Annotated in this window: 60 protein-coding genes and 1 tRNA gene (1 of these 61 running past the window's edge); 23 read left to right on the top strand and 38 right to left on the bottom strand. The window is 42.9% G+C overall.

The window, feature by feature from the left end:
• On the bottom strand, nt 1-224 hold the start of the coding sequence (locus tag LKD42_RS01760) for an AAA family ATPase (protein WP_147632500.1). The gene continues 931 nt to the left of window position 1, outside the view; the window shows 224 of its 1,155 coding nt (coding positions 1-224); its start codon is at nt 222-224; its stop codon lies off the left edge, out of view.
• 410 nt (nt 225-634) lie between these two features.
• Between LKD42_RS01760 and LKD42_RS01755 the strand changes: the two genes are divergently transcribed.
• Genes LKD42_RS01755 through LKD42_RS01740 form a run of 4 tightly spaced genes read left to right on the top strand, consistent with a single transcriptional unit; the run spans nt 635 to nt 1,925 of the window.
• On the top strand, nt 635-964 hold the full coding sequence (locus LKD42_RS01755) for a plasmid mobilization protein (protein WP_147632499.1): 330 nt from the start codon (nt 635-637) through the stop codon (nt 962-964).
• Nucleotides 961-1,218 (top strand): hypothetical protein, encoded by a 258-nt coding sequence (locus LKD42_RS01750; protein ID WP_331464750.1) that lies wholly within the window; start codon nt 961-963, stop codon nt 1,216-1,218. The genes LKD42_RS01755 and LKD42_RS01750 overlap by 4 nt, the downstream gene beginning before the upstream one ends.
• Nucleotides 1,208-1,621, top strand: a complete 414-nt coding sequence (locus LKD42_RS01745) for a dUTP diphosphatase (RefSeq protein WP_248834621.1) — start codon at nt 1,208-1,210, stop codon at nt 1,619-1,621. Before LKD42_RS01750 ends, LKD42_RS01745 begins: the two co-directional genes overlap by 11 nt.
• Before the next feature lie 4 nt (nt 1,622-1,625).
• Entirely contained in the window at nt 1,626-1,925 is a 300-nt protein-coding gene (locus LKD42_RS01740) for a helix-turn-helix domain-containing protein (RefSeq protein ID WP_147632497.1), read from the top strand.
• A 26-nt stretch (nt 1,926-1,951) separates the two neighbouring features.
• On the opposite strand, the gene LKD42_RS01735 is transcribed toward LKD42_RS01740, so the two are convergent.
• The 15 genes from LKD42_RS01735 to LKD42_RS01660 form a co-directional block, all read right to left on the bottom strand.
• Entirely contained in the window at nt 1,952-2,398 is a 447-nt protein-coding gene (locus tag LKD42_RS01735) for a hypothetical protein (RefSeq protein WP_248834620.1), read from the bottom strand.
• A gap of 17 nt (nt 2,399-2,415) precedes the next feature.
• Complete coding sequence (locus tag LKD42_RS01730) at nt 2,416-3,594, bottom strand: HNH endonuclease domain-containing protein (RefSeq protein WP_248834619.1); 1,179 nt, start codon at nt 3,592-3,594, stop codon at nt 2,416-2,418.
• Complete coding sequence (locus LKD42_RS01725) at nt 3,555-4,157, bottom strand: class I SAM-dependent methyltransferase (protein ID WP_248834618.1); 603 nt, start codon at nt 4,155-4,157, stop codon at nt 3,555-3,557. The genes LKD42_RS01730 and LKD42_RS01725 overlap by 40 nt, the downstream gene beginning before the upstream one ends.
• Nucleotides 4,158-4,408: 251 nt before the next feature.
• A complete protein-coding gene (locus LKD42_RS01720) occupies nt 4,409-4,849 on the bottom strand; it encodes a hypothetical protein (protein WP_248834617.1) in 441 nt (146 codons plus the stop codon).
• Between the two features lie 2 nt (nt 4,850-4,851).
• A complete protein-coding gene (locus LKD42_RS01715) occupies nt 4,852-5,733 on the bottom strand; it encodes a helix-turn-helix domain-containing protein (protein WP_248834616.1) in 882 nt (293 codons plus the stop codon).
• A gap of 384 nt (nt 5,734-6,117) precedes the next feature.
• Nucleotides 6,118-7,494 (bottom strand): sensor histidine kinase, encoded by a 1,377-nt coding sequence (locus LKD42_RS01710; RefSeq protein ID WP_248834615.1) that lies wholly within the window; start codon nt 7,492-7,494, stop codon nt 6,118-6,120.
• The gene (locus LKD42_RS01705) at nt 7,482-8,144 is read right to left on the bottom strand and encodes a response regulator transcription factor (protein WP_248834614.1); all 663 of its coding nucleotides are present in this window, start codon (nt 8,142-8,144) and stop codon (nt 7,482-7,484) included. The genes LKD42_RS01710 and LKD42_RS01705 overlap by 13 nt, the downstream gene beginning before the upstream one ends.
• A gap of 14 nt (nt 8,145-8,158) precedes the next feature.
• Nucleotides 8,159-8,899, bottom strand: a complete 741-nt coding sequence (locus LKD42_RS01700; protein ID WP_005330844.1) for a lantibiotic immunity ABC transporter MutG family permease subunit — start codon at nt 8,897-8,899, stop codon at nt 8,159-8,161.
• A gap of 1 nt (nt 8,900) precedes the next feature.
• A complete protein-coding gene (locus LKD42_RS01695) occupies nt 8,901-9,632 on the bottom strand; it encodes a lantibiotic immunity ABC transporter MutE/EpiE family permease subunit (protein WP_004853398.1) in 732 nt (243 codons plus the stop codon).
• Nucleotides 9,625-10,338 carry a lantibiotic protection ABC transporter ATP-binding protein gene (locus tag LKD42_RS01690; RefSeq protein WP_248834613.1) on the bottom strand — a complete coding sequence of 238 codons (714 nt, stop codon included), beginning with the start codon at nt 10,336-10,338 and terminating at the stop codon, nt 9,625-9,627. The genes LKD42_RS01695 and LKD42_RS01690 overlap by 8 nt, the downstream gene beginning before the upstream one ends.
• Before the next feature lie 104 nt (nt 10,339-10,442).
• On the bottom strand, nt 10,443-10,760 hold the full coding sequence (locus LKD42_RS01685) for a hypothetical protein (RefSeq protein WP_248834612.1): 318 nt from the start codon (nt 10,758-10,760) through the stop codon (nt 10,443-10,445).
• Between the two features lie 18 nt (nt 10,761-10,778).
• Nucleotides 10,779-11,390, bottom strand: coding sequence for a WYL domain-containing protein (locus LKD42_RS01680; RefSeq protein ID WP_248834611.1), 612 nt, complete (start codon nt 11,388-11,390; stop codon nt 10,779-10,781).
• A gap of 204 nt (nt 11,391-11,594) precedes the next feature.
• Nucleotides 11,595-12,197 carry a Type 1 glutamine amidotransferase-like domain-containing protein gene (locus LKD42_RS01670; protein ID WP_055271744.1) on the bottom strand — a complete coding sequence of 201 codons (603 nt, stop codon included), beginning with the start codon at nt 12,195-12,197 and terminating at the stop codon, nt 11,595-11,597.
• A gap of 142 nt (nt 12,198-12,339) precedes the next feature.
• Complete coding sequence (locus tag LKD42_RS01665; RefSeq protein ID WP_117541451.1) at nt 12,340-13,638, bottom strand: tyrosine-type recombinase/integrase; 1,299 nt, start codon at nt 13,636-13,638, stop codon at nt 12,340-12,342.
• An 87-nt stretch (nt 13,639-13,725) separates the two neighbouring features.
• On the bottom strand, nt 13,726-14,412 hold the full coding sequence (locus LKD42_RS01660) for a helix-turn-helix domain-containing protein (protein ID WP_160624900.1): 687 nt from the start codon (nt 14,410-14,412) through the stop codon (nt 13,726-13,728).
• 180 nt (nt 14,413-14,592) lie between these two features.
• On the opposite strand from LKD42_RS01660, the gene LKD42_RS01655 reads away from it, so the two are divergent.
• The 4 genes from LKD42_RS01655 to LKD42_RS01640 all read left to right on the top strand — a co-directional run bounded on the left by LKD42_RS01655 (nt 14,593) and on the right by LKD42_RS01640 (nt 17,338).
• Nucleotides 14,593-14,808 (top strand): helix-turn-helix domain-containing protein, encoded by a 216-nt coding sequence (locus LKD42_RS01655; RefSeq protein ID WP_022358410.1) that lies wholly within the window; start codon nt 14,593-14,595, stop codon nt 14,806-14,808.
• 247 nt (nt 14,809-15,055) lie between these two features.
• Nucleotides 15,056-16,492 (top strand): MobA/MobL family protein, encoded by a 1,437-nt coding sequence (locus tag LKD42_RS01650; protein WP_248834610.1) that lies wholly within the window; start codon nt 15,056-15,058, stop codon nt 16,490-16,492.
• Nucleotides 16,493-16,812: 320 nt separating this feature from the next.
• Nucleotides 16,813-17,022, top strand: coding sequence for a helix-turn-helix transcriptional regulator (locus tag LKD42_RS01645; RefSeq protein WP_390417681.1), 210 nt, complete (start codon nt 16,813-16,815; stop codon nt 17,020-17,022).
• A 1-nt stretch (nt 17,023) separates the two neighbouring features.
• Nucleotides 17,024-17,338, top strand: coding sequence for a DUF2178 domain-containing protein (locus tag LKD42_RS01640; RefSeq protein WP_248834609.1), 315 nt, complete (start codon nt 17,024-17,026; stop codon nt 17,336-17,338).
• 318 nt (nt 17,339-17,656) lie between these two features.
• On the opposite strand, the gene LKD42_RS01635 is transcribed toward LKD42_RS01640, so the two are convergent.
• The 19 genes from LKD42_RS01635 to LKD42_RS15185 form a co-directional block, all read right to left on the bottom strand.
• Nucleotides 17,657-18,037, bottom strand: coding sequence for a TnpV protein (locus tag LKD42_RS01635; RefSeq protein ID WP_248834608.1), 381 nt, complete (start codon nt 18,035-18,037; stop codon nt 17,657-17,659).
• Nucleotides 18,038-18,502: 465 nt separating this feature from the next.
• Nucleotides 18,503-20,443, bottom strand: a complete 1,941-nt coding sequence (lysS, locus tag LKD42_RS01630; RefSeq protein ID WP_248834607.1) for a lysine--tRNA ligase — start codon at nt 20,441-20,443, stop codon at nt 18,503-18,505.
• 12 nt (nt 20,444-20,455) lie between these two features.
• Nucleotides 20,456-20,938: a transcription elongation factor GreA gene (greA, locus tag LKD42_RS01625; RefSeq protein WP_022118758.1), complete on the bottom strand. Its 483-nt coding sequence runs from the start codon at nt 20,936-20,938 to the stop codon at nt 20,456-20,458.
• A 497-nt stretch (nt 20,939-21,435) separates the two neighbouring features.
• On the bottom strand, nt 21,436-22,395 hold the full coding sequence (gene dusB, locus LKD42_RS01620; RefSeq protein WP_173866297.1) for a tRNA dihydrouridine synthase DusB: 960 nt from the start codon (nt 22,393-22,395) through the stop codon (nt 21,436-21,438).
• On the bottom strand, nt 22,385-22,765 hold the full coding sequence (locus tag LKD42_RS01615; protein WP_243872536.1) for a DUF6145 family protein: 381 nt from the start codon (nt 22,763-22,765) through the stop codon (nt 22,385-22,387). Before LKD42_RS01615 ends, dusB begins: the two co-directional genes overlap by 11 nt.
• Nucleotides 22,766-22,832: 67 nt before the next feature.
• Entirely contained in the window at nt 22,833-23,813 is a 981-nt protein-coding gene (locus tag LKD42_RS01610; protein ID WP_248834606.1) for a biotin--[acetyl-CoA-carboxylase] ligase, read from the bottom strand.
• 202 nt (nt 23,814-24,015) lie between these two features.
• Nucleotides 24,016-24,285 carry a hypothetical protein gene (locus LKD42_RS01605; protein WP_248834605.1) on the bottom strand — a complete coding sequence of 90 codons (270 nt, stop codon included), beginning with the start codon at nt 24,283-24,285 and terminating at the stop codon, nt 24,016-24,018.
• A 6-nt stretch (nt 24,286-24,291) separates the two neighbouring features.
• Nucleotides 24,292-25,281: an ornithine carbamoyltransferase gene (gene argF, locus LKD42_RS01600; RefSeq protein ID WP_173896349.1), complete on the bottom strand. Its 990-nt coding sequence runs from the start codon at nt 25,279-25,281 to the stop codon at nt 24,292-24,294.
• A gap of 70 nt (nt 25,282-25,351) precedes the next feature.
• Entirely contained in the window at nt 25,352-26,299 is a 948-nt protein-coding gene (locus LKD42_RS01595) for an SPFH domain-containing protein (protein WP_022118764.1), read from the bottom strand.
• Nucleotides 26,300-26,415: 116 nt separating this feature from the next.
• On the bottom strand, nt 26,416-27,171 hold the full coding sequence (locus tag LKD42_RS01590; protein ID WP_248834604.1) for a DeoR/GlpR family DNA-binding transcription regulator: 756 nt from the start codon (nt 27,169-27,171) through the stop codon (nt 26,416-26,418).
• A gap of 166 nt (nt 27,172-27,337) precedes the next feature.
• Nucleotides 27,338-29,248, bottom strand: a complete 1,911-nt coding sequence (locus tag LKD42_RS01585) for a PTS fructose transporter subunit IIABC (RefSeq protein WP_248834603.1) — start codon at nt 29,246-29,248, stop codon at nt 27,338-27,340.
• A 122-nt stretch (nt 29,249-29,370) separates the two neighbouring features.
• Nucleotides 29,371-30,273 carry a 1-phosphofructokinase gene (gene pfkB, locus LKD42_RS01580; protein ID WP_248834602.1) on the bottom strand — a complete coding sequence of 301 codons (903 nt, stop codon included), beginning with the start codon at nt 30,271-30,273 and terminating at the stop codon, nt 29,371-29,373.
• A gap of 307 nt (nt 30,274-30,580) precedes the next feature.
• On the bottom strand, nt 30,581-33,064 hold the full coding sequence (locus LKD42_RS01575) for a LuxR C-terminal-related transcriptional regulator (RefSeq protein WP_248834601.1): 2,484 nt from the start codon (nt 33,062-33,064) through the stop codon (nt 30,581-30,583).
• A gap of 352 nt (nt 33,065-33,416) precedes the next feature.
• Nucleotides 33,417-34,991 (bottom strand): nitrite/sulfite reductase, encoded by a 1,575-nt coding sequence (locus tag LKD42_RS01570; RefSeq protein ID WP_248834600.1) that lies wholly within the window; start codon nt 34,989-34,991, stop codon nt 33,417-33,419.
• A 238-nt stretch (nt 34,992-35,229) separates the two neighbouring features.
• Nucleotides 35,230-36,531 (bottom strand): pyrimidine-nucleoside phosphorylase, encoded by a 1,302-nt coding sequence (locus tag LKD42_RS01565; protein ID WP_248834599.1) that lies wholly within the window; start codon nt 36,529-36,531, stop codon nt 35,230-35,232.
• Nucleotides 36,532-36,644: 113 nt separating this feature from the next.
• Nucleotides 36,645-37,601 carry a TIGR03943 family putative permease subunit gene (locus LKD42_RS01560; protein ID WP_022118020.1) on the bottom strand — a complete coding sequence of 319 codons (957 nt, stop codon included), beginning with the start codon at nt 37,599-37,601 and terminating at the stop codon, nt 36,645-36,647.
• Between the two features lie 18 nt (nt 37,602-37,619).
• Nucleotides 37,620-38,750: a CobW family GTP-binding protein gene (locus LKD42_RS01555; RefSeq protein ID WP_248834659.1), complete on the bottom strand. Its 1,131-nt coding sequence runs from the start codon at nt 38,748-38,750 to the stop codon at nt 37,620-37,622.
• A gap of 104 nt (nt 38,751-38,854) precedes the next feature.
• Entirely contained in the window at nt 38,855-39,682 is an 828-nt protein-coding gene (locus LKD42_RS01550; RefSeq protein ID WP_248834598.1) for a hypothetical protein, read from the bottom strand.
• Between the two features lie 353 nt (nt 39,683-40,035).
• A complete protein-coding gene (locus tag LKD42_RS15185; RefSeq protein WP_147632469.1) occupies nt 40,036-40,389 on the bottom strand; it encodes a helix-turn-helix domain-containing protein in 354 nt (117 codons plus the stop codon).
• A gap of 192 nt (nt 40,390-40,581) precedes the next feature.
• On the opposite strand from LKD42_RS15185, the gene LKD42_RS01540 reads away from it, so the two are divergent.
• The 4 genes from LKD42_RS01540 (at nt 40,582) to LKD42_RS01525 (ending at nt 43,530) form a co-directional block, all read left to right on the top strand.
• Nucleotides 40,582-40,830: a hypothetical protein gene (locus tag LKD42_RS01540; RefSeq protein WP_147632468.1), complete on the top strand. Its 249-nt coding sequence runs from the start codon at nt 40,582-40,584 to the stop codon at nt 40,828-40,830.
• 165 nt (nt 40,831-40,995) lie between these two features.
• Complete coding sequence (locus LKD42_RS01535) at nt 40,996-41,223, top strand: helix-turn-helix domain-containing protein (RefSeq protein WP_022118066.1); 228 nt, start codon at nt 40,996-40,998, stop codon at nt 41,221-41,223.
• A gap of 323 nt (nt 41,224-41,546) precedes the next feature.
• Complete coding sequence (locus tag LKD42_RS01530) at nt 41,547-42,668, top strand: replication initiation factor domain-containing protein (protein ID WP_215659150.1); 1,122 nt, start codon at nt 41,547-41,549, stop codon at nt 42,666-42,668.
• Nucleotides 42,640-43,530: a tyrosine-type recombinase/integrase gene (locus LKD42_RS01525; RefSeq protein WP_248834597.1), complete on the top strand. Its 891-nt coding sequence runs from the start codon at nt 42,640-42,642 to the stop codon at nt 43,528-43,530. The genes LKD42_RS01530 and LKD42_RS01525 overlap by 29 nt, the downstream gene beginning before the upstream one ends.
• A 218-nt stretch (nt 43,531-43,748) precedes the next feature.
• Here LKD42_RS01525 and LKD42_RS01520 read toward each other — a convergent pair.
• A tRNA-Lys gene (locus LKD42_RS01520) sits at nt 43,749-43,821 on the bottom strand.
• Between the two features lie 179 nt (nt 43,822-44,000).
• On the opposite strand from LKD42_RS01520, the gene LKD42_RS01515 reads away from it, so the two are divergent.
• Nucleotides 44,001-45,233 carry an AI-2E family transporter gene (locus LKD42_RS01515; protein WP_173867078.1) on the top strand — a complete coding sequence of 411 codons (1,233 nt, stop codon included), beginning with the start codon at nt 44,001-44,003 and terminating at the stop codon, nt 45,231-45,233.
• A 118-nt stretch (nt 45,234-45,351) separates the two neighbouring features.
• Here LKD42_RS01515 and LKD42_RS01510 read toward each other — a convergent pair whose 3' ends face one another.
• Nucleotides 45,352-45,492, bottom strand: a complete 141-nt coding sequence (locus LKD42_RS01510; RefSeq protein WP_022118016.1) for a hypothetical protein — start codon at nt 45,490-45,492, stop codon at nt 45,352-45,354.
• Between the two features lie 112 nt (nt 45,493-45,604).
• Nucleotides 45,605-46,255, bottom strand: coding sequence for a tRNA (guanosine(46)-N7)-methyltransferase TrmB (gene trmB, locus LKD42_RS01505; protein ID WP_147632464.1), 651 nt, complete (start codon nt 46,253-46,255; stop codon nt 45,605-45,607).
• Between the two features lie 534 nt (nt 46,256-46,789).
• On the opposite strand from trmB, the gene LKD42_RS01500 reads away from it, so the two are divergent.
• The 10 genes from LKD42_RS01500 (at nt 46,790) to LKD42_RS01455 (ending at nt 57,517) form a co-directional block, all read left to right on the top strand.
• Nucleotides 46,790-47,101 (top strand): hypothetical protein, encoded by a 312-nt coding sequence (locus LKD42_RS01500; RefSeq protein ID WP_022118316.1) that lies wholly within the window; start codon nt 46,790-46,792, stop codon nt 47,099-47,101.
• 4 nt (nt 47,102-47,105) lie between these two features.
• Nucleotides 47,106-48,164: a V0D/AC39 family V-type ATPase subunit gene (locus LKD42_RS01495; protein WP_022118315.1), complete on the top strand. Its 1,059-nt coding sequence runs from the start codon at nt 47,106-47,108 to the stop codon at nt 48,162-48,164.
• Nucleotides 48,161-50,107, top strand: coding sequence for a V-type ATP synthase subunit I (locus LKD42_RS01490; RefSeq protein ID WP_022118314.1), 1,947 nt, complete (start codon nt 48,161-48,163; stop codon nt 50,105-50,107). The genes LKD42_RS01495 and LKD42_RS01490 overlap by 4 nt, the downstream gene beginning before the upstream one ends.
• A gap of 80 nt (nt 50,108-50,187) precedes the next feature.
• Nucleotides 50,188-50,631, top strand: a complete 444-nt coding sequence (locus LKD42_RS01485; protein ID WP_022118313.1) for an ATP synthase subunit C — start codon at nt 50,188-50,190, stop codon at nt 50,629-50,631.
• A gap of 33 nt (nt 50,632-50,664) precedes the next feature.
• Entirely contained in the window at nt 50,665-50,973 is a 309-nt protein-coding gene (locus LKD42_RS01480) for a V-type ATP synthase subunit F (protein ID WP_022118312.1), read from the top strand.
• Nucleotides 50,974-50,988: 15 nt separating this feature from the next.
• Nucleotides 50,989-51,576 (top strand): V-type ATP synthase subunit E, encoded by a 588-nt coding sequence (locus LKD42_RS01475; protein ID WP_248834596.1) that lies wholly within the window; start codon nt 50,989-50,991, stop codon nt 51,574-51,576.
• Nucleotides 51,569-53,335 (top strand): V-type ATP synthase subunit A, encoded by a 1,767-nt coding sequence (locus LKD42_RS01470; RefSeq protein ID WP_248834595.1) that lies wholly within the window; start codon nt 51,569-51,571, stop codon nt 53,333-53,335. Before LKD42_RS01475 ends, LKD42_RS01470 begins: the two co-directional genes overlap by 8 nt.
• Nucleotides 53,336-53,346: 11 nt before the next feature.
• On the top strand, nt 53,347-54,720 hold the full coding sequence (locus tag LKD42_RS01465) for a V-type ATP synthase subunit B (protein WP_022118309.1): 1,374 nt from the start codon (nt 53,347-53,349) through the stop codon (nt 54,718-54,720).
• A 10-nt stretch (nt 54,721-54,730) separates the two neighbouring features.
• The gene (locus LKD42_RS01460) at nt 54,731-55,354 is read left to right on the top strand and encodes a V-type ATP synthase subunit D (protein ID WP_022118308.1); all 624 of its coding nucleotides are present in this window, start codon (nt 54,731-54,733) and stop codon (nt 55,352-55,354) included.
• A gap of 285 nt (nt 55,355-55,639) precedes the next feature.
• Nucleotides 55,640-57,517 carry an NlpC/P60 family protein gene (locus tag LKD42_RS01455; protein WP_248834594.1) on the top strand — a complete coding sequence of 626 codons (1,878 nt, stop codon included), beginning with the start codon at nt 55,640-55,642 and terminating at the stop codon, nt 57,515-57,517.
• Nucleotides 57,518-57,671: the final 154 nt, after the last annotated feature.

The raw sequence follows: 57,671 nt of genomic DNA, 5'->3' as shown, positions 1-57,671 counted from the left end.
TTATTTATAATTCCCAACGCAAGAAGAAGCACCTTTAATACAGAGGTCTTTCCTGAGGCATTGATTCCTATAAACGCGTTAGCCGGATTTAAATATATATTTGAAAACAAGGAATACAAATTCATTTTATCTTCTTCCGCAACTCTTTGCTGTGCATAAAAAGATAAATCCAGCTTCTCTTTAAACAATGGTAAGCCTTGTGCGGTAACTCTCAATAATTTCATATAACGCCTCCAATTTAAAAACTGATTATACGTGGTTATTTTTCTTTTACTTCAATTATATCCACATTTCTATATTTTATCAACGGATAACCCGTTTTTATTTTTTAATTTGAAAATTTTTCTCTCACACCCTGTATTTTACCCCTCCATCTTTTGTATATGTAAGATGGTTTATAGATTAGAGCAAGATCCACCTAGGTATTACCGTATCGCCATTTTATGGCTACGGCATATCTCCGGGTAAGTCTCTTGATGGGGATTCCGATTCCCCATACCCTCGTACAGACATCAAAGATATCTGTTGGCTCTCTATCAAAGATAGTCGCAGCACTTTATATAACCGGAAGGGACAGCCGGTTAAAAAGTGTAATCGCACATCCAAGATGTCTTATCAAAAAAGAAGGAGGACTATGGCACCAAAGAAGAAAGAAAAGAATCTCAAGAGGAGTAACATCATCACATTAAAATTAACGGATATTGAATTGGCAGTATTAAATGAAGCCGCTGACGTTACAGGACTTTCTCGTTCTGAATATGTGAGAAAACTACTACTTGAAAAGCAAATCAATCACCAAATTGAAGTTGTTGCAGACATGAACGATCTCAGAAAACTGGTCAGTGAATATGGAAAAATCGGATCGAATCTAAATCAGATTGCCAAGCATTTTAACAGTGGTGGTAGTCAGTCACGTGCTATAGAAAACGAGATCCATCAGTGCATCATGAACTTATTTCTATGATCGGTCAGAGAACCTGCCGAAGAAATACGGATGAGACTAGGATCGTGATGCTCCAGATCTGGCAGCGATTGTACAAATTAAGCCCGATCCTTTTTGCACCAGATCTGACCGGTCCATTCTGTCAGAGAGGAAGCTGTATGGAAAAACAGATGTCCTGCCAGAATCCTATTTCAAAACTTTGGATGCCGTCAGATATCTTAAAAGCAGATTATCCATTGCTGATTCGGAAGGAGATGAGCAGCCATGAAGATTAAACTGATTGACTTTGGTCTGAAAGCAGATCATCATCCCTTCCGGCCACATGAAAATGATGCCGGTGCTGATGTATTCATGCCTTATGAGTGCGTATTAAAACCAGGTGAGATTGCAAGAATTCCGCTTGGATTCGGTCTCATCATCCCGGATGGATTTGCCGGATATGTCTTTCCACGGAGCAGCATGGCAGCAAAAGGACTGGTATGCGAACTTCCACCGATTGATTCCGGTTACCGTGGTGAAATCCATGCCATTATCAGCAACGTGAGCACATCTTCTCAGACCATTCATAAAGACACATGCGTCAGTCAGCTGGTGATCACACCGGTCGTGATCGCAGACTTTGTCCTGGACCTCGGTGAAGAACAAGGAACTGGAGCATTCGGAAGCACAGGAGAATAATACTATGATTACATTTGGAAGAAAATTAAAACACTTAAGACAGAAAAATCATCTCACCCAGAAAGAACTCGGCATAGCTGTCGGATTTCCTGACAGCTGTGCTGATGTCCGGATTGCTCAGTACGAAAGCGATGTCCGAACACCGAAAACAGATCTTATGAAACTCTTCGCATCAACACTCGGCGTTCCGATTGAACTCTTTACCGTACCGGTACTCTCAAAACCCAGGGAGTATGAGGCAGCGGAGTATTGGAGATATGAGTTGGAAAGCAGAGTTAGATTAATTGTCATAATACTGAAATGAGGCAACGGATTTTCCGCTGCCTCGCTTTAATTGTTGTGATCATCAAAAATATCATCCAAGATTTCCATCGTTCCATAATCTTCCAAAAACGAATCTCTTTTCTGTCTTTTCAATTTCTGCTTTTCCTGTTTTCTGATACGTTCTGGATGTTTATAATGTTCATTCATAATCATGAAGTAATCCTGTGCATCTGCAATCCTTTTTTTCTGATTTTTATCGGCATACTTCCGGATTTTTGATAATGTGCTAAAATGTTGTAATGCTAACTCATATCTGTCTTCTCTTGTTTTGTTATTTTTAGATTCTAACACAAGACGAGCACTTTCTTCTAAAATTCTAATATGCTGATTGATATAGATTTCTGTAGCATTCTTTAAAAGGCCATCATCAATCTGCATATCCGGCTTAATTCTTTGAATTACAATGGATGCCCAGATTTCCTTTTCTTTCCGAGATAAGCCAAATAACCCCATCGTATTATGATCTCCTTCTATCCATAGTTCCAGATTTCATATCCCTGTCTTCTGGCCGAATCATATACCGGCATCATGTTCCTTTCCAGAATGTTATAAAATACTTCTCTAGAATTACCTTTACGGTACAATTCCTGACCAGCCCAGATGGAATGCAGATTATCCCGATAACACGCTTCAAATCGTTTGTGAAGATCTGGTCTTTCATTTATCATTTCATACATCAGATACTGGTTTCCAGCAAAAACTTCAAAAAATGGATTCCACTTGGGTAAGCGGTTGCTTTTTGCCGAATTCAAGGATGAATCCATCGGCATCAGATTCCACAACTCATCATTCATTACAAAAGACCATGGAATGAAATGATCTACATCATACTGCGTTTCTTTTACTGGCTGTCCTGTAAAAATATCCCTTATTTCCTGTACTTTCATAATTCCCTGCCACAACTTCCGCACATTTGACAGTTTTCGCATTTTTTCATCCATTGGAGCAAGCTTATAAATCAAGCCAGGCACTTCAGGATTATTATTCTGAAGCCATTTCACTTTTTCATATTGAATCCAGCCAAGGATATTAACTGTATTATCCTGAATCATTGCTACCCAGTCTGGATGAAAATGCACTTCTTTTTTCAATTTGCTGCTATCACCCAATACATATGGCAAAGGAGTTACCAGTTCATTTATTTTTTGAATATACGCTGTAATGCGTTTGACACTTCCCCAGTCCGGCACTTCATTACTCCTTGTAAAAAAGCCTGACAGTGCTCTATATGGCACCATATTAGTCAACTGTTCTTTTGCTTTCTTTAAACCTGCCTGATGTTCCCGAATAGCATTCTTTATTTCAATCTTAGATGCATTTGCCGGAAGATCACTGAGTTCTGTCAGCTGTAAAATTGCCCTTTCCAGACCATCTCTGACCAATCCATCTGCCTGTATTCCACTAAGATGAATATGAAATTCCCGTACTGAATACCAGGCATTCGCAATCATTTCATTAATAATCTCATCAAATGTTGTCTCATTTTTTCCTTCTGAAATAATATGTATCACGGCCTCCAGCCAGTAAAACTTGTAGCAATAGGAGGGATCTTTCATCATCTGAGAGAAAGCTTCAATATCCAGTTGATTATAATAGTTTGCTTCAATATTCAACAAACATCTGTCTTGCGAAGCAATATATTCAACCATCGTTCATCACCTCTTCCTTCTCTCACATCTCCGGTGATCCACATTTTTTCTATCTGTAGTCCTGAAATCTTCCTTACAAACTCTTCAAACATCCCTTCTGTAAAATCCGTAAAATATCGACCATTTCGTTCACCTTCAAATGTACCGTATTTGAACGATGTATAAATTATGCCATTCGTTTTTAATGCTTGATGCATTTTGTGAAATATATTTGGTAATTTTTCTCTGGATAGATGAAGAACGGAGGCACATGCCCAGATTCCATCATATTGGTTTCGGTCATCAAGTTCTTCAAACAGCATCTGTTTTACTTGGATGCCTGTGTAATCAGTTGCCATTTTACAAATCACACCTGATCCATCTGTTGCGGTTACATGATAACCATTATTTAGAAAATACTTTGTATCACGTCCAGATCCACAACCAAAATCCAGAATAGAAGCATCAGGAGAGAGATGCTTTGTAAATATTTGCTGTACTTCCGAAAAATCTACATTCTTTGTAGTTTCAGAAAAAACAGCAGCATTGCTATTATAATAATTTAGTGTTATAGCATCACTCATATTCATAGCATCCCTTTCCGACTTTATTATAGTGCCACAAATCTTGACACCTGCTAATTTCTTGCATATTTCTACTCTGTCTATCAGACATTTATTCTTATTCTAATCTTGTTAATGCATCAATGACTTTTTGTTCAAGTTCTTTTTGCTGTGTTGCCATGAGCTTATTAGATGTTCTTACTAAGACAGTACCAATTACTGTATGTGTTCCATTTGCCTAAATTGTTCCATCATAAGTTGCAAGATAATCTCTACGTTTTTCTGCATCTTCCACATTTTCGTAACTCCTCTATGCAGGATACCAACAAAATTGTAAGAAATGCAGACGTACTACCTATAGAAAATGAAAAGTCTTCTGTAAATGAAAACTGATTTATACTGCCGCCAAATAATACTGATGTACCGATTGAAGCCGTCACTATCACAGCAAATATCAGCACTGCAATTAATATATATTTAGGTTTTATTCTATAAAACCCAATCAGCTTCTTCTTAAAATCATTAATGAGTGCTTTATTCTTAGACGTAAATACAGTTACTACGGCAACCACGGCAGGTGAAACCAAGCCAAGAAACATTCCAAGATAAAGCCCCGTCCCTTCATTAAGTAAAATTGCAAATAGCCACCAGAACCAAGTGCAGGCAAATGTAATCAAATAGAATCTGACCGGTCGATATATATACTTTTCCATGACTACACCTCAGCCTCTACAATCACAAGCTCACTCTTTATACCATTGAACTCAATGTAATTGTCTGCTTCGGCATCTGAAAAGTCATCAACCTTTTTCCCCTGTCTCTCATAATAAATATGAGTTGCTATTCCCTTTTTTGTGCTTCTAAATCTATAATCTGCAGGAAGTGTAAGTCTTGATGTTGCTGACAACTGATTAATCTCAAGTGCACCCTCATGTGATAAAACACTGATCTGCATATCAAGATTTGAATCTATCTCAATTTCACTTTTATTTCCCTGAAGGGTAACTTCGCTAATTTTGCCATTTACCTCAATATGTTCATTTTCTATATCAGTAATATTCAGTGTCCCTGCATTAACTGATAATTCGATTTTTCCAAGATATTTTATTGGAATAAAAATAGTAATGACCAAACTCTCCTTTGCATCTGCTTCACTGGCTTCATTAAATCTGTTAAGATCAATATCGATTCGGTTTTTTATATCATCAATCTTTACTTTATAATCTGCCAGAAGATTCTTATAGACATTTGAAAACATTGCGACTTCAATTTTTTCTCCATGATATGCCTTTAAATCTACAGCATATGCTCCACCAAGCTTGATATCAAAATTCTTCTTACCATCAATATCGTATTCAGTACGACTTTCATAGATGTAATTAGACTGCTTTTTCTCTGATTTTTCATTCGAAAGTAATTCATCTACTGATATCTGGAAAAGATTTGCTATTGCCATCAGATTTGCAATATCCGGTGTTCCTGTTCCATTTTCCCACTTTGTAATGGCTTGTCTTGATACACCGATTTTCTCAGCCATCTTCTCCTGTGAAAGTCCAGCCTGTTTTCTGTAATATTTAATTTGTTCTTCTAAAGTCATTTTTCAACCTCCGTTTTCGGTTTGTTTTACTTCCTTCACAGATTAGCAAATTAACCTTTACCAAACAAGAAACATTAGCTGTCATTTCACTATTTTTCTGCTACTTTCCGTAGCAACGCCCTAAAATAAAGGTTTTTACAATGAAAACTAAATTTATCCAATCGCCAAATACCGATTGAACTAAATCGCTGCACGATGGCCTTCGAAGGCTGTGGCGCAGTTTTCTCTTTAACTTAAAAAAGGCAGTAGATAATGAGTCCTAAAAGTAGTATTGTTAAATCACCACAAAATAACAATTGAACAGGATCATCATTAACACTGCCATGAATAGAATAACACCAGAATCTCGTTTTCACAAGAGGGTATAGCTTAATTGCGGTCTATTTAGCTTGTTTCTTGACTACTCAGGAAAAATATTTCTACCCTCGCCCCACCTGTATTTTCAGAATTTGAAAGTTTAATACCTCCACCATATTTTTCAGCCACAGTTTTTGCAAAAAATAGTCCCATCCCATAATGGGCTTCGCCATTTCTACTTGTGTCATCCATAAAAAACTGCTCTGTGCCATGCAATAATGCTTCTTTTGTAAATCCTGATCCGCTATCCTCCACAATGAATGTCAGCCGGCCATCCTGCTCCTTTGCGTCAATATAAATGATTCCATTTTCTTTTGTATGCTCCACTGCATTCTGAATCATATTCATTACGGCCCGGAACATTGGATCATAAGCAATCGTTACCTTTTTATCACTTTGTCCCGCCTTCCAATCTATTTTCTGGTGATAGATTTCTACCAGTCCGAGTGCCTGTTCCTTTATATCTGCGAAAAAATCTTCTAACCTCACCGTTGTATAGGTAACATCACTGCAATTCCATGATTTTGTGACATCTATCAACTGTTTTACATAACTTTGTATCTGTGTTGTGCCGTTCAAAACATAAGTGATATTATTCTTCTGTTCTGTGGTCAGTTCAGTCTCTGAAAGTAGTTCTGCATTTCCCCGTACAATCGTAAGAGGTGTTTTAATATCATGCGCCAAAGCAGACATCTGTTGTTTCTTTTCCTGCTCTGTTTTCCACTGCTTTTCTAAAGATTCTCGCAATGCATCTCGCATATCATCGATTGCCGATAAACAGTCATCAAACTCTTTGATACCGGAACAGGATGTCTCATATTCCAGATTTTGATCCTTTATTTGTCCGATTGCGTCTAATACAGGCTGCATCTGCTTTTTGATTCTTTTTCCAAAACGTATGGACGGAATGATGATAATCGCTACCGCTCCAATCACAGACATAATACTCATCACATTCTGTGGTTCTATAAAATGCTCCCTCAAAAAAGCTGAATGATATTGAGGTGTCAGGCGATATTGCAATACAACATATTCATTTTCCCTTACAATTACTTTATAAAAATATTTCCCGGATGCGTTTCCGTACTTTGCAACATTCCATGCTATCTGTTCGTATTGTTCTGACAGATCTCCACCTATTTTCTCTCCATTCTCTGAAAAGATTATATAATCACAAAGTGCGGGAATCATCTCAGCAGTCACTTTATCTGCACGTAGAATCGTATCATATGCTTCATTAATCTTTTGCTCTGCATAATTTGCCGGATAAATACAGCCCACACTAATCAAAAGGCACAGCAACAGCCAAGCAACAATCACCAAACCAACTAATGAGCCAAGCATGACCAGTACATATCTCATAAAAATCCTGCTGAGTGCATTGCTTCTCTTTACTCTTCCCATTTATATCCAATCCCCCAGACTGTTTTTATCGGCATATAATCATAATCCGCAAATTTTGCTCTTATATTTTTGATATGCGTGATTATAGTACTGTCATTACTCTCATTGTCAAAGCCAAAGACCGCTTCCAATATCTGTTCCTTCGAGAAAACCTGTCCTCTGTTTTTAGCCAGAAATTCACAGATTTCGTACTCTGCTTTCGTAAACGGAAGTTCTTTATCATCCATCAACAGTTTCTTTTGAGACATCTGAATGCAGACTCTCCCTAAAACCATCCGGACAGAATGTTCCCTGTGCTCTCTTCTAAGATGTGCATTGATCCTTGCCCGAAGTTCCATCACTCCAAATGGCTTTGAAATATAATCATCTGCTCCTAAAGAAAGTCCGTTTACCAGACTGTTTTCCTCCGTTTTTGCGGTAAGAAACAAAATTGGACAATCCACAAGTGCCCTGATTCTTTTGCATAATTCAAAGCCGTCCATTCCAGGCATCATAATGTCAAGTAAAATCAGGTCATAATGATGTAATTCTTCCATATTAAGTTTCAGCGGATTACTTACTTTGGTAACCAGATGTCCATCCTTATTCAAAATGCTTTCTATCATTTCCAGAATTGCCGGTTCATCATCAACTGCCAGTATTTTTGCCATAGTTTCCCTCGATTCTATTCCGATATTCTGTTTCCTTCCCAGTGGTTTACCCACCAAAAATAGTATACCATACTAATCCCTGTAAATATTAAGCAACCTGGTATGAATGACAACCATTCACCTACACTAGTTTCTCCCAATACAGATTGCAGATAAGTATATGGTACTCTACCCGTCCAGCAGACAAATACATATTTCCACACATAATCTCCAAGTCCGGTAAGCATCAATGCACTAATTAGTCCTGATATAATCCCTGCTCCAATGGATACCCCTTTTCCAAACTGAAAAGCCAGAATCAGCTGCCACAGATAAAGTGGAACACTGCTTCCCCACAGCAGCAATGCTGCAAATATACATCCTTTCATGATTTCGATATCGCTTGATGCGATTCTTCCAAATCCAATTCCGAATATGATTGCTGTCAATAGGATAGAGCACAGACACAAAACCAGTAGCATCAACAGTTTCGATAAAAATGCTGCAGGTTTATCCGGTAAAGACAACAGATTTTGAAAATCACCTGCATTTTGTTCCTGTTCCATCACACTTGCTGTAAAAATTCCAATAAGTACCGGAAGTCCTGCTCCTATTGCCTGATAAAATGCAATCACTTTCATATTTTCATTCCATGGTGAAAAAAAGTAATATATTAAAAATATAACGCTGGTTATAATCGGAATCAGTAAGTGTGCCAGAATCACAGATGTTCCTTTCATCTTTCGCAAGTCTGCATTAAGAGATCTTCCAATCATCTTATTTCACCTCTCTTCTCTCAAACCATTTCAAAAACAGAACCGTTACAAAAACAAACCAGATGATTGAGAGACACATTCCCGGAACAATGACTCCCGTATCCAAAAGAGGATTCCCTGCTTCTGCGGCAAGTCCATTTGGTAAAACATGAAGCAACGGGCACATCATTCGCATAGGGATTGCAGAAACAAGTACATACCAGATTCTGGTTTGTGATATTACCACACCGCTGACGGTAATAAATAGGCATACGAACAGGTTTACAATCATTCCAAATCGTTCACTTAAAAATAAAGCTACCGGAATCTCCCATAACTCAGAAACCGTCAGAAACAATACTGCAATCAACGCTCCTCCAACTGGAACATGTGTCGTTAGAAGAAAGCCTCCAAGCGTTGCTCCTGCAAACACAATCACATTAGAAAACAAAATCATGTACCCAATATAAATAATTTTCCCCAGCAACAATTTTCTTCTGTCTGTGGGAATAGTCATTAAATGATAGTATTTTATCTTTTTCTCCTGCGCCACAGAAAGATAACAAAATAGAGCAATCATCCCCGGCAGCAAAAGTGTATACCACCAGTTCCAAACACTTTCTGCATAAGCATTTGTCATCCCAAGAGTAAATATAAATGCCATGACAAATGTAAGAAGAGGAAATCCCCAGATAAACTTTTTTCGCATGGTTCTTTTGGCTTTTTGATGTTCTGCTTTTATAATATTAACCATGGATTTCACCTGCTTTCTGGTTTTTTCTTACCACATTCATAAACAAATCTTCAAGATTATCTCCCTGCTTTAATGCTCCTTCGTATCCTAAGATTCCACCTGAAATAATCCCGACTTTATCTGCAAGTAACTGTACCTCTGAGAGAATATGACTGGAGAGAATTACAGTGATTCCCTGTTCCGGAAAAGACCGGATCAGCTCTCGTAATTCCTCGATACCTATTGGATCTAATCCATTCGTAGGTTCATCCAATATCAAAAGTTCCGGTTCTCCAAGCAATGCCATTGCAATGCCTAGTCTTTGCTTCATCCCCAAAGAAAACTGTCCTGTTTTCTTCTTTCCGGTGTTTGTAAGTGATACAATCTGCAAGACCTCATCAATTCTGTTTTCATCTGTACCAAGCAATAATTGTCTTACCTTCAAATTCTCTCTGGCGGAAAGATTTTCATAAATAGGCGGATTTTCAATTAACGCTCCTATTTTTGATAAATCTTTCCTATCCAAAAGTTTTCCATCAAAGTAAATCTTTCCTGCAGTTGGTTTCATCATACCGGTCAGCATTTTCAATGTGGTAGATTTACCAGCGCCATTCGGTCCAAGCAGTCCATAAATCTGTCCCTTTTCGATATTAAGTGAAACATTATTTACTGCTTTCTGCTTTTTAAAATATTTACATAGATTTTGTGTCTGCAACATCATTTCCATCTTTACCATCCTTCCTTCTATATTTCATTTCTTACTGAAATATAATCTATCAGGGAAAAATAAAGATTTGATGAAGTTTGCAAAATAATTTGCCTATTCTATTTTTATTCTCGTATGGAATAAAGCATCAATTGAATATCATTATCAGAACTCGGCTTTCCACTAAAATCAGCAAAACTGTTACAAATACGAAGTCCCAGTTTACCGAATATCTCAGTGATTTCATCCAAACTATATAACCTTATAGGATTTCCTTCTTTCATTTCAGGCTTATAAAGTGCTTCTCCATACATATAGTCTACCTGCCCATATATCAGCGTTTTTCTATCCTTCTCCCATTCAAAAGCAGATAATGTAAGTCCCTTTTCTCCTGCATCCCATAACTTGCAAGGGAAATGTGTTTGGGCATAGCTTCCATTCATGATAGCCATAAAGTGCTTCTATTCGCTTTCCTGCATACCCTTATCGGCTTGTGAAATCATCTGTCTGTACTGTTCCTTCACACTTTCCGGTGCAAGTATCTGTACCTTGCCACTAAAGCCAAACACCCAACCGAAAAAGGTAGGACTGGCTGATACTTCGGTCTGTACTCTGAAGGAAGTCATATCATACGCAAGGGTTGTCACATCTTCTCCGAAACGGTCAACCATTGTTTTCATCAGACTATTATCACATCTTAAATCCACAAGAACTTTCTCGCCTGAGAACATAAAGAATACTTCCTTTGTGTAATTCTCAATATCAAAATCATCAGGCATAGAAATAATATCTTTATCCAATATCTCCGGCTTGGAAGCAATACGGTCTACCCTGAAATTGATAACCTTACTTTTCTTCTCAGAATATCCGAGAACATAATAATAGTCCCCACACCAGAGAAGTTTATACGGACTGAGCTTATATACTTCGCCCTTATTCTTCAGAACCTTCTTCTTTAATCCGGTATAATCGTAATACTGGAAAGAAATCTGTTTACCTGCATTGATGGCGTCATTTATAGCGTCGATGATGTAATATATCTGTTCATTATCCGGCTTAATTCGATTGACCACATAGTTATTACGCTTGCAGTCTCTTTAATGGCTGCGTCGTGTCCCGTAAGTGCCGCAAAAGGAGCAAACTGTGCTGCTCTGTCGTGAAGTGACATACGAGGATGGTTCTTTGATGTCGGATTCGGCAGATTGATTATATCGTCATAAGAATGATTGTCCATCTGTTGCAGCACCTCCTTTGCTCGACAAACTTGAATTTTCAAATTAGTCTTTGCAAATAACCTTTGAACCTTCACCATCAATTACAATTCCCTGACGGTTGTTAATTGGGCATAGATTCAAATCCGAAAACTCAGTCATTATTTTCTCGGTAACTTTCTTAAATGGTGCTGTAAGATAATGCGGAAGAACATAGAAATCAATCAAATCAAGCCCTGCATCATCTTCTTGTGAGTAGTCCTCTGGCTTTTCATCCATTTGCTCGATATATTGGATGCTTGGAGCGCATATAATTGCACCTGCCGACTCGCCGATCATCAATTTTCCATTTGCCAATTCCTTTTTCAGTAGCCCATCAGTTCCCGTTTTACGGAGCTGGTCCATAAGAAAGAAAGAATTTCCGCCGGTAAAATATATCACATCTGCTTCTTCAAAAACAGACTGTATCGTTGAATAAGCCTCCGTTGAAATATCAATTTCAGTTACGATTGCTCCCAACTTTTTGAATAATTTTCGAGCCGAGCCGACATAACCGGTGTAGCCTTCACGCAGTGAAGCTGTTGGAATAAATGCGACTTTCTTATTTTCAATTTCTTCCTTTATCAGACTTCCCACACTTGAAAAGTGCGAACATAAAAATAGTTTCATCAATATTCTCCTTTATAAATTCCGATTTATCTATTCAATCCTCTATAAACCCTGTATTTTCAAGGCATATCGCCTATTAAATGTTCAAACCTTATGTATTTTCCCTTGTTTTTGCCCTTATGAGCCGAAACAAGGGAAATTTTTATTCTCCGCCGATTACCTTATCCAGCAGTCTTGCGGAAGTACGCTTCGCTTCCCTTGTAGCGTGAGCGTAAATGTTCATTGTGGTACTGACATCAGCGTGTCCGAGAAGTTCCTGCACATCTTTAGGTGCTGCACCGTTTGAAAGCAGATTGCTTGTATAGGTGTGTCTGAGCATATGAAAGTGGAAATCCTCCAATCCCTCCACCTTTTTTCTCGCTGTCCTGCACATAATCCCCACCGTACTCGGTGCTTCAAATGCCCCATCAGGTCTAAGGCAGACAAAGGATAATTCCTTGTACCCCTCTGGGACTTCCTCCGACCTCGGCAGACTGTAAACCTCATAATAGGTGCGGTCTTTTTCTTTGACCTCCAAATAGTAATTAAGGCTGTACAGTTCCCCGTATCGAAAACGGTTTTTGTGCTGTTCTGTTTTCGCAGTTTTCAGGATTGCGGCAAGCGTATCGCAAAAGTCCACGGTGCGGATTTTTTTACGCTTTGTTGCCCCTATTTCTGTTTTGTGCCTTGCCCCGTTGTAACGCATACTGCGGCGTACTGTCAGATATTGTTCTTCAAGGTTAATGTCCTGCCAAGTCAGACCACAGACCTCTCCAATACGCAAACCTGTATAATAGGCTATCTGTATAGGAAGAAGTGCAGGATTGTTTTTCTTTTTCAGGAAGTCCTCTAATCTCTGATACTGTTCGTAGCTGAGCGTTGGTGTGGAGGCAGTTTCTCCGTCCTCGTCCGAGAACAGTTCGCATTCTTCTTTCTTTCCTCGCCATACCACATACTGCATCGGGTTAAAGGTTATCAGTCTTTTCGGGAATACCGCAAAACGGAACGCCCCTTGTAAAACAGCCGAAAACAATCGGAGATACCCTTTGCTGAGTGCCTTTGCGGTTGTACCGTCAGGATTTGTACCGCCAAAGCTGAGAAAGTCTATATACGCCTGTAAATGGTCGGCGGTTACGGTTTTCAGCTTTCGGTTTCCTATCGGGTGCTGTTTGATACGGTTGACCGTTCCCTGATAGGACATTACCGTACCATTGCTGAGATTGCCGGGTTTCAGTTCTTCCTCCACCCACAGATCGAGCAGCATACCAACTGTGATGTTTTCAGACTTCGCAACGAATTTCTTTTCCTCATAGTCAGCGATTGCTTTTCTGAGCAGGGCTTCTGTTTCAGACTTGCTTTCTGTTCCCACAAACTCTTTCTGTACTTTTCTGCCGCTTTCATCTTCGATATAGAAGCGTGCGTACCACTTTTTACCTTTTTTTCTTACAGAACCTTTTGCCATAGATAAATTTCTCCTTTCTATCCGTGGCAATCGGGACTGTGACATATGGTGTGCGTAAAGTAATAGTGTCACTTATGCCGATGAATGTCAATCGGCATTTTCACTTGTCAAAGTGCCACGGAATTTTTCTTTTTCAGCAACCCTTTCTTCGGCTGCTGTCACTATCCCGAACAGGTCGCCCATCTTTACAGCGGTGCGTCCCTCATCGTAGATATGTAAAATCCCATCTAAAAACTGCTTCATATTCTCGATAGGAAGTTCCATTTCTTTACGGTAAACCCTTTCCATAATCGCCCCTGACTCAATCGCATAGCGGCGTAAGGACTGCTTTAAGCCCTCGTCCTCCGCTACACGGTCAACCTCAGCCATTGCGTCTGCAAAGTGATAAGTCATAACCGTATAGAGGTCAATCATCTTTCCGAGGAATGTGGTAAGCAGTTGTTGGTGCGGTTCTCCCTTTACCACAGAAGAAACCGTATCAAGATATTTTTTGATATGTTCCTCCATATCCCTTGCACATAAAGTGCGGCTGTCATATTCCTTATCTTCGGAAAGTCCTGTCAGCCATTCGGGAGTGGTCAGGAGTGCTTCTGCCAGCCCGTTGATAATCATTGTACGCTTCGGGTCTACTCCGTCCGCTTCATATCTTTGAATGGTAGATTTGTTTACCCCGACACGCTTACCAAGTTCGGGCATTGTTAAGTTTAATTCTGTTCGGCGTTCTTTCACTCGTTCACCGACCTGTTTTGCGGTGAATGTAATTTCTTTTTTCAAGGCTTTCACCTCCTATTGCTGATAGCATAGCACAGAAAAACCTATTTTGCAACCATAAATTTAATAATAGACAAAAATATTTCTTAATAAGTTGCAAAATGAGTTGACAAGAGGTATCAAAATAAGTATAATTACAGATACATAGTTGCAAAATGCGTGTTTTGAAAGGAGGTTGATAAAATGGGCAACATCAAAATGGGTTTAACCATAGAAGAAGCAGCAGAATGTACGGGTATCGGAAGAAATACAATGCGTAAGTTGGTAGACTGGGGCAAACTTCCCGTCCTCAAGGTCGGAAGAAAAGCGATTATCCGCAGGGATACTTTAGAGCGATTTATGAGCGTCAATCAGGGAAGAAACCTGCTGAATGAAAACGATGTCCGCAAAGTAGAATAACCATTCTCCAAGCCCTCGGCGTTTGAGAGCGAAATACACCCCTCGCACAAATCTTCGATTTGTACTCTGGGTATTTCGCCCTTGCAGGGGGCACTGTACCATCGCTTCGGGCAATGCACCGCCGCTATGATACAGAAGAAAACAGCCCGCTGTTTTCTTCGCTGTCCGTCTGCTTACGCCGCCGAAACAGCGGCAACCGATTTCTCGGTTGCAAAAAGAGTATGCCCGTCACGGGAGGAAGGAGTATATGGCAAGACATTCATTTATACAGATGTCGAAGCTATCCAATGTCAAGGGAAGAATATCCTATATCACAAGCCACGCAAAGCAGGAAAACCTTTATGCCACCTACCGCACCGCCGACAATGAATTTTGGAGTAACCTTGCAAGGGAAAGCCAGCAGGAGTTTAAGCGGAGCGGCACAGAGGGCAAATGTATCGAAGCAAGGGAATTGATTATCGCCCTGCCCGAAGTTTATACAAGATACGAGCCGCAGGAAGTCCTTGAAGATTTTACGGAGGAGTTCCGCAAGAGATATGGTGTGGAGTGCGTGTCAGCCCTCCACCACAACAAACGCAAAACCAATTATCATATCCATCTTATCTTCAGCGAAAGAAAACTGCTTCCTGAGCCTGACATCAAGAGAGCCACACGCAGCGTGTTCTATGATGAAACGGGCAAAAGGGTACGCACCAAGAAAGAAATCACAGGGGAGGACGGGCAGATACGCAAAGGCTGTACCGTCATTAAAAAGGGCGAGGTTTACGAAAGCCACCTCTTTACCGTGAAAGATGATAAATTCAAAAGCGAGCCTTTTCTTCGGGAGATAAAAGAGATTTACACCGACCTTATCAATCGGCATATCTCCGATCCCGAACAGCAGTTAAAGGTATTTGATAAGAACAGCGTTTATCTTCCCACCAAGAAAATCGGCAAGAACAATCCCAAAGCCGCCGAGATTGAAGCGGACAATACCGCAAGGCAGGAATGGAACAGGACAGCGGATATGGCGTTGTTATCGGGTATTTCCGAAGCAAAGATTTTAGAAGTCAAGCAGACCGAGATACACGAAAAAGCAAGCCAGTCAATTAAAAGCAAAGGCTGGCTTCCTAATCTGTTCCGTGGGATTGTGGCAAAGGCAAAAGATTTTCTGCAAAACCTTATTCGGGAAAAGGATATGCCACCCAAGCCTACACTTGATATTGATATGGCAGAGTTCCGTCATATGCGAAATCTGATGATAAAAGTACAGGATAAGGCAAAGGAAATTAAAAACTTGCAGGACAAAGTTCTGCCGCACTTGAAACAGCAGCTTGCCGATACAAAGGGGCTTTTCAAAGGTAAAGAACGAAAAGCGTTGGAGGTAAAAATCAAAGAAACCGAAGCGGAGATTGCCGACAGGTTGGATAAAATCCCCGATACACTCAAAGCGGACGGTTATCCCGATGTACAAGTTTTTATGAGGACTTTCCGAGAAATGGAAAGCGTTGTAGAACAGTACAACCGTGACCTTGCCGAGTGGGAATATCAAGTCAGCAGGAAACCGACAGCCGCCGCCAAAGAACAGCACAGACCACCCGAAAAGCAGAGCGTGCTAAAACATCTGCGTGAGATACAGGAACGCAACAAGCAGAAACCACCGCAAAGACAGCGTAAGAAATCCATTGACAGAGATAGCCGATAGGCATTGAAAAACCGCCGTTACGGTTTTGCCCATAGCGGCGGCATACATAATATTCTATTTGTTCTCACAATTTTTAACAAACGCTTGAACAACTGAGAAAATTCTCATATGCAGTAAAGAAGCAAGTAACTGAAAACAAGCGATAGACCTCCAGTTTGTTTTATACATTTCCACAATGCAAAAACTATGAAAACCTCTTAGGTTACTATTTACCAACTATGAAAACCTTTCTCTCTATTTTTGTTATTATCACTTGACAAAATGTAATGAGCATATTACACTATGTATGTAATTACTTAGTTACATTTTGGAAAGGAGAGATGACTTTGATATGGAATAGGATTAAAGTTCTACGAGCCGAAAGAGATTGGACACAAGCAGATTTGGCAGATAAGGTTGGGATTTCTCGACAGGCGGTTATATCAATAGAAAAATATAAATATACTCCGTCTTTGGAGTTGGCTTTTAAGATTGCAGAAGTCTTTGGCGTTTCTATTGATGAAGTTTTTGAGCATAGGGAGGATAAATAACATGAATGAACAAATAATTATCTTAGTTTTTCTCATTATCGCATTAGGCATAACTCTTTGGTTATATATTTCAAAAGCCAAGAAGCAAGTGAAATACAGAGGAGATGAACGCTGGCAACTGATACAATTAAAAGCGAGTAATGCCGCAAATCTTGCACATTCGATTTTGATAGTTTTAATTGCTGTTCTACCACTTTTTATAAATATGCAAACAACAGTTACACTCCAACGAGTTTCAATTTTTGCTTTGCTCTATATTGGAATACGCAATTTAATTGAACTGGTTGCAACGATTTATTTTGACAAGCGATTATAATGTGGACACAAAATGTTTAAGAATACAAATATTGCACATGAAATCCTGCTGGCGGTATTGTTACTTTGCACAGCATATCTAGTATATTTGATTATAGTCAATCCATTGGGTAAGCATGACATTATATTTGCACTGGCTGTTACGATAGGATTTATTTCATTAGGACAGGATAAGAAAAAAAGATAGATTTCTGCTTATCGAATGAATAGCAAAAACAGCCGGTCACGATAAACGGGTTACACTCGCCGTTGACTGGCTCATCTGTCCTTGCGATATGGTAATTAAGAGAGCGACAGCAAAAATGCTGCCGCCCTCTTTTTAGGTATAAATCAGTTCGCTATATATAATTTCTCTCGCCCTTGCTTGTATCTCATTCATTCTTCCAATCCATAATATCGGGCTTTCTGCTTTTAGTTGTTTGGTCACGCCCTCCCTGTCAGCCATTTGCTCGACCAAGCGGAACATCATATTTGTTGCCTGTTCGTTAATGTCAGCAAGGTAACAGTTCAACTTGCCGCTTGTGAGCAGTGTAATGTAAACCGCCCTTTTATGTTCCTGCAAATAGCGTTTGTGTCGCTGTCCCCATAAGCCGATAGGCTTGTGTTCTTTTTCGGTTGGTAAAGTAAGACAAGGAATATAATAATCTCCCTGCAACTCATACCATAAACCGTTTCTTTCATCATAAATATACTTGTCCATTAAAAAATCCTCCGTTATAATATATTCACACATATGTCACAGTTCTCCGATTGCCACACTCTGTTATATCTTGTTATGAGATTTTCTTGCCCTTGATTTTGCCCTTATAAGCACTCAGGGAAAGAGTAAACTTGTGTGAAATCATGTAAAGAGATAAGGTGAACACACTGCGATAAATCCTTTATTTTCAAGGCTTTTGGAGGATTTTATTGATAACCTATGGAGAGCAATAATCACTCATAATTTTATGGTTTTCAAATTCCAGTTTATATTTCTGTTTGTTTTAAAAATGGGCAACTCCGATTGGAATTGCCCACTCATTGCACTAATTATGCGATTTTTTCTTGCTTGCACCGATTTCTGCATCAATTGATGTAAGTTTGATGTAAATCGCTGTTTTTTTAGTTTTTTATCAAATGAAGTACGTCCCGTCTATTTGGTAAAACGGTACATCTTTACATCATCTTAATAGAGCTTTGCACCTGCCGGAATGTGGTCATCTACCATCAGAAGATGAAGCTTTTCTTCGCCTTCTTCTTCATGAATAGCACTGAGGAGCATACCGCAAGAGTCAATGCCCATCATCGCTCTCGGTGGAAGATTTGTGATAGCGATAAGAGTCTTTCCAACCAGTTCCTCCGGCTCATAAAAGCTATGAATACCGCTTAAAATGGTTCTGTCTGTGCCTGTTCCGTCATCAAGAGTAAACTGTAACAGTTTCTTTGACTTCGGTACTGCAACACACTCTTTAACCTTTACTGCACGGAAATCTGACTTGCTGAATGTATCAAAGTCTACCATTTCCTCAAACAAAGGCTCAATCTTTACTTTAGAAAAATCAATCTTTTCAGACTCAGTTTTTACATTTTTTTCAGGTGCTTCAGAAGCTGTATTATTTACATCATTTTTCTTATTTACACCATCTAAGGACTTCATTGTCGGGAACAGCAGAACGTCACGGATTGCAGCTGAATCAGTCAGCAGCATACACATACGGTCGATACCGAATCCAATACCTCCTGTAGGCGGCATACCGATCTCCAGTGCATTCAGGAAATCTTCATCGGTGTGGTTTGCTTCTTCATCTCCCTGTGCGAACAGTTCTTCCTGAGCTGCGAAACGTGCTCTCTGGTCGATCGGGTCGTTCAGCTCGGAGTAAGCATTTGCCATTTCCCAGCCGTTCATGAAGAATTCAAAACGTTCTACATATTCCGGATTTTCCGGCTTTTTCTTGGTCAGCGGTGAAATCTCAACCGGATGATCCATAACGAACGTCGGCTGAATCAGATGTTCTTCTACAAATTCTTCAAAGAACAGGTTCAGGATATCGCCTTTTTTGTGACGTTCTTCATATTCGATGTGATGTTCTCTTGCGGCTGCACGGGCAGCTTCAAGGTCTTTGATTTCGTTCCAGTCTACACCGGAATATTTCTTAACAGCATCTACCATTGTGATACGTTCAAACGGTTTGCCCAGATCCATCTCGATACCGTTGTAGGAAATGGTGGTTGTGCCAAGAACAGTCTGTGCAACATAGCGATACATATTCTCAGTCAGATCCATCATGCCGTGGTAATCGGTGTATGCCTGATAAAGCTCCATCAGTGTAAACTCTGGATTATGACGTGTATCCAGTCCCTCGTTACGGAATACACGGCCGATCTCGTAAACACGCTCCATGCCTCCGACGATCAGTCTCTTCAGATACAGTTCCAGGGAAATACGCAGCTTCAGGTCTTCGTTCAGTGCATTGAAATGTGTTTCGAACGGTCTTGCTGCTGCACCGCCAGCATTGGATACCAGCATCGGTGTTTCAACTTCCAGGAATCCCTGTCCGTTCAGATACTGACGTACTGCACTGATGATCCTGGAACGTTTGATAAAGGTGTCTTTTACGTCTGCGTTCATGATCAGATCGACATAACGCTGACGATAACGGATGTCGGTATTGGTCAGACCATGAAATTTTTCCGGAAGAATCTGAAGACTCTTGGAAAGCAGAGTTACCTTGGATGCATGAATGGAAATTTCGCCGGTCTTTGTTTTAAATACTTCACCTTCCAGACCTACGATATCTCCGATGTCCATTTTTTTGAAAGCTTTGTATTCTTCCTCACCGATGCTGTCTCTTGCCACATAAGACTGGATATTGCCCTGCAGATCCTGGATATTGCAGAAAGATGCTTTTCCCATTACTCGCTTGGACATCATACGTCCTGCGAGCACTACACTCTTTCCTTCCAGATTCTCAAACTGATCTTTGACTTCCTGGCTGTGATGTGTCACATCAAATTTTGTGATCTGAAACGGGTCTTTTCCGTCTGCCTGCAGTTCTGCAAGCTTATCGCGGCGGATTTTCAGCAGCTGATTTACGTCCTGTGTCTTTTGATTCTTCTGTTCTCCCACTGTTGTCACTCCTTAATTAGATCTGTGGATGCTCAGTACTTTATAATGGATTTCTCCTGCCTGAGTCTCTACAGTTACTTCATCGCCTACTTTATGTCCCAGCAGTGCATGACCTACCGGTGATTCATTTGAAATCTTTCCTTTCAGGCTGTTTGCCTCGGAAGATCCTACAATTTTGTATTCCATTTCTTCTTCATATTCTTCATCGTAAATCTTGACGCTGCATCCAACGCTGATCTTGTCCAGATCTACTTCATCTTCTACAACTACTTCCGCATTTTTCAGAATTTTTTCGATTTCTTCGATACGTGCTTCGATATCTCTCTGCTCATCTTTTGCTGCATCGTATTCTGCATTCTCTGAAAGGTCGCCCTGTTCTCTTGCTTCTTTGATCTTACCGGCAACTTCTTTACGTCTGTTTACCTTCAGATCATGCAGCTCATCTTCAAGAGCTTTTAAACCTGCATAAGTCAGTAAGTTCTTCTTTTCTTCCATCTTTACCTCCTGATGCCACTCTTAGCAGCATAACTTTAAGTGCAGCGAAAGATTTTCCTGCACTTTTTAACAAATAATTTTGGGAATTCTATGATGCCAGGGTCAAAAGGTCAAAATGTCGTTCTTGCTTGCAAGATAAGACATTTGAACTTGGGACCCGCTAAACATGAGGAAGTAGCTATTTACGCAGTAAATATGCGGATTCCGAATGTTTATAGAATTGCGAGAGTTACTTTGTAACGGAGCAATTCGCAGGCATCTTGTTGGGGGCAAAAGACCTTTTGACCCCAATATCATAATATACATTCGTGAAACAAGATAGCCACTTTTTGCAGCTATCTTGTAATCAAAAATTATACCTTGCGTTTTGTGCCTTGTCAAGCAATCTGCCCTTGTTTTCTGCGTTTTTTACAACAGTTCAGCCTTACGGAAAATATTGTCGTCCGTTTAAGCTTCCGGATTGAACTGTTTTCAAGACGAACTGCAAAGCGTTTATCTCACTCCCAGCTTTGCAGAAGTTCTTCCAGGGCTTCCATGGATTCGACTTCATTCACTCTTTTCCTCAGTTTTGCCGAATGCGGAAATCCTGCGGTGTACCATGCAACATGTTTTCGCATCTCACGGATTCCAGTGTATTCTCCACGGTACTGCAGCTGCAGTCTTGCATGACGCAGCATCATTTTTTTGACTTCTGCGATCGTCGGCGGCTCAATGATCTTTCCGTTTTCCAGATATTCGCTCACCTGACGGAAAATCCATGGATTTCCGCGGGAGGCTCTTCCGATCATCACGCCATCACATCCGGTCTGTTCGATCATGTTCGCAGCATCTTTTGCACAGGTGATATCCCCGTTTCCGATCACCGGAATGGAAACGGCCTCTTTGACCTGGCGGATGATGTTCCAGTCTGCTTCTCCGGAATAATACTGTTCTCTCGTTCTTCCATGTACGGCGATCGCTGCTGCCCCGGATGCCTCAAGAATCTTTGCCATCTCTACGGCATTGACACTGGACTCCTGAAATCCTTTGCGGATCTTTACGGTCACCGGCTTTTTTACTGCTCTGGAAACCCTCTCCACGATCTCTCCCGCCAGTTTTGGATTCTTCATCAGTGCGGAACCTTCGCCGTTATTGACTACTTTCGGCACCGGACAGCCCATATTGATATCGAGAATATCAAACGGCCGCTCTTCAATCTCGGCGGCGGACTGTGCCATAATCTCCGGATCGGAACCGAAGATCTGCAGAGCGATCGGATTTTCTCCCTCTGCGATCTGCATCAAATCCAGCGTATTTTTATTATGAAAGGAAATCGCTTTCGCACTGACCATTTCCATACTCAGAAGCCCGACTCCCTGTTCTTTGCACAGCAGCCGGAACGGCAGGTCCGTAACGCCCGCCATCGGTGCCAGCACACACGGATTTGCAATCTCCACATTTCCTATCTTAAGCTTCATCGTAATCGAATTCCTCACCCAAAAATACTACGCGATAAAACATTTCCAGTGCTTCCATCAGTTCTCGTTTCTCATTCTGAAGTTTTTTGATCTCCAGTACGCTTCCGATCTCGTCATAGAAGAAGTCGTTTTCTTTCGCTTCGGTCTTAAATTCCAGATGACCTTCCGGCGTAAATTCCAGCATCAGGATTCCGCCTACTTTCTGTGTATACAGTACACACATGATCTGCAGTTCCTGACGGATGTGCTCCGGCAGTTTGGAGAACTGCGGATTCAGATAATATTTTTCTTCGTAGGCACTCGCTCCGCACAGAACGACTGTCTCGTTTGCTTTTTTCATGACGTTGTTCCTTTCTTCTTTCTGTTTCATGCGATGTTTAAGAATGCCTCTGGCATTCTTACTGTTGATACCAACAAATTGCCCGCTGCAAAGTAATTCACACGTATCCATACACACCACGTACGGACACTTCTCCGGCGTAGACATTTTCTGTCGTTCCATCTTCTTTTTCCACCAACAGTTCTCCGGCATCGTTAATGCCAAGTGCTCTTCCGCGGTATTCGCCGCACGGGTCAAGCACGCAGACTTCACTTTCTCTGTTCACCAGCATCTGATTATATTCTTCCATCAGTCCGGACATATCGCTCGTCTCTTCAAATTTTTGATAATATTTTTCCAGCCATTCCAGAGAATGCTGTATGATCTGTGCACGATCCACTTCATCCCCGGTGATCATTCGCAGGGAAATGGCCTTTTCTTTCAGTTCTTCCGGGAACTCTGTCATATTTGCGTTGATACCGCATCCGATAACCAGGTAATGGATCGCATTCATTTCAGCACTCATTTCTACCAGAATACCGCAGATTTTTTTTCCTTCCCAGACCACATCATTTGGCCACTTGATCTGGCAGTTCAGACTGTAAAGTTCGTTGACTGCCCTTGTTACTGCCATACCCATCACCAGAGTCAGCATACTTGCTTTTTCCGGGCGGAGATTCGGACGCATCAGAAGTGTCATGGCGATCGCCGTGCCTTTCGGCGTCTCCCAGGCTCTCCCGCATCTTCCACGGCCTGCTGTCTGTTCATCTGCGATCACCAGCGTTCCGTTCGGTGCTCCTTCTTCTGCCATTCTTTTTGCACAGATATTGGTGGAATCAAGTGTATCAAAATATTTCACTTCACAGCCCGCCCAGTCTGTATGAAGTCTGCTTTTTACTTCTTCTGCAGAAATAATATCCGGACATCCTAAAAGGCGATACCCCTTATTGTGTACCGCCTCGATCTCATAGCCTTCTTCTTTAAGCTGATTGATTGCTTTCCATACTGCCGTTCTGGATACGCCGAACTCTTCACAGAGCTGCTGTCCGGAAACAAATTCTTCTGCACCACGCAGACGATTCAGTATTTTACTTTTCATGTTCTTTTACCTCTGTTTAAAACTGCTTTGTATTTCCACAGTTACACTGAAATGCCATACGAATTGTTCCGTACTTCGTACTCTCACAATTCTTTCTACGATCCGCTTCGGTCAGTGTTAAACATGTGCCACTGGCACATAACACTCCACTATTCGCATATCGTGAAGCTTACGCTCCACTTTTATGTCTACCCTGGCATTTTTACATAGCCATGATCTGCATAATAAAAGTTGCTATGAGAAGCAGTGCAAAAATCATAAAAATAATGCTCGGTATGGTCTTCTTTTTATAATAACAAAGTACCATAAATACCACATTGACTATGCTTCCGCATCCGACAGCCAGTGCCATCAGCTGCATGGCAATACTATCCAGCAAAAAGGTCCCGACTGCGGATACGATCACGATCGCAGCGGCAGAGGCTCCTAAGATCTCCAGCCGTTTGATCCATTTTTCTTCTTTTCTTGACATAAAATTTTATGCTCCAAGTGTTGCCGCCATAACTGCTTTTATGGTGTGCATTCTGTTTTCCGCCTCGTCAAATACAACGGACTGTTCAGACTCAAATACTTCATCGGTAACTTCCATTTCTTTGAGGTTGAAACGTTCGCCCATTTCTTTTCCGATCTTTGTCTCCCAGTCATGAAATGCCGGCAGGCAATGCAGGAAAATAGCTTTCTCTCCTGCGTTTTCCATCACTTCTTTTGTTACTTTATATGGAGTTAATTCGCGGATACGCTCTTCCCAGACTTCATCCGGCTCACCCATGGAAACCCATACATCGGTGTAGATAACGTCTGCATCTTTGGTTCCGACCTTGACATCTTCGGTCAGTGTGATGCTTCCGCCGCTCTCTTTTGCATAGTCCTGGCATTCCTCAACCAGTGCTGCGTTCGGAAAATATTTTTCCGGTGCACATGCTACGAAATGCATACCGAGTTTTGCACATGCGATCATCAGAGAATTACCCATGTTGTAACGTGCATCGCCCATGTATACCAGTTTCACGCCTTTCAGATGTCCGAGGTGTTCACGGATCGTCAGCATATCAGCAAGCATCTGTGTCGGGTGGTATTCGTTCGTCAGGCCGTTCCATACCGGAACCCCTGCATATTTTGCCAGTTCTTCCACAATTTCCTGTCCAAATCCACGATACTCGATACCTTCGAACATTCTGCCCAGTACGCGTGCGGTGTCGCGGATGCTCTCTTTTTTGCCGATCTGAGAACCTGAAGGATCCAGATAAGTCGTTCCCATGCCAAGGTCATGTGCTGCTACTTCAAATGCACAGCGTGTTCTCGTGCTGGTCTTTTCGAAGATCAGAGCCACATTTTTTCCTCTTAAGGTGTCAACCGGGATTCCTTTTTTCTTTTTTTCTTTCAGTTCTGCTGCCAGATCGACCAGATAAATGATTTCCTCTGCCGTGAAATCTTTTAAAGTCAGAAAATTGCGTCCTTTTAAATCCATTTTTTTATCCTCCATATTCGTTTCAAACCATTTCATTTTTCATAAATTCAAAAATGGCCTATACTTTCTTTTAAACCGGATCTGCTGTTTCTTTTTTCTCGGTTTTTACAGTCTCTGCAAGTGCTGTCAATGTGCCGGCAACATTCTGCAGTTCCGATGGTATGATGATCTTGGTTGCTTTGCCGTCTGCCACTTTTGTCAGTGCTTCAAAGCTCTTCAGTGCCAGAACGGTTTCATCTGCTCCTGCATCTTTTAAGAAACGCAGACCGTCCGCATTTGCTTTCTGAACCTTCAGGATCGCTTCTGCCTGACCTTCGGCTTCGCGGATCATCTTTTCCTTCTGTGCTTCTGCTCGCAGGATTGCTGCGGTTTTTTCTGCCTCTGCATCCAGGATTGCAGATTCCTTTTTGCCTTCTGCCACAAGCACGGTAGATTTTTTCTCACCTTCTGCACGCAGGATCGCTTCTCTTCGCTCACGCTCTGCTTTCATCTGCTTCTCCATCGCATCCTGAATTGCAGCCGGCGGAATGATGTTTTTCAGCTCCACACGGTTGACTTTAATGCCCCATGGATCTGTGGCAATATCAAGCGACGCACGCATTTTCGTGTTGATCGTCTCTCTGGATGTCAGGGTCTGATCCAGCTCCAGATCACCGATGATATTTCGCAGTGTCGTTGCAGTCAGATTTTCGATTGCCATGATCGGATTCTCCACGCCGTATGCAAACAGCTTCGGATCTGTGATCTGGAAAAATACAACCGTATCGATCCGCATTGTTACGTTATCCTTTGTGATAACCGGCTGCGGTGCAAAATCTACCACCTGCTCTTTTAAAATGACTTTCTTTGCAACACGGTCAATAAACGGTGCTTTCACATGAAGTCCGACCGACCAGGTCGCACGGTATCCGCCAAGACGTTCCACAACCATTGCGGTTGCCTGCGGCACAATCTTCACGCAGGAAAGCAAAAGTATCAGCACAATCAAAAGAAGTACGATCAATATCAACCATCCCATGTTTTCTTCCTCCTTTATTTTCCACTTTTCATTTGATGCCTGCTGATTGCTCTGTTTCAAGGCACTCCCGGCATCCTTTTCACTTTTTACAGTTTTGCCGTTTTTGGTATTTCTATCTACTCATCTTCGGAAATTTCCACGATGTTCGGCATCTCCTGAAAATTGCCCTGCGGTGCAGAATCTGTCAGTACGACGGCATCTTCTAATTTTGCAAAGCTGATCGGGCTGACTTTGTAAAATTTCGTGTGATCACAGAGAACAAAGCACCGGTGGATGCGTTCGATTGCTCTTTTTTTGACCATCGCTTCGTCCTGATCCGGTGTCGAAAATCCGGAGCGTTCGGAAACGCCGTTGCTGCCCAGGAAACCGAGGCTGAAATTAAATTTCTCGATCTGTCTGCATGCCTCTTCTCCGACAACTGCCTCGGTAGACTGTTTGAGTCTGCCGCCGATCAGGATGACTTCCATTCCTTTGCGTGCCAGTTTCTGTGCATGTGACGGTGCATTCGTCACAAAAACTGCCGTTGTCGTATCGGAAATATAATCGAGCATACATCCGGTTGTCGTTCCGGCATCAAGATATACAAAATCATCATCCTGTATCAGTGATGCTGCATAACGTGCAATCAGTCTTTTTTCTTCTAAATTCTTTTCTTCTCTTCGTGACACCTGCTCATCGCGTATGCTCATGTTGTCAGCTGCAACCGCTCCGCCGAAAACCTTGACCAGCTTCCCCTGTGCATCCAACGTATTCAGATCTCGACGGATCGTAGATTCTGAAGTATTTAAATGATCTTTTAACTCCTGAAGTGTCACGCTGCCTCTGTTTTCCAGAAGTTTCAAGATCTCTTTCTGTCGTGTTTTAGTAAGCATATTATCCCACCCCTTTTCATGCTGCAAAAAAATCATATAGTTACATCCCTTGACGCCTTTTATTATAGCTCATAGCAGATAAGAAAGTAAAGCAAAACCGCAGTGCTTTACAACTTTAAAGTCACTGCGGTTTTTCTGAGGAAAAGTTTTATGATGAAGTTTGGGTTTACTCGGCTATTTTTTTCTTAAGCACACCGAGCATCAGTGCTCCGACTACGGTTCCTGCTGCCAGTGCAGCCAGGTACATCAGCGGATTGCCGACTACAGGGAACACGAAGATTCCACCGTGCGGTGCCATCAGCGTACAGTTGAATGCCATGGAAAGTGCTCCTGCAAGTCCGGAACCTATCACGCATGCCGGGATGACATGCAGCGGATCGGATGCTGCAAACGGAATCGCACCTTCTGTGATAAATGCAAGTCCCATGATAAAGTTTGTCGGAGCGGATTCTCTTTCTGTTTTTGTAAATTTATCTTTAAACAGAAGAGATGCCAGAGCGATCGCACACGGAGGAACCATACCGCCGATCATAACTGCTGCCATGATTCCGTAATTTCCTGCTGCGATGGATGCCGTTCCAAATACATAGGCCGCTTTGTTGAACGGGCCACCCATGTCAACTGCCATCATACCTGCTACGATGATACCAAGAAGAACCTTACTGGAACCACTCATGTTTGTAAGAGCTGTGTTCAGTGCCGTGTTCAATGCTCCGATTGGAGGCTCTACGACAAACGTCATAACAAGTCCCACGATCAGAATGCCGAATACCGGATAGAGAAGGACTGGGGCAATTTTTTCCAGTGCTTCCGGAAGTTTTTCGAACAATTTTTTTAAGAGAAGAATAAGATAGCCTGCCAGAAAACCTGCTACTAATGCACCGAGGAAACCAGACTTGCCGTTTGCTGCAATTGCACCACCCACAAATCCGACTGCCAGACCAGGTCTGTCTGCAATGCTCATAGCAATAAATCCTGCCAGAACCGGAAGCATAAATCCAAATGCAAGATCTCCTATGGATTTCAGTGTTGCCGCCACCGGTGTGATCGAACCGAAACTCTGTCGTGCTTCTGCTGTCAATGATGTCATATCTACACAAAGTCCATCGATCAGGAATGCAAGAGCGATCAAAATACCGCCGCCTACGACGAATGGCAGCATGTGTGAAACACCATTCATCAACTGCATATAAATCTGATGGCCTTTGGAGCCTCCTGCTTTTTTCTCGGAAACTTCTGCATTTTCCGATGCAGTATAAACCGGTACATTTCCGGACATTGCCTGCTCTATCAGTTTATCCGCTTTGCTGATACCGTCAGAAACCTGAACTTCGATCAGCTTTTTACCATTGAATCGATCCATCGGAACTTTTGTGTCTGCTGCCACGATGATGCAGTCTGCATTTTTGATTTCTTCCGCAGTCAGCACATTTTTCGCTCCGCCAGAACCTCTTGTCTCTACTTTAATGAAACATCCTTTCGCTTTTGCAGCCTTTTCCAGACCTTCCGCTGCCATGTAAGTATGTGCAATACCGGTCGGGCATGCTGTGACAGCCAGAATACGGAACTGATCTTCCGAGGTCGCTTCGTCTGCTTTCAGTTTTTCATCCAGATCCGGTGCTTCCTGATCTGCTTCATCGACGATCTTCATAAATTCTTCCGGGCTTTTTGCATTCTGCAGTGCTCTGGAAAAATCCTCATCCATCAGAAGTACGGAAAGTTTGCTCAGTACGTCCAGATGTACGTTGTCTTTGGTATTCGGTGCTGCAATCAGAAAGATCAGATGTACCGGCTCTCCATCAAGAGAATCGTAATCTACACCGTCCTTTACAACCATCGCTGCCAGTCCCGGCTTATCTACAAATGCACCTTTTCCGTGAGGGATCGCAATCCCCTCTCCGACACCTGTCGTTCCTTCCTCTTCACGGCGGTATACTTCCTGGCGATAAGCTTCCAGGTCATTGATTTTTCCACTCTTTGCCATCAGTTCGACCATCTGGTCGAGAGCTTCGTTCTTGGATTTTGGAGCACCGTCGATCCTGATGCTTCGCTTATCCAGCAGTTCTGTGATCCTCATAAGTTCTCCTTTCTTACATTTCTTTTTTGTGATAGATTTTCTACAAGAAGCTAATTCAAAAATGCCATACGAATTGTTCCTCACTTCGACATCGTGGTTTCAGGCTTTTGACCCTGGCATCTTTATAATGTTTTATAAATCGCTTCTACTTCTTCTTTTGTGGCAAAATTCTCAGAAAATGCACTGGCACTTCCGGTGGAAACGCCCATTTTGAATGCATGTTCATAGCTGCCTTTCTGCATATAACCTGCAGTAAAACCAGCCACCATGGAATCTCCGGCTCCAACCGCATTGATCAGTTTACCTTTCGGTGCCGGGCTTTCATATACGCTGCCATCCTCAGCAAGAAGCACTGCACCTTTGCCTGCCATGGAAACCAGAACATTTCTTGCTCCCATCTCCTGTAACTTCTTCGCATATGGTGCTACCTGGTCACGCTCTCTGATCTCCACTCCAAAGATATCGCCCAGTTCATGATTGTTTGGTTTGATGAGGAACGGATGGTATTTCAGTACATTGACCAGAAGGTCTTTTGTCGCATCCACCACGATCATGACCTCTTTTTCTTCCAGACGTTCCATAATATCACTGTAAATAGAATCCGGAAGACTTGCCGGGATGCTGCCTGCAAGGATCAGCACATCTCCCTTTTTCAGTGTATCCAGTTTCTTAAGCAATCTTTCAAGTTCTTCATTTCCGATCGAAGGTCCTGTGCCGTTGATCTCCGTTCCATCGATGGATTTGAGTTTGATGTTGATCCTAGAAAATCCATTCTCAAGCTGGATAAATTCGGATGTAATGCCCATCTTCTCGACTTTTCTGCGGATCTCCTCTCCGGTGAAACCGGCGATAAATCCAAGTGCCGTACTCTCAATGCCGAGATTTTTCAGAACGATAGAGACGTTGATCCCCTTTCCACCGGCAAACATCTGCTCTGAACAGGTGCGGTTTGTCATTCCCAGTTGAAAATCTTCCACACCTACGATATAATCCAGACAAGGATTAAATGTTACCGTATAAATCATATGCCTTACCTCTTTCTTTTGCACTTTGGTGTGCCTCTCTGTTTCATGATTGTATTATACAATCATATTCATTCAATTTCAATCATACTAATTCACAAATTTCCCTTTCTGTTTTTGTATAGTTTTCACAAACGTTCATTTTCATTCATATTCATTCAATTTGCATTCAAAATTTGCCATGATGTCAGGGTCAAATTTGTTGCTCGCCATTTATAGAAGCGGGAGTTTTCTCCGACTGAGATAAAAAAAACCACGCACCACCGACCGATTCAGTCAGCAAGTGCTGTGGTTTCTTTTCTTTGCATTTTCAGATCAGTCCTCGTTTGCCCGCTTCCATCACGGCTCCTGCCTTATTGGAAACACCGAGTCTTTTGTAGATCTGCTGTGTATGATATTTTACATTAGCGGTTGTCATATTCAGCTCTGCCGCAATTTTTTCTTTTGACATTCCATCTGCCTGCAGTTTCAGGATTCGAAGCATTGTATCACTCAATGTGACTTCTTCCACACCCACTTTTAAATACGCCGGATAGAATCGTGCCATTTTTTCTGTCTCGTCCTGAACCTTTGCCCAGAATTGTTTATTTTTCCTTGTCTGTGCCGGATTTTTCTCCACTTCCGACGGCTTCCAGGAGGTCGCCAGAAGCAGCGGTCGGATAGCCGCACCTTCTCTTGTGATGATCCGTACAAAATGATATTCTTCTGCTTTTGTCAGTGCCTCGCCAAGTGTTTCATCCCATTTTTTCTCACCCATGCGGTACTGCGTGATCGCAAGAAGCAGTTTCACTTCTATATCAATGTAGGTACGCTGCATCACTTTTGCATAATAGGCACATTTCAAAAGCAGATGATAAGCCTGCTCGTTTCTGCCATTCTGCAGATACACACGCACTTTCGTAATATAATGAAAACGATCATAAATAGAGAATATCAGTTCTTCATCCGGTGCCTGGGCAAGCCATTTTGCAATCGCTGCTTTGTCCGCATCATATAATGCACAGCGAACGAGAAAGGTATCGATATTCGGCAGAATTCTTTCTGCATTTTCCTGCTGTGCTTTACCCTTGAATCTGGTCAGAAGCTCCTCCGCTTCTTTTACTTTTCCGGTAATAATATGAAGCCAGGCAAGCATGCCGTCTCCGACAAAACACTGCTCGATCTTGCCTCCTGCCTCCGCCTGTATTCTTCCCTTATTTGCAAGCATCGCAACTTCATAATTATCTCCGCCCTTTTCAAAAAAGCTTTCTGCAAGTGCCAGATTTACAAGCCCCTTACCATATTTTCCAAGTACAAATTCCACAATCTTGCCAATGCTTCCGGCAAGCTCCCGGTCACGCTTGCTCCACTCACAGAAATCCTTGCCGCCGTTCATCTGGGAAGCCTGATTGCTGGTAACGGAAAACTCCTGTATTTTTACTTCTTTATCCAAAAGAAGCAAATATGCATTTTTCAGGATTTCTACCATATGGTCACTGCCACGGTGCGGAAGTCCGATATCCAGATACAGGATCTTTCCTTTTGCTGAACGCCGTTCACTTCCGGTATGTTCTTTTGCATATTTTTGAAGCTCCCGGTACCAACGTTCGCTCTCTTCGGTATTTAAAAGCAGCGACTGCAGCATACTCATACCACACATCAGTTCCGGGCTTTTACATATTTTTTCTTCCGGCAGTTTAAGATAGTACTGTTTCAGTTCATAATAATAAGCATTGTTTGGTGCTATCCGCACATTATCGATCAGCACCGATGCGATTCTTTCCGTGTCATTCACCTGTTGATACATGGAAAGAGCCTTTAACGGCTGCTTACTGATCTGGTAATAAAGTCCTGCATTTTCGTAAAGCTTACGGATCTGCTCTTTTGTGTATTTTCGCCTCAGCCTCCGGATCATGCTGATCCGCATTTGATTTCTGAGTTTGTAGACCGTTTCACTTCCGTTTCGGACAATATCCATGAAATTACCGATCCACTGAATCCTTCCAAGAAGCGATTCTACATCATTGCGTCCGGTGATCATCTCCGCCATATATACGGTAAAATCTTCCACAATTGCAACTTCCATCAGAAATTCCTGTATTGATATTTCCCAGCGGTCATAGACATGATATTCCAGATAATCCCACATCTGGCTCAGTGCCTCTCCCACCATCGTCCGGTATTCTTCATCTGAAAACGGTTTCGTGACATCCTTTTCATCCTGCCCCATACGCATCTGCCAATAGACACTATTTGTGATGCTCCAGCCGATCGGCATACCAACGCAGTATGCTTTTTCTTTTGCCAGCTGTTCTTCACTGAAGATCATCCCGGTCATGGCAATATACTGATCTGCCTGATCTTCATCAAACAGCAGCTCCTGCTCACCGATCACATAGAAGACTTCACGATACCGCACAGCAGTCAGCCACGGCGGTACCGCACAGCGTCCGCTCAAAATCAGCCACACATCCTCACGCTCCACAAGTTCGATGATCGCTTCCCGGATCTCCTCAGTATCATTCTGCATCGCCATATCGTGCAGACTGTTGATCACCACGGTTTTCCGCTGCTTGGAAACCTTGATCTCACGCAGCTCCTCCACTGTTACCAAACCAGCGTTAAACAGCGTATATTTCCGGTTCTTCAGATATCGCATGACCAGTTCCGTTTTGCCGCAACCGCTGACCCCATAAATATACGCTGTTATATTCTCTTCATCTGCCGCTTTCAGCCGCCTGATTGCACGGCGGGGTTTTACATAGCAGATTTTCTCCCCTTGCATCATCTCTTCCCACATGCTGTTTTCTGCCAATGCAACACCCTGCTTTCTCTGCTGTTTTCCTGCATTTTATGTTTATAAGTTCCTCTTCCCAAGAAAAAGTATAGCAATTTTTCTGTATTTTGTACACTATCCAAACGGCTAGTTTTTTTCTGAAAAACAGGAAAAATTTACAGGATTGTGAGAGTTACTTTGTAATGGAGCAATTCGCAGGCATCCATTGAAGTCAAAAGTTTTTTATCTCAGTCGAGAAGACTCCCACTTCTGCAAGTGGTGAGTAATAACAAGTCTTTCTCAGTGGGAGTACAATCTCCGACTGAGATAAACGCTCCGCGAGGATGTGCAGTGATTCTGAGAAGAATATGTCAGCTTTCGCTGACCAGAATCACGCACCAAGTCTCACGTGCGTTCGACTTGAATTAATCAGATATTTTTCAGCAATCTCTTTTAATTTCTCCGGTGTCTTTTCATACCATGTGGCAAACACGGTGTTTTCCTGCTGAACGGTTTTTCCAACTTCCATGAGAAAGTCCGGGATATCGCTTTCTTTGATCATGCCCCAGGATTCACCAAATGCCTCCTGCCCCTGTCTGTCACAGCCGTTCACATGAAGCGTAAATACCGGCTCTGTCACACCGTCTATTCTCTTTACTCCGCCGTGGAAACCGATCTTTCCAATCTGATGTGTCCCACAGGATGAAGTACATCCGGAAATATGGATCTGCGGCAGTACACCGTCCACAAAATCATATTCTTTTGCTGTCTCAACCAGTTTTCTTAAAAGTCCCTGGGAATCACGCACACCAACCTGGCAGATCGTTGCTCCGATACAGGATACGGAACTTTCGAATAAAGTTTCTGCTCCGTCATCCGTAGCTGCAAGCACTTTTTCTGCTTCTTTTGCCGTCAGGTTGATGATATAGACTGTCTCATCCGGTGAAATGCGGATTTCTGCATCCGATACATCTTTGATGCTTTCATAGATCTCGCCAAATTTTGACACTTTCGGCACACCGCCGATCGGATGATATTTTACTGCATACAGTCCCGGCTGTTTCTGTGCCACGATTCGTTTGTTTTCTGTCTGAAGTTCACCGTCGGCTGCTTTTTCTGTACCGGAAACAGCAAGGTTCAGATCCAGTTTTTCATTTTTCTTTACTTCTTCGAGTTTCTCCAGAAATGCCTTCACATAGCCTTCGCTTCCCAGTTTTTCCTGCATATAACGTGTTCTGGCTTTTCCGCGGTTCTCATAGTTTCCGTATGCCAGGAAGGTATTGACCATCGCCTGCACATAATACAGGATCTGTGACGGCTCTACGTTTTCTGCCACTTTCACACCCATGCGTGGATTGTTGCCCAGTCCGCCCGCACTATATACGGTAAATGTTCCGTCCTCTGCTGCTACAAATCCAAGATCACGAAAGGTCGCATGTGTCACATTGGCCGGAGAATTGGAAAATCCGACTTTCAGTTTTCGCGGCATGGTCACTTTATCTGCGTTTTTCAGAAGATAATCAGACACAGCCTCTGCATACGGCAGTACGTCAAAATATTCTCCCATTTCTACGCCGGAAAGCGGAGAGCACATCACATTTCGCGGGAAATCTCCGCCGCCGCCTTTTGTGATGATACCGACATCCACTGCTTTTTCCATGATGTCACAGACACTGTCTTTGTCCAGATCATGCAGCTGCACTGCCTGGCAAGTCGTAAAATGTGCTTTGTCCACATGATACTGTTCTACCATCTCTGCGATAAATTTCAGTTTTTCTTTTGTCAGTCTTCCGCCCGGCATACGCAGACGCAGCATGCTTGCCTCGCCGCCTTTCTGGGCATAGCTTCCGTATCCTCCGGAAAATCCTTTGTATTCTTTCACGCTTACTTCTTTCGCATAAAATTTTTCTGTCATCTCCCGGAATTTCGGAAGAGATGCTCTCCATTCCTGAATCAGCTGTTCCATATCAGTTCTCCTCATATTATTTATTCTTTTGTTTTAAACAAATGATGTCATAAAGATACTCCTGAGCAGATTTTCACTCCTGCCACCGCTTAGTGCTCCGTGCAGTTGAAGCGGGGGAATGCTTCTCTGCGGTAAAGTTATACAAATTGCTTTTTGCAGAGTAAGACACTCAATTTTACATCACGCTTTCTTTATACCATAATTTCAGTATGTTTCATATGTATTATTTGAAATTCTTTTAAATTTCTCCGAAAATCATCGGACGTTTCGGTGGTTGCGTCTCGGAAAACCGGTATGCACGCAGGAATCTCTCTTCTGCCTGCCCGGCTTTTTCCTGATCATTTGCATGCAGAACCGCCAGTGTCTCACCTTTTTCGACATAATCTCCGACTTTCTTTTTCAGCTCCAGTCCTACCGAAAGGTCGATCACACTGTCTTTTGTCTCTCTTCCGCCTCCAAGAAGCAGGGAGCAGACTCCGATTTCATCACACTGGATATGAGAAATATAGCCGCTCTTCGGCGATGGTACTGCAATCTGCATAGAGGCTGCAGGCAGTTTCTCCGGATGAGAAACTTCTTCTCCTGTGCCGCCCTGTGCTTTGACAAATGCTTCCAGTTTTCTAAGTGCATCTCCATTCTGGATGGACTGCCGCAGCATTTTTTCTGCGGAAGCGACATCCTCTGCCTTTTTGCCGGCGATCAGCATCCGGCTTCCGAGTGCCAGAACCAGCTCCGTGAAATCTTCCGGGCCGCTGCCGTTCAAAGTTGCGATCGCTTCCTTTACTTCCAGAGCATTTCCGATTGCATAACCAAGCGGCTGATCCATATCGGTGATCAGTGCATGCATCTGACGCCCTGCATTTTTGCCGATCGTCACCATCTCTTCTGCCAGAGCAAACGCATCTTCTTCGCTTTTCATAAAAGCTCCGCTTCCGGTCTTGACATCCAGAACAATCGCATCGGCACCGGCAGCCAGTTTCTTGCTCATGATCGAGCTGGCGATCAGTGAAAGATTGTCCACGGTCGCCGTCACATCCCGCAGGGCATAGAGTTTTTTGTCAGCCGGAGCCAGATCTGCCGTCTGTCCCATGATCGAAATGCCGATCGTGTTGACATTCTTTATAAACGTTTCAACCGGGATTGCCGTTGAAAATCCGGAAAAGCTCTCCAGCTTGTCGATCGTGCCACCGGTATGCCCAAGGCCTCTGCCGCTCATTTTCGCTACCGGAATTCCGCAGGAAGCTACAAGCGGAACAAGTGCCAGCGATGTCTTGTCCCCAACACCTCCTGTCGAATGCTTGTCAACTTTAATCCCATGGATTGCCGAAAGATCCAGCCGCTCTCCGCTGTCCGCCATGGCAAGCGTCAGATTTAAGGTTTCCTGTTCATTCATCCCTCGAAAATAAATCGCCATCATCAGTGCTGACATCTGATAATCTGGGATTTCCCCATTTGTATAACTTCGGATCATCCAGTCAATTTCTTCTTTTGCTAATCTTTCCCCATCTCGCTTTTTCCTGATCAGATCATACATTCTCATAATAAAACCCCCAATCCGCAGAAAAAATCTGATATCCTGCACCTCTGCTGTCCGCCGGAAGCTGTATCAGACCAAACGCACAAAACGCCGGCTTTCGCCAGCGTTTTGCTTACTTAGTTAAAATATACCATTTCATCTGCCGGCGGTTCGCACGGTTCTACCTTGCTTGCATACAGCACAGGACCTTTTCCGCGATAAAACTTATCGTATTCAAATGCTACCCTTGCAGTGACCATAACCCACTGTCCATGTTTCAGCTGCGGAGCGATCGGACTCTTACAGATGTAGCCGATCATCTGCATATCATCTGCACAGCAAGTCATCGCTTTTCTTCCCGGCACAAAATAAGGTGCCTCTTTGTTTTTGCTCTTCATGGCACGAGCCTTGAACTTCACCGTTTTCCCCACGTATTTGTCCGGATGGTCATCCATATCCACATAGAAGATACCGTAATCCACATCTTCTATTTCGATAATCGGAGCATCCATATCGTACGGCGTGTTTTCCTCAAACAGGTCGATCAGTTCACCATCCTCATCCTCAAAGCTGATATCACAGGAAGGATTGACAACCTTGATGCCTCTTCGATAATTGGTCAGCGGATCACTTGATTTACAGCGATTGAAGATCACCATATCTGCATTCTGCACCATCTCTGAGAACAGAGACTGCATATTTGCACGGTAGATCTGATAGCTGCTGCCGTCTACGATCACGATCTCCTGAGAAATGCCCCATCCAAGCGGCAGTTTCATCGCACGCAGTTTGTTGACACCCCAGAGCGGATTGTACTCAAGCAGCACTCGCTCCGGATGATATTTGCGATGCAGAACACGGAGGTTCTCAAATGTAAAATCCTCCGGCTCTTCGATCTTCTCGACAACCGTGTTGTATTTCAGAAGTTCTTTCTCGTCGTACTCCTCCTCACCCTCTTCGCAGGTGATCAGAAGTGTTGTTCCTTCTATTTGAAAGTAATCCTGTTTCGCAGTAAAATCCAGAAAAGAAGTTTTGCCGCTCTCCAGGACACCGGTCACAAGATAAACCGGTGTTGAAATATTAAAATCACTCATCTTTTTTTACCTTGTTCCTTATTTCGCAAACCACAGCTGCTCTAATTTTGCTTCATCCAGTTTGGAACCGATCACGCAGATACGTCCTGTGTATTCTGCACTTCCCTCACGGATATCCACTTCTTCCGGAACCATGTCAAAATAAGTCCAGACACCGTCTTCGCTCTCCAGCATACCTTTTGCACGCAGGATCATTCCGTAAGAATCGTCTTCTGACAGAGTTTTCAGAATCTTTTCAATCTCTTCACGGCTGTATTTACGGACGGTTTCCTTACCCCAGCTTGTAAATACCTCATCTGCGTGATGATGGTGATGATGATGTCCATCGTGGTCATGGTCATGGCAGCCACAGGTGCAGCCCTCTCCATGGTCATGGTGATGATCATGACCCTCGTGGTTATGATGATGTTCATGATCGTGATGATGCTCATGCTCTTCGTGATCGTGATCATGGCAGCCGCAGGTGCAGCCCTCTCCATGGTCATGGTGATGCTCATGATCGTCGTGGTCATGATCCTCTTCTACATGAGAAAGGTCGATCTTCATTCCTTCGATCGTGTCCAGGATCTTCTGTCCACCCAGATCTTCCACCGGTGTTGTGATGATCGTAGCATCCGGATTCAGTTCACGGATCAGTTCGATGGCAGCTTCGATTTTTTCCGGTGTTGCCTTCTTTGTATCGGTACGGCTCAGGATGATCGTGCCGGCTGCTTCTACCTGATTCTTGAAGAATTCACCAAAGTTCTTCAGATACATTTTGCATTTCAGAACATCGACAACCGTAACGGCACTGTTCAGTTTCACTTCTCCGTCTGCTTCCAGATGCAGATTTTCAACTGCATGGATAACGTCAGAAAGTTTGCCGACACCTGACGGCTCGATCACGATGCGATCCGGGTGATATTTCTCTACCACTTCTTTCAAAGCAGTTCCGAAATCTCCTACCAGAGAGCAGCAGATACAGCCGGAATTCATTTCTTTGATCTCGATTCCTGCATCTTTCAAAAATCCACCGTCAATACCGATCTCGCCGAATTCATTCTCAATCAATACCACCTGCTGTCCTTTAAATGCATCCTGTAACAGTTTTTTGATCAGGGTCGTTTTACCTGCACCCAAAAAACCGGAAATAATATCAATCTTTACCATAATAACTTCTACATCTCCTTTATCCATTTCTTCCATCCAGCGGACGACATTCTGCCCCGATTATACAACCTGATTTTGATTCTGTAAAGCAGACACCAGATTTGTCAGGCATTCAGAATGGCATTTATTTTCTCATCTTTTTCTTCTTTTGTGATAATGCCCATCTCGAACTGCTGCTCGATTTTTTTGATCTCTTCAAAATTTTCTACTTTTTTCCTGGCAATATTCAGCTTCTGCTCATATTCTTCCTTAGAAATAATTTCCATGGCAAGTGCTTTGTCGAGAACGCCTTTTTCCTGTTCAAAAGACTCTTCCGCTTTTGTCTTTTCACGAAGAAGTGTATTCTGTTTTGCTCTCTTCTCTACTTCCGCCAGCTGATTTTCCAGCTCCTTTTTCTTTGCCTGATCCTGTTTGATGATCGTCAGGAAATCAGAAACATCAAACACCGGCTCTTCGTCCTCATCAGATTCTTCTGCAACTTTATCTTCTGCCGGCTCTTCGGATACTTCTTTTTCTTCGTCGATCGTTTCTGCTGTATCTTCTGCTTTCACTTCATCGATGGTTTCATCAGCTGCTTCTTCTTTTGCTTCATCGACCGTTTCAGCTGCTGCTTCTGCCTTTACTTCGTCAATTGCTTCTTCCTTCACTTCATCGATCACTTCTGAAGATTCTGTTGCTTCGGCTGCTTCATTTTCTGCTGTTTCCGGTTCTGCATCATCCATATCTGCTACAAATTCTGCATATTTCTTTCCGATCTGCAGATACTGTGCATCCATTTCTTTCTCTAATTCACGGATCTGTCTTTTCAGACCGGTGATCTCCATTGTATCCTGTACACTTGTCTCAACAACTGTTTTTACATTGTTTGCTGATGCGGCAATGTTTTCTCCCACATCCTGTACCTTTTTTAAAGCTTTGTCAAAAAATCCCATGATATCAACCCCTGTCTTATTGTGTGTAAATGCACATCGATTCTGCTAAGTAAATATCATCCAAACCGACCAGAATCGCATGCCAAGTCTCGCATACGTTCGACTTGATTTTAGAGTTCTATGTCTAATATAACACACCCGAATCATTCTAACAAGTCCAAAGGCGTACACCGGAGAAAAAAGCACAGCCAATTTTTGATTCCTGAACTCAACACAAATTACGGTCAACAAGTGGGACTTCTCTTTTGTGCAAACTGCACGAAAAAAAGCACCGTCCCCGATGCTCTCTACTTGTCATCCAAAACAGTGCTTTTATAGTGCGCGATCAGGGGTTCGAACCCTGGACACCCTGATTAAGAGTTTTCGTTTTTTTCCATTTCTTTTCGCACTCGTGAGTATGATATTTCTCTCTCTCTTTGCATTTCTTCCAGATAATATTGTCTAATATCTTCGTCCGCATTACTTGTCTTTAGTTTAACTGTCCTCTTTGTGCCGTCTTTCTCTGTAATCTCTATCGCTTTGAAAGTTTCCATAATATCGCCCGGTTGACAATCAAGGAATAAACATATTTTGTCAATGATATCTGTTTTTACAGTTTCGCCTTTAGAGAGTTTTGCGATTGTTGGTGCTGATATAATTTGTTGCAAGTCTTTTTTCTTTAAACCTCTTCTGTTGAGCAAATCAAATAATTTATAGTATTTTATCATATTTTCACCTCGACTTTTAATAGTTAGTTTCTCTTATTTTCAGTATATATTGAAAAAAATTAGCTGTCAAATAAAAAAAATTAGTATTTGTTTATTTTTCTATTGACTTCACTTTGTTTGTTTGCTATATTTTACTTAGCGAACGTTTATTATTTAAAAGCAAAAGTTTATTTAAAGTGAGGTGTTGTTTTTATGAGTAGAATAAATGCAGATATGAAAATATGGCTTTTTGACCTTGCACATGGCAACTTAAATGATTCTACTGTTTTATCTGGTTTTGTTAAGTATTATGTTTTGCATGATATGAATGTACATGATGTTGTGCGTGATATTGTGTTTAATACATCTTATGGTGATGAAGGTGTGGTAAGAGCACGTGAAACTCTTGTTTCTATTTTAAATAAACTTTCACTTGCTCAAAATATAGAAATTTTGCCATAAAGTATATTTCATTATTTGGTACATTATGGCAAGTGTCAAGGATGCCGTAGGCACTTGCTTGTCCTTGACATGGTTCGCAAATAAAACACTGCTGATAGCCAGTAAGAACGGCGTAGCCGTCCCTTACTGGGTTGTTTATAGGATGAAATTGGGAGGTTAAGAAAAATGATGCTGTTTGTTCGAAAACGTATGGCTGGAAATTTACAAGCCTTAAGACAGATGCGTGAGTTGTCGGTTGCTGATCTGGCGAGCCGTTCGGGGTTGTCGGTTGACACTCTTCTGGCTCTGGAGTCCGGTAGCGTGACTGTTCCATTTACGTTCGAATTGCTTTTGTTGCTTTGCGTGGTGCTTGATGTTGAACCGAATGATTTTTTTGAGGGATTGTATTGTTGAATAGCAAAGATTCGATGATATTGAAGTCTGGTAGGTGTGTGGGCGAGGTGTCCGCAGTGCGGACTCCGCACATCACACCAGAGACAGCGAAGCTGTCTCCTTATACTTGACAGTAGCAACACTTCTCAACCTTTTTTGTAAATTCACTGTACATTGCTACGTCTCCAGTGTGTGCGTTGATGGGGTGATGGGTTCCCTTCTCCGCACAAGCTGGGAGCGTGGCAGTGCCAGCGAAGCGGCACGCAAGCGTAGCAAAATAAATGTGTTCAGCCCCCATTTACTAACAGGGGGGCACCAAATTCAATGATGGAGGAACAAACTTTATGAAATCTCACGAAGAATATAATGATAAACTTATGATAAAAATTGACTGGCTCTCTTTCACTGTCCAGAAGTCTATGACTCCTAAAGGCGTTATAGAATACTTTGGCATGGATATAGAAGAATTTAAGGAAGAAGTACGTGGCTTAAACGGTTACCGCAAGCAGTATACACACCGTGTAAACGGAAACAATGGACTCATTCGCGTTTTATATGACGGACAAATGGGTATGGGTGTGCATGTTGACGTTTCCGGCTCTGCTATCCATCATTTCTTTGAAGCCTTTGAAAACAAACTTACTTGTGATACGCCTTTTGGTGAGAAAGCACTCCAGCTTCCTGAGGATTTTGATTTTCAAAACAAAGAAAATATTGTTGTGCTTCTTCTGGCTTATATTCGCCGTATCGCAAAGTTTACCCGTATCGACGTGGCTCTCGATGATTTTGCATCTTTCTTCACCTTGGGAGAAATAAATGCTTTAGTTGAAAATAAACAGATGGTCACAAAATTTCGTACATATAAGCGTGTTGTTGAGTCCAGCGTTTCTGATTCTACTATTAAGGGTGAGACGATCTATGTAGGCAGTAATAAAAGCGATGCCTTTATTCGTATCTATAACAAAGCATTGGAGCAAAAAATGGATGATATGGATTGGATTCGCTGGGAAATCCAGTTGCGTAACTCTCGTTCAGAAGCTTTTGTTGATATGCTTTTGTCAGATGAACTTAAGCCTGTTCCGTTTGCTTCTGCTGCTGTTTCTCTGTTGGCTGGCTTTCTTCGCTTCATTGAATTGGATAATGCAAACCGTTCTCGCTGTTCTACCTGTAAAAAATGGCTGGAGTTTATCGCTTCAGCTTCTGCACTCCGCTTATCTGTACCTAAAAAAGAAGCTTCCATTGACACAAAGCTGGAATGGATACAAAGACAGGTCATGCCTACGCTTGCCGGTCTGATCTATGCTTATGATGGAGATTTTGAAAAAATCATGGGCGATTTTACTATGCAATTCTATAGAAACTCTTATGAAGCACAAAAAATGTTTAAAGAAGCTTACAAGCGTTTAATGGAGATCACCGAAAAGGATAGTGAAGAAAATGGACAATATGGAAACGGCATTGAATAAATTTCTGCTTTCGAAAAAGCTGGCTGGTTTAACAGAACAATCTCTTACTCATTATAGCGAGATTAACCGTTCTTTTGCTTCTGACTGCCTTTCTGAGCCTGTTTCTGCCATTACAGTAGAATACTATCAAACTTACTTTCTAAGTCTCTACGATCGGCACTTATCAAAAGCAACCGTGTCAACTTATATCAGACATATCAAAATTTTCTTGAAATGGTTAGAGGTTGAATACAATCTTGATTTACAGACAAAGAAAATTAAAGTCCCGAAAAGTCCGAAGAAAAATCCGCATATCTATACAAACACGGAACTGCAACAAATCTTTGCACTTATACACAAGGACGATTCTTGGCTTTCATTAAGAAACTGTGCGATTGTATCACTCATGTTAGATAGTGGCTTGCGACAAAACGAAGCCTGTCTTTTGAAAACCTGTGATGTGGATATGTCCCGACAAGTCTTGAAAGTGTTTGGAAAAGGTGAAAAAGAGCGGTTTGTGCCATTAGGGAATATGAGTCGGCAGTTTCTCCAAGAATATTTTGCAAAATGTCCGTATCATAAGAAATATGTATTTTGTTCGAAAGATGGTTCGCAGATCACAAGAAACGCTGTCAAACTGTTTATGAACAAATTGGCGGCACAGTTGCCCTTTGAGTTCGGCTCTCACAGATTAAGGCACAATTTTGCCACAAACTTCTTAATAGATCAGTACAACGAAAAAGGTAGTATGGATATATACGCACTTCTTACGATTCTCGGTCACGAAGATGTCAAAACCACCGAACGTTATTTACATATCGCCAATCAAGTCATTTACAGTACATCCCACATATCTCATTTAGATAAAGTAATGGGATTTTGAAACGTTGTAAGGTTTCTATGCTGATACGCAAGAAACAAAGAAGCGGGCGGAACGCCCAAACATAAAGCCTGTGAAACTTTTCGGCAGAATCCACAACTTGCAAGTCCCCTGCTCACCCTGATCGGCGTGAAGTGGGACTTCTCTTTTGTGCAAACTGCACGAAAAAAAGCACCGTCCCCGATGCTCTCTACTTGTCATCCAAAACAGTGCTTTTATAGTGCGCGATCAGGGGTTCGAACCCTGGACACCCTGATTAAGAGTCAGGTGCTCTGCCAGCTGAGCTAATCGCGCATATCTTGTGTTGCGTTACCTTGAACGCAAGACATATTATAATATATGGTTTTACAAATTGCAAGCTTTTTTTTAAGTTTTTTTATAGTTTTTTTAAGAAAGAACACTTGAACTAATTTTCCGTGCCTTTTATAATTAGAAGTAACTCGTTTTTTAAACATTTTATAAGGGGGATGCCCATGAATCTGGAGAAACAAAACAAATCGGATGATGACATCAAGAAAAATAAATTTACGGCCAATAACCGGTATTTTACAATCTGTATTTATACGATGTTTGTCATCTTTTTCGGTGCGATCATCATCAATCTGATCACATCCTGGAACACGACACTGAAAAATATTGAAAAAGGTCTGGCGGTTCTGATGCCGTTTATCATCGGTGCTCTGATTGCCTACATACTGAACCCGGCAGTTGCCCGCTTTTACAAGCTGTTCCGTGATAAATGTAAGATTAAAAGTGATGCTCTTTGTAAGATCCTGGCGATCATCACTGCTTATGTTCTTGTGATCGGCATCATTGTGATCGTACTTTTCGGTGTTATCCCGCAGATTATCACCAGTTTGACGGATCTGGTCAATTTTATTCCGACTGCGGCACAGCAGCTTTATCATTTCTTTGATACTTTAGAAGAGCGTTTCCCTTCGCTGGATACGGAAGTGCTGAGAAATACGATCAACAATGCGATCCCGAACTTTATCAACTATGCGAAGGATTTTGCCGCAAATATGATACCGGCACTGTATTCGATCTCCATGTCCATCCTTAAATGGGTGCTGAACCTCTTTATTGCGATCATGGTTTCCATTTATATGCTGGCAGACAAACGTCCTCTGGTCAATTCCTGCAAAGCAGTTGTTTATGCCTTTGTTCCGGTAAAATATATTCAGCTGATCCTGGAAGTTTCTGCAGAAGCCAATCGTCTGTTCAGCAGTTTTATCGTCGGAAAGGCGATCGACTCTACGATCATCGGAGTGCTCTGTTTTGTACTGATGCTGATCCTGAGACTTCCTTATGCCGTGCTGATCAGCGTAATCGTCGGAATCACAAACATGATCCCTTATTTTGGTCCATTCATCGGTGCCATTCCAAGTACGATCATCCTGCTTTTTATCAGTCCGCTCAAAGCCGTGATCTTTGTTGTCATGGTATTTGTATTACAGCAGTTTGACGGTCTGATCCTCGGACCGAAAATCCTCGGAGATTCTACCGGTCTGAAGCCGCTGTGGATCATCTTCGCCATCACGGTCGGCGGCAGTATTGCCGGGGTCCTTGGTATGTTCCTCGGTGTTCCGGCAGTCGCATTTATACGCTATCTGATCCAGCGTCTTATCAACCATCAGCTTCAAAAGCGTGACGAATCACTTCCGGAACATCTGCAGCCGTTTGAGTTTGATGGTACAAAGCACTGATGTAAAGTAAAAATCTGCTGGCTGCCTGCGGAAAATCGAAAACGTTCCGCATCAAAAAATAGTCCGAAACAACATAAGGCGTTTACACCGGAAATTCTCCGCTGTAAACGCCTTCTTTTTATTTTTTCTTTTTTTCATCCCCGATCAGGTGCTTTACTTCCTGAAAAGATTTCTGCATGGTCACCAGTTTCTTGTTCAGCTTTTTCTTTTCATAGACTGCCATGCCAATGCGATCACGAACATTCTGTCTTCGTGCCATTTTTCCTCCGGCCGGAACGGATATCCCGGCTTTTATTTTATTTCTATATAATATGACTCGAAAGCCCGAAGAGCATCTTTTTTTCAGATCAACCCGTTAAAATGAAATACATTTACCGGCTGATGATCATTTTATAGATTGGATTTCCCATACTTGAGAATTTTTCTTCGTACTCGGTCATCACGTTGCCTTCATTCATGTTTTCATCATGATGCAGGTCAAAGGTACAGCCGTCCAGGTTCCAGCCGGCGATCTCCCTTTGTTCCAGTGCAAAATCAAACAGTCCGCGATTATCGGTCTTGAATTCTACTTTGCCATCCGGCACAAGGATCTGGTCATAGCGTGCCAGAAATTCTTTTGACGGCAGTCTGCGTCTTGCATGGCGATCCTTCGGCCATGGATCCGAGAAATTCAGGTAGATCTTTGCCACTTCGTCTTTTGCAAAGATTTCCGGAAGTTCACTGGCATCGATACACAGATAGAGCAGATTCGGCAGGGCTTCTTCTGTCGGAAGCTGCTCTCTTTTCTGTACGGCACGCAGAAGAACGCTCGTATAACGTTCGATTCCGATGTAGTTGATCTGTGGGTTTCTCTTTGCCATCTCAGTGATAAACTGCCCTTTTCCCATCCCAACTTCGATATGGATCGGATTTTCATTTCCAAATACTGTATTCCATTTTCCTTTTTTATCTGCCGGTTCCTTGATTACCCAGTCACAGTTTCTGATCACTTCATCCGCTCCCGGTATATTTCTTAAACGCATTTATTTTCCTCCAATTTTATGTTTGTGCAAGCACATCGTGCTTTCAGGCTTTTGACCCTGGCATTTATGACATTGAGATTTGTCAGTAACTGATGCCATACGGATTGTTCCGTACTGCGTACTCTCACAAGCAAGCTTGCATCGTCTTTTTTACCTTTTGGCCCTGGCATCATATAAATTTTATATACTAGGTATCACTGACTTTCTTCTGAGTTATACCCATGTATTCTATCATATCCATTCTAATTGTGCAAAACAACCATAAAATTTTTTTATTTTTTTGAGAATTTTGCATATGGAAATCAAGTGGAAATCGTGTATAATGTAAGCTGTCAGACGGAGTGAAAAAAGGACTACCTATTATAATAGGTACCTGTGAACATGATTTTACGGTTGTCTGGCAATAATCATATAAAAGCAGAAGTGTCAGGGCAATAAACTTCTGCAGTTTTTTTGTGGGCTGGGCTGTGCTTTTGCATATGTTCAGCTTGAATTTCAAAGCTGCAACTATACTATACTAAAGGAGGGATGCACATGGATCTCGTCATCAAGCGTCTGTCTTCAATCGAAGAGGCCTCAGCCGGTATCATTGAGGCTGCCGAGAACGAAAAGAAGGCACTGGAACAGCAGATGCGTGAACGTATTCAGGCATTTGATGAAGAGGCTGAGAAAGCTACGCAGGAGAAGCTTGATCAGATTCGTTCCAGCTTAAATGAAGAAATGCAAAAAAGTCTTGCCGATCTGCAGAAAGCAACTGAAGATTCAATTCAGGCAATCGAAAATGATTACAATCAGAATCATGAAAAGCTTGCTGCCGGATTGATCGCAAAAATGATCGAGGAGTAAAATTATGGGAAATCTGTTAGCCTACAGCGGTACAGCGACCAAGATTCGCGGTATGCGAAGGAAGCTTCTGACCGCTAAAGATTTTCAGCATCTCGCCTCTTTGACATCCGTTTCCGATGCCATCGGATTTCTGAAAACAAAGTCCGCCTATGCTGGTATTTTCGCAAATTCCAACGAAAATTCCCTGCACCGCGGAGAGATCGAGAAAATGCTCACAAACGCAATCTACACGGATTTCCAGAGTATCTACCGTTTCGCAACCATACATCAGCGTAAAATCCTGGATCTGTACTTCCGCAGATACGAGATCGGACTTCTGAAAACCTGTATGCGAATGGTATTTGACCACAGAGATGTTGAATTGAATTTCGATATTTTCAAAGATTTCTTTGAAAAACACTCGGACATCAATTTGACCGCTCTTTCCAACTGTAAAACTCTGGATGAGTTTGTAAGCCTTCTGAAAGGAAGCATCTACTATCGTCCTTTATCTCTTCTCTCCGGTCTGTCCGAACCTACTTTGTGGGATTACGAGATGGCACTTGACCTGTGCTATTTCAAATGGTTCTGGGACAGCCGCAAAAAGGTTCTGACTCGTGACGAAGAAAGAATCTTTATGGACGATTACGGTGTCAAAATGGATTTGCTGAACATACGTTGGATTTATCGTTCCAAGCATTTTTACAACATGAGCAATGCGGACGTCTATGCACATCTGATCGGTATCCAATACCGTCTTCAGACCTCTCAGATCAAAGAGATGGTCGAAGCTGCAACTACAGATGAACTGACCGCAGCCATCAGAAATACTTACTACGGACGACATTTCCCGGAGGAAGCAAAACTTTCACTGGACGATGCCTATTATCAGATCCGTTATCGTGTTCAGCGTAAGAACGCAAAGGAGGATCCATTCTCCATTGCAGTTATCATTTCATATCTCTATGAGAAAGAACATGAGGTTGACGACCTCACAACCACGCTTGAGTGCATCCGATACGGTCTTCCGACCAGTGAGACGCAAAAATATATTTCAAATCTGAAAAGGGGGTGTAATCGTTGATTGAGAAAATGAAATTTCTGAGCGTTACCGGTCCGAAAGAAGACATCGACCGTGTGGTGAATGACTATTTATCCAAATACGAAATTCATCTGGAAAATGCTCTTTCCGAGCTTAAGACTGTCAAGTCTCTTCGTCCTTATATTGAGATCAATCCTTATAAAGACAAGCTTACAAAAGCAGAAGAATTCGCTTCCATGCTCGGTACGGATAAAAATCAGGAAAACCCAACCGGCACTATTTCGATTGAAGAAGCTTCTGAGACTCTCGCAACTCTGGAAAGCAAATTTTCTGATATTTATACAAGAACCAATGCTCTGGAAGCAAAGAAGGAAGATCTGAAAGCTTCTTATGAACGTTTAAGACCGTTCCTTGGATTCGATTTTGATATTCACAGCGTACTGCAGTTTAAGTTTATCAAATATCGTTTCGGTAAGATCACACGCGATTACTACAAAAAACTGGAGCACTATGTCTACGAAAATCTGGACACCGTGTTCTATCGCTGCAGCGAAGATGAGCAGTATGTATGGGGTGTTTACTTTGTGCCGGCGGGCAGAGCCGGACAGATCGATGCCGTATTTTCTTCCCTGCACTTTGAACGCATCCACCTTCCGGATGAATACGAAGGTATTCCACAGGAAGTCGGTACAAAACTTCAGTCTGATATCCATGATCTTGATGTCCAGCTTCAGGAGTGCCGTGAAGAAAGTGCGAAACTGCTCAACGAGTACAAAAACAAAGTCCTGCTTTGCAGAGACAAATTCCGTTCACTCACTTCAAACTTTGATGTGCGTAAACTTGCAGCCTGCACAAAAGAAGGTAAACAGGTCTTCTACATTCTGTGTGGCTGGATGACGGAAAGCGATGCCGCTCGTTTTGAAAAAGACGTAGCCGATGACAAGAATCTGTTCTGTCTGATCGAAAGCAATGAAGATCAGGATAAAGACAGCACACTGACACCGCCTACCAAATTGAAAAACCCTGGTATCTTCCGTCCGTTTGAATTATTCGTTCGTATGTACGGTCTTCCGTCTTACAACGAGATCGACCCGACCATCTTCGTAGCACTGACCTATTCCTTTATTTTCGGTGCCATGTTCGGTGATGTCGGTCAGGGACTCTGCTTGGTGATCGGCGGTGCCCTGCTCTACCATTTCAAAAAAATGGAACTCGCAGCATGCTTAAGCAGTGCCGGAGTCTTCTCTACGATCTTCGGTTTCCTGTTCGGCAGTTTCTTCGGTTTTGAGGATGTCATACCTGCACTCTGGATGCATCCGAAGGATGCAATGACAACGCTTCCGTTTATCGGTACTATGAACACCGCTTTCGTTGTTGCCATCGCATTTGGTATGTTCCTGATCCTGACAACGATGGTTCTGCATATTATCAATGCAGTCCGCAGAAAAGATGCTGAGAACATCTTCTTTGATACAAACGGTATCGCCGGTTTTGTATTCTACGGTGCGATCGTTGCAGTCGTTTTCTTATTTATGACAGGTCATGCCATCCCGGCAGCCGGTGTTCTGGTGGTTATGTTCCTCATTCCGCTGATCCTGATCGGCTTCAAAGAGCCGCTCGGTAAACTGGTCGAGAAAAAAGCAGATGCTATGCCAAAAGAAAAAGGCATGTTCCTTGTAACTGCATTTTTCGAACTGTTTGATGTATTACTGAGCTACTTCTCCAACACGCTGTCTTTCGTGCGTATCGGTGCTTTCGCCGTCAGCCACGCAGCTATGATGGAAGTAGTCCTGATGCTTGCCGGAGCCGAATCCGGAAACATCAACTGGATCGTTATCGTACTTGGTAACGTTTTTGTATGTGCAATGGAGGGTCTGATCGTTGGTATCCAGGTACTTCGTCTGGAATACTACGAAATGTTCAGCCGTTTCTATAAAGGCGAAGGACATCCATTCACACCATTTGTTAAAAAATCCGTTGATTAACATTTAAAAGCAAAATAACGGAAATAAAATATTTTATATTTGTGAGTTCATAATCACACACGATTAAGGAGGAAATTACTATGTCAACTATTACAAAATTCATTTTTATCGCAGCACTGCTTCTGAGCATCGTCGTACCAACCGCAGCATTTCTGATCGGTGAAAAGAACCGTGGACGCTTCAAAACCACACTTGGCATCAACTGCTTCCTCTTCTTTGGAACCATGGCTCTTGCCGTTATCATGATCTTCACAGGCGACGGTTCTGTAGCACTGGCAGCTGATACTGCTTCTGCATCTGCAAGCGGTCTGGCAGCTGGTATGGGTTATCTGGCAGCTGCACTGGTAACCGGTCTTTCCTGCATCGGTGGTGGTATCGCCGTTGCAAACGCAGCAAGTTCTGCTCTGGGTGCTATCAGTGAAGACGGAAGCATCTTTGGTAAATCCATGATCTTCGTAGCCATGGCCGAAGGTATCGCTCTGTACGGTCTGATCATCTCCTTCATGATCCTTGGTAAACTTTAATTTCCTGTTCGCATATCAGGAGGCAATTAATTTATGAAAATGTTCTTAATCAGTGATAACGTCGATACTCTGACCGGCATGCGTCTGGCAGGCGTAGAAGGCTGTATCGTGCACGAACGTGCGGAACTTCGTAAAGCACTGGAAGATGCAATTGCCAATAAAGAAAACGGTATTATTCTCCTGACCGAAAAATTCGGTCGGGAGTTTCCGGATATTATTGATGATGTCCGCTTAAACCGCCGTCTTCCACTTCTTATCGAAATCCCTGACCGCCACGGTACCGGCCGCAAACCGGACTTTATCACTTCCTATGTAAGCGAAGCAATCGGAATAAAATTATAAAGAAGGTGAGATATTTTGACTACGGAAGAAAAGCTTAAATATTTTGAAGAATCTTCTCTGGAAGAGGCCAGAAAACAGGCTTCTGCCATGATCGAAGAATATAAAGTAAATCTGGACAAGGTAGAAAAAGAACACAAAGCAACCACACTTCGCCAGTCTGATTTACAGTTAAAAACAGAAAGCGACAATCTGAAGAGAAATAACAATATGGCTCTTTCCAAAGAGCAGCTTCAGATCAAGCGTAAGATCACACAGAAACAGAATGAACTGAAAGAAAAGCTTTTTGTCGAAGTAAAACAGCAGCTTGAAGATTACATGACTACTTCAACATATCAGCAGCTGCTGATCAAACAGATCAAAAACATTCAGAAAGAGGCTGGTTCCGGAAAACTGATCCTTTACATTGACCCTGCAGACTCCGACAAACGTTCCAGTCTCCAGGCCGCAACCGGAGCTCCTATTACCGTTTCTGAATATTCCTTTATGGGCGGCACAAGAGCCGTTCTTCAGGATCGCAACATCCTGATCGACAATTCTTTCGCTTCCAAACTGGAAAAGTTAAAAGCAGACTTCTCATTTAACGGAGGTGCTACAAATGCATAAAACAGGTACTATTTACGGCATTAACGGTCCTGTTATTTACCTGAAAGGCAACACAGGATTTCAGATGGCTGAAATGGTCTACGTCGGAAAAGAACGTCTGGTAGGCGAAGTTATCCGTCTGACAAACGATATCACGACCATTCAGGTCTTCGAGGAAACCACAGGACTTCGTCCTGGTGACCCGGTAGAAGCTACCGGCGATGCTATTTCCGTAACACTTGGCCCTGGTATCCTCAACAATATTTTTGACGGTATCGAGCGTCCGTTAAGTGAGATTGCAAAATCCTCCGGTAAATACATCAGCCGTGGTGTCAGCGTTGATTCTCTGGATACGGAGAAAAAATGGCAAACACATATCACCGTAAAACCGGGTGAATTTGTTTCCGGCGGCACGATCATCGCAGAAGTTCAGGAAACACAGGCAATCGTCCACAAATCCATGGTTCCTCCGAACATTTCCGGTACTGTGCTGGAAGTTGCAATGGATGGAGAATACACGATCAACGAACCGATCGTAACCGTTCAGCTTGCAAACGGAAAAGAAGAAAAACTGACACTGGCCCAGAAATGGCCGATCCGTGTTCCGCGTCCGACTGCTGCAAGATTCGCAGCAAGCAAACCGCTGATCACCGGACAGCGTATCCTCGATACTCTGTTCCCGATCGCCAAAGGTGGTACTGCTGCTATCCCTGGCGGTTTCGGTACCGGAAAAACCATGACACAGCATCAGATCGCCAAATGGTCCAACGCCGACATCATCATCTACATCGGCTGCGGTGAGCGTGGTAACGAGATGACACAGGTTCTGGAAGAGTTCTCTGAACTGGTTGACCCAAGAAGCGGCAAACCTCTGATGGACCGTACTACTCTGATCGCCAATACTTCCAACATGCCGGTAGCTGCCCGTGAGGCTTCTATCTATACCGGTATCACACTGGCTGAGTATTACCGCGATATGGGTTACGACGTTGCGATCATGGCAGACTCCACTTCCCGTTGGGCTGAGGCACTTCGAGAGCTGTCCGGACGTCTGGAAGAAATGCCTGCAGAGGAAGGTTTCCCTGCTTACCTGGCATCCCGCCTTTCCGCTTTCTACGAGCGTGCCGGCATGATGCAGACCTTAAACGGCTCCGAAGGAAGTGTTTCCATCATCGGTGCGGTTTCCCCTCAGGGCGGTGACTTCTCCGAACCGGTCACACAGAATACCAAACGTTTCGTACGCTGCTTCTGGGGACTGGATAAATCCCTGGCATATGCAAGACATTTCCCGGCTATCCACTGGCTGACCAGTTACAGTGAATATGTAAATGACCTGGCACCATGGTACCGTGACAATGCCGACAAGAATTTCGTAGACGAACGAAATCAGCTGATGGCGATCCTGAACCAGGAAAGCAACCTGATGGAGATCGTAAAACTGATTGGTAGTGATGTACTTCCGGATGACCAGAAACTGACACTGGAGATCGCCAGAGTCATCCGTCTGGGATTCCTTCAGCAGAATGCATTCCACAAAGACGATACCTGTGTTCCGATCCGCAAACAGTTCCTGATGATGGACCTGATCCTGTATCTGAATACAAAGGCAAAAGCCCTGGTTACCATGGGTATGCCGATGTCCATTTTGAAAGAAAGCAACATTTTTGACCGCATCATTTCCGTGAAATACGATGTTCCAAATGACCGTCTGGATATGTTCGATGACTACCGCAAAGAAGTCGATCATTTCTATGACGAAGTACTTGAAAAGAACGCTTAGGAGGAAAAGAAATGTCAATAGAATATTTAGGCCTGAACGAGATCAACGGCCCTCTGGTCGTTCTGGAAGGCGTGCAGAATGCCTCCTTTGAAGAAATCGTAGAGATCGTTGTGGATAACAACGAAAAGAAACTCGGTCGTATCGTAGAGCTCTACGAAGACAAAGCCGTTATCCAGGTATTTGAGGGAAATGAAGGTATGTCCCTTAAAAATACCCACACAAAGCTGACCGGACATCCGATGGAGCTTGCCGTATCACTGGACATCCTCGGCCGTACCTTCAATGGTATCGGACAGCCGATCGATGGTCTGGGTGATATCTATCCGGAAGCACACATCAATGTAAACGGTCTGCCGCTGAACCCGGTTACCCGTGAATATCCGCGTAACTACATTCGTACCGGTATTTCCGCGATCGATGGTCTGACCACTCTGATCCGCGGACAGAAGCTTCCGATTTTCTCCGGAAATGGTCTGCCACATGACCGTCTGGCAGCTCAGATCGTAAAACAGGCTTCTCTGGGTGATAATTCCGATGAGAAATTTGCGATCGTTTTCGCAGCTATGGGTGTTAAATATGACGTAGCAGAATTCTTCCGCAAGACTTTCGAAGAAAGCGGTGTTTCTGACCACGTAGTTATGTACCTGAACCTGGCAAACGACCCGGTTGTAGAGCGTCTGATCACACCAAAGGTTGCCCTCACCGCAGCAGAGTATCTGGCATTTGAAAAAGGCATGCACATCCTGGTTATCTTAACCGATATGACATCCTTTGCAGAGGCCATGCGTGAGGTTTCTTCCTCAAAAGGTGAGATTCCTTCCCGTAAAGGTTATCCTGGATACCTCTACAGTGAACTGGCTACAATCTACGAACGTGCCGGTATCGTAGAAGGCGTCGAAGGTTCTGTAACACAGATCCCGATCCTGACTATGCCGAATGATGATATCACACACCCGATCCCTGACCTGACCGGTTACATCACCGAAGGTCAGATCGTACTGGATCGTCAGCTGCACGGACAGGCAATCTACCCGCCAATCAACGTACTGCCTTCTCTGTCCCGTCTGATGAAGGACGGTATCGGTGCAGGTTACACAAGAGAAGATCATCAGGATGTTGCAAACCAGTTATTCTCCTGCTACGCAAAAGTTGGAGATGCAAGAGCCCTGGCATCCGTTATCGGTGAGGACGAACTTTCTCCTCTGGATAAAACCTATCTGAAATTCGGACAGGCATTCGAGCATACCTTTGTCGGACAGGGCGAGGACGAGAACCGTTCTATCGTTGAGACTCTTGATCTTGGCTGGAAACTTCTGCGTATGCTGCCAAGAGAAGAACTTGACCGTATCGATACGAAGATCCTGGATAAATATTATAACGAATAGAGGTGAGCCTATGGATCCGAATACCTTCCCTACGAAGGGCAATTTAATTCTGGCAAAAAACTCCCTCGCACTTGCCAAACAGGGCTATGTGCTGATGGACAAAAAAAGAAATATTCTGATCAGGGAACTTATGGGACTCATCCAGCAGGCCGAATCCATTCAGAAAGAAATTGATTCTACCTTCCGCATGGCTTATGCCGCACTGCAGATGGCAAACATCAAACTGGGCATCAGCCTTGTAGAAGAGATCTCCTACTCCGTACCGGTTGAGGATTCGATCCGCATCCGTACAAGAAGTATCATGGGTACGGAGATCCCTCTGGTAGAAGCTGATACCAGACCTGCTTTCCCGACTTACGCTTACTACAGTACAAACATTGCACTGGACCAGGCAAAAGCCTCATTTGAAAAAGTAAAGCAGCTTTCCATCAAGCTTTCCATGATCGAAAATTCAGCTTACCGGCTGGCAAACAATATCAAAAAAACCCAGAAGCGTGCCAACGCTCTGAAAAATATTACCATCCCACGTTATACCGTTCTTACAAAAGACATTCAGAATGCACTGGAAGAAAAAGAGCGTGAAGAATTCACCCGACTGAAAGTCATCAAAAGAATGCAGAGCAAGAAGGCTTAACAAGTGGATTTCCCGAACCTGGCGGACAATTTTTTGTCCCCTGGGTTCTGTCTTTTTTCTCCCACAGTTCTCTCATATTTCAGACGTAAAATCTTTATTCAGGCAGAACACACTTAAGACCCGGAATGTGATCCCGGTCAGATCTGCTGACATTTACCTGTCAGAATATGTGTTTTCTCTTGACTTTCTAAGCTAAATCCTGTAAAATTCTTATGTAATAATTTTGTAATATATTTAACATGATTTCAAAATCTTGATCTTCATGATTTTTAAAAGGAGCAATTTATGAAAAAGCAGATTATCGTTACCATGCTTTTAGCAGCAGCACTTGGCACAGTTAGTCCTTCTATGAAAGCGGAAGCAAAGTGGAAGGCAGATGCAAAAGGCCGCTGGTACACCATCAAGGCTGCACCGGGCTACGCTGTTGGCTGGAAGCAGATCGGTAAGTATACTTACTATTTTGAGAAAAACAAATACGCCGCAACCGGCTGGAAATTGATCGATAAAAAATGGTACTATTTTGATATAAAAGGCAGGCTGCTCGCCAATCGCTGGGTAGATGGATATTATCTTTCTGCTGACGGCTCCATGGCTGCAAGCACTGTCATTACCTCCGGGGATCAAAGTTACACGATTGATGCAAACGGAAACATTGTCCGGGATCCTTCTTCTGCAGACGGTTCTGACATCCTGATTCCCGGCGTGACGGAAAACAAAAATACCTGGGTAGAGAATGATGGTAAGTATTATTACTACAACTACAAAGGTAAACTTGCAAAAGGCTGGCTGCGTATCCGTGACAAAACTTATTATCTTAATACCGAAACTGGAGAACGTTACAGTGGCTGGCTCAAATACAACGGCAAATATTATTACTTTGATGCTGAAACCGGCCTGATGCTGAAAGGCTGGAACAAGATCGGCAACTATACATACTTCTTTAAAACAGACGGTTCTGCACCGAGAAAGTGGAAAAAGATCAAAGGCAAATATTATTACTTCGGTAAAAAAGGCCGTATGTACACCAACAGGATCATCAGCAAAAAGTATTATGTAAATGCCGCCGGTGAACGTACTTATGGTTTCGCTCAGATCGGTGCCGACACTTACTATTTCCATCCGACAACCGGAAAGATGATGACCGGCTGGGTACTGGTTGGCAGCAAATATTATTACTTTGATGCAAACGGTAAAATGGTCACCGATACCTGGATCGGCAAACGCTACCTGAAATCAAACGGTCAGATGGCAAAGAGCTGCTGGGTAGGTGCTTACTATATAAACAAAAAGGGAAATCGTACCAAAAAGACACGTTCTACCGGAATCTGGACACAGAAAGGCAAAACCTACTTCCTGAATTCCAATTACCAGAAGGCAAAAAGCCAGTGGGTCGTTTCTGCAAGCGGCAGATATTATTATACAGATGAGAACGGCATTGTCCTCACCAACCAGTGGGTAGGCAATTATTATGTAGGAGAAACTGGTGCAAGAGTCACAAACCAGAAACTGCAGATTGATGATAAGACTTACTATTTTACTTCCGACGGAAGCAAAGCAACCGGTATTGTTACCCTGAACGGCAAAACCTATTTATTTGACCGTAACGGAGTCATGGTTACAGGATGGTATAACAACAGCGTCGCAACGTTCTATTTTCTTCCGACGACCGGTGAAATGGTCAAGAGCCAGATCATGATCATTGACAACGTATTCTACTCTTTCGATGCAAATGGATATATGACTGACCAGAATGCTTCCGATTCCGACCTGACATTCGGTTCCAAAATTGCAGCTTATGCGACTCAGTTTATCGGAAATCCATATGTTTACGGCGGAACCAGCCTGACAAACGGTGCAGACTGCTCCGGTTTTACGCAGTCCGTCATGAGCCATTTTGGCATCAAGATCCCTCGTACCGCCGACCAGCAGGCAATCGGCTACGATGGCACAACAACCAAATATGCTACCGCAAAAATCATTTCCGTCAACAATATCCAGCCCGGAGATCTGGTATTTTATTACCAGCCAATCTCACACGTTGGGCTTTACATCGGAAACGGGCTGATTGTACACGCCTCTACAGAGGCAGCTTACCCGGTGGGCGGTATTAAGACCTCACCATTTGATTTTGCTACGATCCGTGCGATTGTACGCTACTGGTAAGCAAGTGCAGAGAGGTTTTAGAATGTGCAAATGAAGGCCATAGAAATGATTTTATAAAATATAACGCCATGATGATCCGAAAACAATCTCCTGACACGCTGCGTTTCCTGTTCGGTTCGCTCGCCGGTTAGCCGCCCTTCGCCTAAACTCGCCT

This window comes from Hominisplanchenecus faecis (assembly GCF_020687205.1).
GTDB classification, from domain to species: domain Bacteria; phylum Bacillota; class Clostridia; order Lachnospirales; family Lachnospiraceae; genus Hominisplanchenecus; species Hominisplanchenecus faecis.
This window is presented reverse-complemented; position numbering and strand designations above follow the sequence as displayed.

Excerpts from the sequence above, each read along its gene's own strand:
- LKD42_RS01755 (WP_147632499.1), top strand. The coding sequence starts at position 635 with ATGGCACCAAAGAAGAAAGAAAAGAATCTCAAGAGGAGTAACATCATC.
- LKD42_RS01750 (WP_331464750.1), top strand. The coding sequence starts at position 961 with ATGATCGGTCAGAGAACCTGCCGAAGAAATACGGATGAGACTAGGATC.
- LKD42_RS01745 (WP_248834621.1), top strand. The coding sequence starts at position 1,208 with ATGAAGATTAAACTGATTGACTTTGGTCTGAAAGCAGATCATCATCCC.
- LKD42_RS01740 (WP_147632497.1), top strand. The coding sequence starts at position 1,626 with ATGATTACATTTGGAAGAAAATTAAAACACTTAAGACAGAAAAATCAT.
- LKD42_RS01735 (WP_248834620.1), bottom strand. The coding sequence starts at position 2,398 with ATGGGGTTATTTGGCTTATCTCGGAAAGAAAAGGAAATCTGGGCATCC.
- LKD42_RS01730 (WP_248834619.1), bottom strand. The coding sequence starts at position 3,594 with ATGGTTGAATATATTGCTTCGCAAGACAGATGTTTGTTGAATATTGAA.
- LKD42_RS01725 (WP_248834618.1), bottom strand. The coding sequence starts at position 4,157 with ATGAGTGATGCTATAACACTAAATTATTATAATAGCAATGCTGCTGTT.
- LKD42_RS01720 (WP_248834617.1), bottom strand. The coding sequence starts at position 4,849 with ATGGAAAAGTATATATATCGACCGGTCAGATTCTATTTGATTACATTT.
- LKD42_RS01715 (WP_248834616.1), bottom strand. The coding sequence starts at position 5,733 with ATGACTTTAGAAGAACAAATTAAATATTACAGAAAACAGGCTGGACTT.
- LKD42_RS01710 (WP_248834615.1), bottom strand. The coding sequence starts at position 7,494 with ATGGGAAGAGTAAAGAGAAGCAATGCACTCAGCAGGATTTTTATGAGA.
- LKD42_RS01705 (WP_248834614.1), bottom strand. The coding sequence starts at position 8,144 with ATGGCAAAAATACTGGCAGTTGATGATGAACCGGCAATTCTGGAAATG.
- LKD42_RS01700 (WP_005330844.1), bottom strand. The coding sequence starts at position 8,899 with ATGATTGGAAGATCTCTTAATGCAGACTTGCGAAAGATGAAAGGAACA.
- LKD42_RS01695 (WP_004853398.1), bottom strand. The coding sequence starts at position 9,632 with ATGGTTAATATTATAAAAGCAGAACATCAAAAAGCCAAAAGAACCATG.
- LKD42_RS01690 (WP_248834613.1), bottom strand. The coding sequence starts at position 10,338 with ATGGAAATGATGTTGCAGACACAAAATCTATGTAAATATTTTAAAAAG.
- LKD42_RS01685 (WP_248834612.1), bottom strand. The coding sequence starts at position 10,760 with ATGAATGGAAGCTATGCCCAAACACATTTCCCTTGCAAGTTATGGGAT.
- LKD42_RS01670 (WP_055271744.1), bottom strand. The coding sequence starts at position 12,197 with ATGAAACTATTTTTATGTTCGCACTTTTCAAGTGTGGGAAGTCTGATA.
- LKD42_RS01665 (WP_117541451.1), bottom strand. The coding sequence starts at position 13,638 with ATGGCAAAAGGTTCTGTAAGAAAAAAAGGTAAAAAGTGGTACGCACGC.
- LKD42_RS01655 (WP_022358410.1), top strand. The coding sequence starts at position 14,593 with ATGGGCAACATCAAAATGGGTTTAACCATAGAAGAAGCAGCAGAATGT.
- LKD42_RS01650 (WP_248834610.1), top strand. The coding sequence starts at position 15,056 with ATGGCAAGACATTCATTTATACAGATGTCGAAGCTATCCAATGTCAAG.
- LKD42_RS01645 (WP_390417681.1), top strand. The coding sequence starts at position 16,813 with ATGACTTTGATATGGAATAGGATTAAAGTTCTACGAGCCGAAAGAGAT.
- LKD42_RS01640 (WP_248834609.1), top strand. The coding sequence starts at position 17,024 with ATGAATGAACAAATAATTATCTTAGTTTTTCTCATTATCGCATTAGGC.
- LKD42_RS01635 (WP_248834608.1), bottom strand. The coding sequence starts at position 18,037 with ATGGACAAGTATATTTATGATGAAAGAAACGGTTTATGGTATGAGTTG.
- greA (WP_022118758.1), bottom strand. The coding sequence starts at position 20,938 with ATGGAAGAAAAGAAGAACTTACTGACTTATGCAGGTTTAAAAGCTCTT.
- dusB (WP_173866297.1), bottom strand. The coding sequence starts at position 22,395 with ATGAAGCTTAAGATAGGAAATGTGGAGATTGCAAATCCGTGTGTGCTG.
- LKD42_RS01615 (WP_243872536.1), bottom strand. The coding sequence starts at position 22,765 with ATGAAACAGAAAGAAGAAAGGAACAACGTCATGAAAAAAGCAAACGAG.
- LKD42_RS01610 (WP_248834606.1), bottom strand. The coding sequence starts at position 23,813 with ATGAAAAGTAAAATACTGAATCGTCTGCGTGGTGCAGAAGAATTTGTT.
- LKD42_RS01605 (WP_248834605.1), bottom strand. The coding sequence starts at position 24,285 with ATGTCAAGAAAAGAAGAAAAATGGATCAAACGGCTGGAGATCTTAGGA.
- argF (WP_173896349.1), bottom strand. The coding sequence starts at position 25,281 with ATGGATTTAAAAGGACGCAATTTTCTGACTTTAAAAGATTTCACGGCA.
- LKD42_RS01595 (WP_022118764.1), bottom strand. The coding sequence starts at position 26,299 with ATGGGATGGTTGATATTGATCGTACTTCTTTTGATTGTGCTGATACTT.
- LKD42_RS01590 (WP_248834604.1), bottom strand. The coding sequence starts at position 27,171 with ATGCTTACTAAAACACGACAGAAAGAGATCTTGAAACTTCTGGAAAAC.
- LKD42_RS01585 (WP_248834603.1), bottom strand. The coding sequence starts at position 29,248 with ATGAGGATCACAGAACTGCTGGATAAGCGAAGCATCAGGATCGACGGT.
- pfkB (WP_248834602.1), bottom strand. The coding sequence starts at position 30,273 with ATGATTTATACGGTAACATTTAATCCTTGTCTGGATTATATCGTAGGT.
- LKD42_RS01570 (WP_248834600.1), bottom strand. The coding sequence starts at position 34,991 with ATGGAACAGCTGATTCAGGAATGGAGAGCATCTCTTCCGAAATTCCGG.
- LKD42_RS01565 (WP_248834599.1), bottom strand. The coding sequence starts at position 36,531 with ATGAGAATGTATGATCTGATCAGGAAAAAGCGAGATGGGGAAAGATTA.
- LKD42_RS01560 (WP_022118020.1), bottom strand. The coding sequence starts at position 37,601 with ATGAGTGATTTTAATATTTCAACACCGGTTTATCTTGTGACCGGTGTC.
- LKD42_RS01555 (WP_248834659.1), bottom strand. The coding sequence starts at position 38,750 with ATGGTAAAGATTGATATTATTTCCGGTTTTTTGGGTGCAGGTAAAACG.
- LKD42_RS01550 (WP_248834598.1), bottom strand. The coding sequence starts at position 39,682 with ATGGGATTTTTTGACAAAGCTTTAAAAAAGGTACAGGATGTGGGAGAA.
- LKD42_RS15185 (WP_147632469.1), bottom strand. The coding sequence starts at position 40,389 with ATGATAAAATACTATAAATTATTTGATTTGCTCAACAGAAGAGGTTTA.
- LKD42_RS01540 (WP_147632468.1), top strand. The coding sequence starts at position 40,582 with ATGAGTAGAATAAATGCAGATATGAAAATATGGCTTTTTGACCTTGCA.
- LKD42_RS01535 (WP_022118066.1), top strand. The coding sequence starts at position 40,996 with ATGATGCTGTTTGTTCGAAAACGTATGGCTGGAAATTTACAAGCCTTA.
- LKD42_RS01530 (WP_215659150.1), top strand. The coding sequence starts at position 41,547 with ATGAAATCTCACGAAGAATATAATGATAAACTTATGATAAAAATTGAC.
- LKD42_RS01525 (WP_248834597.1), top strand. The coding sequence starts at position 42,640 with ATGGACAATATGGAAACGGCATTGAATAAATTTCTGCTTTCGAAAAAG.
- LKD42_RS01515 (WP_173867078.1), top strand. The coding sequence starts at position 44,001 with ATGAATCTGGAGAAACAAAACAAATCGGATGATGACATCAAGAAAAAT.
- LKD42_RS01510 (WP_022118016.1), bottom strand. The coding sequence starts at position 45,492 with ATGGCACGAAGACAGAATGTTCGTGATCGCATTGGCATGGCAGTCTAT.
- trmB (WP_147632464.1), bottom strand. The coding sequence starts at position 46,255 with ATGCGTTTAAGAAATATACCGGGAGCGGATGAAGTGATCAGAAACTGT.
- LKD42_RS01500 (WP_022118316.1), top strand. The coding sequence starts at position 46,790 with ATGGATCTCGTCATCAAGCGTCTGTCTTCAATCGAAGAGGCCTCAGCC.
- LKD42_RS01495 (WP_022118315.1), top strand. The coding sequence starts at position 47,106 with ATGGGAAATCTGTTAGCCTACAGCGGTACAGCGACCAAGATTCGCGGT.
- LKD42_RS01485 (WP_022118313.1), top strand. The coding sequence starts at position 50,188 with ATGTCAACTATTACAAAATTCATTTTTATCGCAGCACTGCTTCTGAGC.
- LKD42_RS01480 (WP_022118312.1), top strand. The coding sequence starts at position 50,665 with ATGAAAATGTTCTTAATCAGTGATAACGTCGATACTCTGACCGGCATG.
- LKD42_RS01470 (WP_248834595.1), top strand. The coding sequence starts at position 51,569 with ATGCATAAAACAGGTACTATTTACGGCATTAACGGTCCTGTTATTTAC.
- LKD42_RS01465 (WP_022118309.1), top strand. The coding sequence starts at position 53,347 with ATGTCAATAGAATATTTAGGCCTGAACGAGATCAACGGCCCTCTGGTC.
- LKD42_RS01460 (WP_022118308.1), top strand. The coding sequence starts at position 54,731 with ATGGATCCGAATACCTTCCCTACGAAGGGCAATTTAATTCTGGCAAAA.
- LKD42_RS01455 (WP_248834594.1), top strand. The coding sequence starts at position 55,640 with ATGAAAAAGCAGATTATCGTTACCATGCTTTTAGCAGCAGCACTTGGC.